This is a genomic window from Marinobacter sediminum (assembly GCF_016820575.1).
GTDB classification, from domain to species: Bacteria; Pseudomonadota; Gammaproteobacteria; order Pseudomonadales; family Oleiphilaceae; genus Marinobacter; species Marinobacter sediminum.
Genome location: NZ_JAEMQH010000002.1, coordinates 679305 through 736016, shown reverse-complemented (window position 1 = coordinate 736016; position 56712 = coordinate 679305). Strand labels below are relative to the sequence as shown.

Below are 56712 nucleotides of genomic sequence, written 5' to 3'. Positions count from 1 at the left end.
CCAGCGCACGGTGATCAATCGGCGCGGTGAAACCATCGAAAAACGCCGGGTGCCGGCCCTACCGTTGACCAGCCTGGTGCTCACCACAGTAGGATTTGTCACACTTGCCGCATCATCAGTGCTTGAGCCCTGGCAAAAGGCTTTGTTCGAGCCATCTGGCGCTCTGGTCGGCTGGATCCTGGCCAGCGCCATAATCGGCACTGCCGGTCGCTTCCTGATACAAACCTACGCACAGAGCCTATCGGCCCACAGCCATGGCGTAGTTATCCTGATCCTGGAGCCGGTTTGGGTAAGCCTGTTTGCGGCCCTCTGGTTTGGAGAAACCATGAGCGGCCTGCAGCTTGGCGGCTGTGCCCTTATTTTTGCTGCATTATTGGTCAACCGCTGGGGTGCACTCAGCAAAGCGCTCAAGACTTGGCTGCGCAATCAGAAAACCTCGTGAAAGTAGTTGACCAAAAACCGTAGAATCAGTATATTGCGTCCCCGTTGCAGGACACAGGACCATAGCTCAGTTGGTTAGAGCGCTGCCTTGACATGGCAGAGGTCGGCAGTTCGAATCTGCCTGGTCCTACCACTTCTGCATAGAAAGTCAGTTACTTGCGACACCGTAAGAACTGGCTTTTTTTATGTCCGGATATCTATACTCTCTTCCCCGGACCTCTTGCCCGGTATTTCCCCCATGCGAACCACCATCGACTTCACACTGGAACACTCGCAGACTGCGGTCGACGCACTCAGCGAAGCCTCGGGACTGCCCAAACAGCGCATCAAAGACGCCATGAGCAAGGGCGCATGCTGGTGGACGCACAAAGGCAAACGAGTTCGACTGCGTAAAGCCAAACGGGAAGTACGAGCCGGCACGCGCTTGCAACTCTTTTACGATGAGGCCGTGCTCGCCCGCAAACCGGAACCTGCCACCCTGCTGGAAGACAGGCGCCGCTACTCCATCTGGTTTAAGCCTCACGGCCTGTTGGCCCAGGGCTCACAGTGGGGCGATCATTGCAGTCTGCTTCGCGAAGCGGAATTAGCTCTTGGCCGGGATTGCTTTCTGATTCATCGCCTGGATGCAGATGCCGCCGGGCTGATGCTTATTGCTCACGACTCCAAGGCCGCTGGCGCGCTCTCAAAGTGCTTCTCGGGACGAGCGATCACCAAGCACTACCAGGCACGGGTGCGTGGCGAGATTACCGCTCAGGATCAACTCATAGATGCCCCGATCGACGGCAAAGAGGCCATTACCAGAATCTCAACCGTCAGCATTAACGAAACCGATCAGACATCGCTGCTACAGGTAAGCATTGAAACAGGACGAAAGCACCAAATCCGGAAGCACCTAGCAGGCATCGGCCACGCCATCATTGGTGACCGGCTTTATGGTCGTCCTGCACAAGAGCCTCTGCAACTATTGGCTTACTTTCTGGAATTCGACTGCCCATTGGAACGCCGGCGCGTCCAGATCCGCTTGCCCGAGCCTGAATACAGCCTTAAGTAGGCTCTTAGAAATCAAACTGGCACGGGCTCCAGGCCTAGACAATCAAATACCGGCTGTGCCCGCACCAGTCTTCCCTTTTTCAGCACGGCACTGAAGATCGTTCGACCCAAAAACTGCATAGTAAAATAGGTAAACATCGGGTTGAAACCCGCCTTTGCCAGCGCCCGCCTTGAGGCATGATTACTGACGGCTACGGCGCTCCATGCAACCCTGGTTGACGGACGGTGCAAGTTAAAGATTTCATTCAGCATGATACCAAGCAAACCCTGACCCCTGTGCTCTGGCGCTGTAGCCACATCCCAGACATAAATTGCATTGCCAGGTATTGTCAGCTTTAAATGGTGCAAGACACTCACATGAGCTCCTTCGCAGGCGACCCAGCCATAAACTACGGGCTTATCACCAACAAGCAACTCGTAAAACTTGTGGCCTTCGCTCACTCGCCTGACAAACTCCGCCTTAGAAACTGGGAGACCATCCCTTAACATTGGCGCACCTGTCATCTCCCGCAACAGCCCAACGTCAGTCGAGCTAGATGAACAATCGGGGCTAATTTTTAGAGACAGGAAGATACCCGCATCTACGCGGACTAAGCGATTGAACCATCGTTTGAGGGGGCGCAGCCAGCGCCTGAGGGCCTTCAATGCTCGAACATCCGTTGTTTGCCCATCTAAGCTTTACCAGAGGATAGTAGAAGCTTAGCCGGGTTCACAATCACTGCAAAGGTTGTTCGTCGATCTCGAATAGGACCGAGTTCTGCCGAGCCTTTTCTGGCCCGGCATTCACTTACATGAACATCACAGTCGTTCGCTAGACGTCGTAAAACTCACGATACCAGTCAACAAAATTGGCAATACCCTCTTCCACTGTTGTGCCGGGCTTGTAACCGACATCGGCAATCAGGTCATCCACATTGGCGTAGGTGGCCGGGACATCCCCAGGCTGCAATGGCAGCAGGTTTTTCTCTGCTTTCTTGCCGACACGCTCTTCAATGATTTCAATGAAGCGCGACAACTCAACCGGGTTATTACTTCCGATGTTGTAAATCCGGTAAGGACCTTTGCCGGTGCCTGGATCCGGATTCTCACCTGTCCATTCCAGATTGGGTTCCGCAACATGATCGAGGGTACGAATCACGCCTTCGACAATGTCATCGATGTAGGTGAAATCACGCCGGTGCTGGCCGTGATTGAACACATCGATTGGCTCGCCTGCCAGAATCTTCTTGGTAAAGATGAACAGCGCCATATCAGGCCTGCCCCAGGGACCGTACACAGTAAAGAACCGCAAGCCGGTGGTGGGCAGATTGTAGAGATGGCTGTAGGTGTGAGCCATCAACTCGTTGGCCTTCTTGGAGGCCGCGTAGAGGCTCAGAGGATGATCGACGTTGTCATGCACAGAGAAAGGCATGGTTTCGTTAGCGCCGTACACCGAGCTGCTGGAGGCGTAGACAAGGTGTTTGACGTTATTGTGACGGCAACCTTCCAGGATATTCATAAACCCTACAAGGTTGGCGTCGACATAAGCGTGAGGATTCTCGATGGAGTAGCGAACGCCTGCCTGAGCGGCCAAATGGACGACGCGCTCGGGCTTGTGCTTTGCAAAGAGCGCCTCCATGGCGCTCCGGTCCGCAACATCCTGACGAACCTCAGTAAAACCGGCCTTGCCTGTCAGTCTCGCTAAACGAGCCTCTTTCAGGTTGACGTCGTAATAGTCGTTGACGTTATCAACGCCGATTACTTCATCGCCACGGTCCAGCAAGCGATGCGCCAGGTGCGAGCCAATAAAGCCCGCCGTTCCGGTCACGAGAATCTTCACGTTAAACTCCCTTTAAAATACAACTCCAGCACTGACAAACGGCCCATCAATCTCGACGTCCAATCTGTCGTCATCATCTTCGTAATCAATCGACATCTGGCGGTAGCCAGCTCGCAGCTGAATGACAGCCATTTCAAACTGGCCGTACGCGTTAAAGTCGTGAAGGGAATCGCCGCTGTAGCTGACGAAATTACCTTCAGCGCCAATCGACACGCCGGTCAGCGGTAAATCGAACCGGGCAGCCAGGTACCCCATGGGCAGAACCGCATCCACTTCGGTCTTGCTCGCTTGGCCAGCTCCGCCAATCTGACGAACTACCAGCTCACCGGAAAGATCACGGGCAGTGAGACCAAGATCCAGATTGACCCAGTTATCAAGCACTTCGTAATAGAACGTGAAGTCCAGCTGTTCCAGATCCAGCTCGGACCGAACATCCACGCCTGATCCTACATTAACAATACCGCCAAAGTTAGCGCCCAATTCACCGCGGCCGCTCTGCTGGACCAGAGTGTAGTTGAGCCTCACGTTAGGCAGCACCGGGACGGGATGCTCAAAATACAAAGAAGCATTCGTGTTGGAATCGTTTTCAAGGTCCAGGTCATTCTCGACATCCACCTGGCCACCGCGCTTGTCTGCAGCCTCACCTGTCAGCTCTGAATCCCAGTAACTTACACTTGCACCAAGACCTACCACGTCCGCGTGGGCGAAGGGTGCGGCCAGAAGCAAGGAACCACCGGCAGCGACAATCAAGTTACGCATAGAACACCTTTTCTTTGTTGTGTGTCTGGATTAATCGAACTGGATGCCTAAACGGCGCCCCACTTCCTCATAGGTTTCAATCACATCACCCAGTCCCTGGCGAAACCGATCTTTATCCATCTTCTTACGGGTTTCCTTGTCCCAGATGCGGCAGCCATCAGGACTGAACTCATCCCCCAGGACAATCTCGCCACCACTGCGACCAAACTCCAGCTTGTAATCCACGAGCAGCATACCGGCGTCATCAAACAGAGCCTTCAGCACGTCATTCACCTGGTAGGTCAGCTGCTTCATGCGTTCCAGCTCGTCGGCCGAAGCCCAACCAAAGCTCACGGCCAGCGATTCGTTGACCATCGGATCATGCAGTGCGTCGTTCTTCAGGAACAACTCATAGGTAGAGGGTTTCAGCTCAACGCCCTCTTCCACACCAATTCGACGGCACAAGCTGCCGGCGGAAATATTCCGCACCACACACTCCACCGGGATCATGTCGAGTTTCTTCACGATGGACTCAGTTGAAGACAGCAGGCCTTCGAAATGAGTCGGTACGCCCGCAGCCTCAAGCTTTTCCATTACGAAGGCATTGAATTTGTTGTTAACCATGCCTTTGCGGTTGAGCTGCTCTTTCTTTTCGCCGTCAAAGGCCGAGGTGTCATCCCGAAATTCAAGGATGAATCGGTCCGGGTTGTCGGTCTTGTAGACAGACTTTGCCTTGCCGGCGTATAGCTCTTCACGCTTTTCCATTGGGGTCTCCGAAGTGGTGCCGAACCAGCGGCAACCACTCAATCAGTATAGATAGTCGAACAGTTCTGTCAGCAGATCCGACGCCGTTTGCTCACCGTCGTAGCTCGGCAGCCGTTCAGCAGTAATCACGATGTCCTTGTTACCCTGCATCAGAGTAACAGTGTGGGTATGCCGGGGTTCTTCTGCGTCCCTGAACCAGCTGAACCAACCCGGTTCGCGTTCGTCTTCAGTGCGGTAGTCCACGTAGAACCAGCCTTCACTGCGGTTCAGATCCACCACCGGAACCTTGGCCTCCGTCAGCGCCCGACTCACCTCCGCCCAGGAGCGGCCGTAATCCAGGCTCATGCGGATCGCTGAAGTCTCCTCGTCGCTCGAGATGAGTTTGACCAGAGGATCGCTGACCATACCAGACGCCGCCCGGGAGAAGGACTTGTTCTCCTCTCGGGCCTTTAGGAAATCGCCCATGTCGGCCAGCAACCGCTTTTGCAATTCCAATGCCTCTGGAGTTGGGTTTGCTATCCCCGACCAAGGCACTAACTCCTGAGGCTGGCCCTCCACAGTCAGCTTACGAACCTGGATCTCGGTGGTCTTGCGCCGAACGCCCGGTGCCATCCGGACCTGCAGCACTACCTTGGACTCTTCCGCACCAGGATTTTCGGGCAGCTCGGCCAATTCGCGGGCGCGCTTGCTGAAGTTAAGCAGTTCACTCTGCAACAGACCCAGCTGCGGGCTGTCGTAGCTGACTCCCAGACCTCGGCTTGTCATGTAGGCGTTGGCCGCAGGCCAAATCCGACCGGGAACATCGTTCACCAACAACCAAACCCGGCCATCTAGCTCCTCAACAGCATAGTTCTCATCGAGAATTTCAGAAGTCATGTCTGGCGGGTTGGGAATACTGGACGGGTACAGCTTACTGGAATCCGCCACGGCGACATCCCGGATGGGCATCACCTGACTGAAATTGGCTTTTTCGGAACCGGCCGGAAGCTGCAGCAGCTTTCCTTCTTTGGCGGATACATAACGTTCAGATCGGTCTTCCAGCATGCCACATCCGGACAGCGCTGATACCAGCAGCAATCCGGAGGCAACAGTCAGGGAATTTGACAACAAGGTACTACGGGTTCCAAGAAGAACCGGCATCGGGTTACTCCGGGTTGAACACAGTTTCAGTAAACTCAGAGCACACCTGAGGCTTTCAGCGCATCTTCCACTTCTGCGTGGAACTTCTCGCTCAGCGGCGTCAGTGGCAAGCGGATGCCTTCGCTGATCATTCCAATGCGGTGCAATGCCCATTTTACCGGGATAGGATTGGCCTCAAGGAACAGCTTGCGGTTCAGGGGCATCAACAGTTCGTTGAGGCGCTCGGTTTCTTCGCGATTGCCGGCAATGGCGGCTTCACAAAGCTGGGACATGCCCTTGGGGGCAACGTTCGCGGTAACCGAAACGTTACCCTTGCCGCCCGCCAGCATCAGCTCAGCGGCGGTGGCGTCATCGCCTGAGTAGACCGCAAGGCGACCTTCCAGAGCTTCAATCAACTCGGCGCCACGGGGGATGTTGCCGGTTGCGTCCTTGATGGCCACGATGTTGGGAATGTCGGCAAGCCGCAGAACCGTTTCGTTGAGCATGTCGCAAGCGGTGCGACCTGGCACGTTATAGAGCATCTGCTTCATGCCTGGGACGGCTTCGGCAATGGTCTTGAAGTGCTGGTACAGCCCTTCCTGCGTCGGCTTGTTGTAATAAGGCACAACCAGCAGGCAGGCATCGGCGCCCAGCTTGTGAGCTTCCGTGGTGAGCTCGATCGCCTCGCGAGTACTGTTACCACCGGTACCCGCAATGACAGGAATCCGACCGTCCACACGCTTTATGATATGACCTATCACCTTGCAGTGTTCTTCAGGATCCAGGGTTGCGGACTCACCCGTGGTACCCACAGCAACGATGCCATGGGTGCCATTTTCGATATGAAAGTCCACCAGCCGATCCAGTTCCTGCCAGTGAATTTCACCGTTTGGATCCATGGGCGTGACCAGTGCGACAAGGCTACCCGTAATCATAAAAGCTCCGTCCGAATAAAACCGATATGGTAATGTTGGGCACGAACTGACACAAGGGAATTAAAGACTCGGGATTCCCTGTGTTCGAATGTTCCCCCGAGGGCCTGAACCGAAATCCGGCTCACGGCTGTTCAACTTCCTGGTTCATGACTGCCCCACTGTTGGTGGTGGCACGTAATCCTTCACCGGCCAGGCAGCAAAAACGGCCTTGAGCATCGTCGCCAGGGGAATGGCAAAAAACACTCCCCACAAGCCCCAGATACCGCCGAAAAACAGAACCGCTACGATGATGGCCACCGGGTGAAGGTTGTTCACCTCAGAGAACAGTACCGGCACCAGAACGTTTCCGTCCAGCGCCTGAATGACACCGTAAACCACCATAACCCAGATAAAGTGGCTGCCCCAACCAAAGGCAAAGAGGCCAATCATCGCAACAGGAACGGTCACTACCGCGGCGCCAATGTAGGGAATCACTACACTCAGCCCCACTAACAAAGACAGTAGCGCAGCATAAGGCATGCCGAGCAGCTTGAAGGCCACGTAGGTGGCACCACCCACGATAAGGATCTCGACCGCTTTACCGCGCACATAATTAGCACACTGCAGATTCACCTCATGCCAAATCTGCAGCATCATCGGGCGCTGCGGCGGAAGGAGCCGGCCAATAGCCCCAAGCAACACTTCCCGGTCCTTCAGGAAGAAGAACACCAGGATCGGCACCAAGACCATGTAGATCAGCAGGGCCACGAGATCCGGGATACTGGAGAGCGAGAACGACACCAGCCACTGGGTCATGTGACCTACTTCGGTCGACACCTGCTGATACAGCTTGTTGACCGCGTCGGCAGAAATCAGCTGCGGATACTCTTCAGGAAGCAACTCAAGATAGGTTTGCAACTCTCCGATAATCCGCGGAGTTTCACCGGCAAGATTGCTAAGCTGAGTCCAGATCAACGGCAACAGGCCAAAGGTGACACCCACGAGAATACCGAGAAAGACCAGGAACACGCTGACGATGGAGACCACTTCAGGAACGCCCAGCTTGGTCAATTTGGTCACCAGCCCCTGTAAAATAAAGGCAATGATCAGCGAAGCGATGGCGGGCGCCAGCATGGCCCCAAACCAGATCACAAAGACGGTACCGGTAACCAGAATCAGAAACAGGATGACCGCTTCTTCATCGGAAAAGTACTTGTGGGCCAGACCGCGTAAAATCCTGAGCATCAGTATCTCCGAAAGGTTATGCGCCGCACTTTATCACAAACCGGTACTGGCCATCGGTCTCAGCCGAGCTCACCAGCTGATGACTGGACAGCTTGATAAAGGCGGGGATATCGCGAGCAGAACCAGAGTCGGTGGCAATAACCTCAAGCTCTTCGCCAGGGGTCATGCTATTGAGCTCAAGCTTGGTTTTCAGCAGCGGCATGGGACAAAGAAGCCCGGAAGCATCCAGAGTACGATCAACCATAGGAGACAAACACCAACGCAGAACTGTAAAGCGAATTAACGGGCTGGCATTATGCCGCCAGTGGTAATGTATTGCACCACAATAGTTTTTAATCGAAAAGTCAGAACTTTTTATCGTAGGCTTCTGTCTCTATGACACACAGAATGGAAGGCAATACTCGCTACATGACTTCTTCCCGAACCAGACCTCGCCCAAAGTATGCCGCCAAAGCATGGACTCTCGCCCTTGGCCTTTTTCTCGTGGTTTCACCACTTCAGGCCCAGGAAACCGAGCTGCCAAGCATTGGTGGCGCAGGTGGCGGACTGATATCTGGCCAGCAGGAGTCCGAGATTGGCGAACAGGTCATGGTATCGATCCGCCGCTCAGCGCCAAGGATCACCGACCCTCTAGTATTTGACTACCTGACCGCGATTACCTATCAACTGGTGCCCTCCGCCCCACTCCGAGAGCGGGACCTGACGCTAGCGCTAATCGATAGCCCGGCGATCAACGCCTTTGCGGTGCCAGGCGGCATTGTAGGAGTCAACGGCGGCCTGTTCCTGAACGCTACCACTGAGCAGCAATTTGCCTCGGTACTCGCGCACGAGCTTGCCCACCTCAGCCAGAGGCATTTCGCCCGACGCCTCGAGCAGCAGGAAACCAGCGCGCCACTGACCATCGCCGGCATGATTGCCGGCATCGTGCTGTCTGCGGTCACTCAGTCCGACTTGGGCATCGCCGCAATCGCGGGCACCCAGGCGCTCGCCGTCCAGAATATGCTGGCCTACAGCCGCGCCCACGAACAGGAAGCAGACCGGGTAGGCCTGGACATTCTGGCATCCGCCGGCATGGATCCGGACGGCATGCCCGAGATGTTCGAAATCATGATGCGCCAGAACAGGCTGCAAGGTAACCAGCCGCCCGAATACCTGTCTACGCACCCGCTGACCCAGAGCCGGGTCGCAGATACCAGAAACCGAGCGGAGCAGTACCCAGATCGAACCGTCCGCGACAGTCAGGAATTTCACCTGATGCGGAGCCGGTTGCAGGTACGCTATGCAGCTTCCGCCGATGTCGCGGTAGAAACCTTTAAGGCCTATCTGGACCGCAGCGGAACAAAACCAAACGATTCAGTCCGATACGGCTTGGCAGTGGCGTATCAGAAGAACAACCAGCCTGACAAAGCGATTGAGCTGCTCAAAAGCCTGCTGGATGAAAAACCCGGGCGGATCACTTACCAGGTCACCTTGGCAGACGTTCTCATTGGCCAGGAACGGACGCAGGAAGCCCTCGCCTTGCTGAAAGACGCTCTGAAACGCAACCCAGACAACTATCCAATCATGTTCACGCTGGCTGAAGCGGAGCTGGCAAGCGGCAATGGCACCGCGGCGGCCGACATCCTCAAACAGCTCACTCGAATGCTTCCAAGGCAGGAGGGCCTCTGGCTAAGACTGGCCGAAGCAGAGGGTATGGCGAGAAACATCGTTGGAGTACATCGGGCCCGGGCGGAGTACGACGCGCTCATGGGCAACCTGGAGGCGGCCCAACGACAACTGCGGCAAGCCCAGGAGAAACTACCGGCTGGCTCACCCCAACGCCAGGTTGTCACCGAAAGACTGGCCGAAATCACCCGTCGCCTGAACACCCAGCGCCGAGGCTAACGGCCGGAGCGCTCAGGCGTTGCCCGCGGCTTTCAGGTTCATGTTCGCGGTGAAATCGAGCATTCGCCGCAACGGCTTGAGCGCGCGCTCCCGCAGAGCATCGTCTACCAGAACCTCCTGATCACCCTGCTCCAGAACGTGCAGCAGGTTCTCCAGGCCATTCATGGCCATCCACGGGCAATGGGCACAGCTGCGACAGGTTGCACCGTTACCAGCCGTGGGCGCCTCGAGAAGCGTCTTCTTGGGCGCGAGCTGCTGCATCTTGTAGAAGATGCCGTTGTCCGTTGCAACAATGAACTTCTCATTCGGCAGCGTCTGCACCGCGTGAATCAACTGCGAGGTGGACCCCACCACGTCAGCCATATCCACAACAGCACTCGGGGACTCCGGGTGCACCAGTACGGCGGCATCGGGGTACAAGGCCTTCAGGTCTTCCAGGCCACGATACTTGAACTCTTCGTGCACGATGCAGGAGCCATCCCAGAGCAGCATATCAGCCCCAGTGGTCTTCTGGACGTAGTGCCCCAGGTGTTTGTCAGGGGCCCAGAGGATCTTCTCGCCGCGGGCGTCCAGATCTTCAACGATGGCCTGGGCGCAGCTGGAGGTGACCACCCAATCGGCTCGCGCTTTTACCGCTGCCGAGGTGTTCGCATACACCACCACGGTCCTGTCCGGGTGCTGGTCGCAGAAGTCGGCAAACTCGTCGGCCGGGCAGCCTACGTCCAGTGAACAGGTGGCCTCGAGGGTCGGCATCAGCACGCGCTTCTCGGGATTGAGAATCTTTGCTGTCTCTCCCATGAAGCGCACGCCGGCCACCACAACCGTGGACGCCGGGTGCTGGTTGCCAAACCGCGCCATTTCCAAGGAGTCGGCAACGCAACCTCCGGTCTCTTCCGCAAGGCGCTGGAGATCCGGATCGGTGTAGTAATGAGCCACCAGAACCGCATCTTCGGCCTTCAGGGCAGCCTTGATGCGAGCCTCAAGATCAGCCTTCTCGTCAGCACTTAGCGGTTTTGGCTCTGCCGCGTGGGCAAGGTGTTCCTGGACAAGGATACGATCTTCAGCTCGGGTCATTACTGCGTCTCTGTGTTGCTATGTCTATGGAAGTATACCACTTTACACCCTTCAAATTCGGGTTCTGACACGGCGTGGTAACAGAACTCTGATGAGGATTTAAGTGCCCTCATTGAGTAGGTAGTAACTTATACGCAAAAAAAAAGAGCCCGAAGGCTCTTTTTTCGCAAAAACCCTTTCGGGCTTTAGCATTTGGTGGGTCGTGAAGGATTCGAACCTTCGACCAATTGGTTAAAAGCCAACTGCTCTACCAACTGAGCTAACGACCCGGAACTGCCGGCCAGACATCTTTTCCTGACCCATTTCCGAGCAACTCAGCCTGCTCGGAAATCTTGTTTGGTGGGTCGTGAAGGATTCGAACCTTCGACCAATTGGTTAAAAGCCAACTGCTCTACCAACTGAGCTAACGACCCAAACGAGGCGCATATAGTAATGATTTTTTGGCGCTGATCAACCCCTTTTTTTCAGGTTTCTCAACATTTTTCCCTCGACGCCGACTTAAGAGCTGCCGGAGTCCAAAAACTTCTTGGCCAGCTTGGCCGCACTGCTGTTCGGATAGTCCGTGACAACGGTATTCATGCGACGTTTGGCTTCCTCGGACTCACCCAGGCGATCCAGCGTGACACCCAGCTTGTAGACCGCGTCAGGCGCTTTCCGGTGATCCGGATAGCGTGTGGCAACGATGGTGAACGCCTGCTTAGCTTGCTCGAGCTGAGGCTTGACCAGGTAAACCTCTCCCAGCCAGTAATAGGCGTTAACGGTGAGGTCTCCTTCCGGGTGCTTGTCGATGAACTCGTACAACTGGCTGATCGCCTGATCGTACTTCTTCTGATTTCGAATCAGATCGACAATGTCCTGGTAGGCTTTGCGCTCCTCGGCACCGGGCTGGCGGTATTCCTTGGTAGCCGTACCGGCATTACTGCCAGCCCCAACTCCTCCTGTACCGGCGTCCGAAGCCTGCGGCTGCGGCTGCGCAGAAACCTTCTCGGACAGGTCCAGAATACGCTGATCGAGATCGATGTAACGATCCCGGCCTTGCTCTTTCAGACGATCGATCTCATGCCTCTGCTCTTCGACCTCACCCTGCAAGCGACGAACTTCGCCCTGCAACTGCTGGATCATATAGAACAGTTCGGCTGTCGCCTGACTGCTATTAGCTTTCCGCTGCGCTTCCGAACCGGTGTTCTGGAACGCGGGGGTAGACGATTGCGCCAGAGCCGCGCCCGCATGCCCGAGGGCAAGCGAGACGGCCACTGTCGCCATGAGTCTTGTTCTCATGGGCATTCCCGACTTCTGGTGTGTTTACTCGAACACGAGCTCCACACGACGATTCTGGGCCCAGTCGCTTTCTGAGGATCCCATGACCGCCGGCTTCTCTTCACCATAGCTTATGGTTTCCATCTGGCCGCGTGAAGCACCGTTTACGATAAGGAAACGCTGAACGGCGTTAGCACGACGCTCGCCAAGTGCCAAATTGTACTCCTTAGTACCACGCTCGTCGGCATGGCCTTCAAGACGGACCTGCTGACCTGGGTTGTTGGCCAAGAACTGGGCGTGAGCCACCAGTACGTCACGCGCTTCCTGCTTGATCTCGGCAGTATCGAAATCAAAGTAGAATACGGTGATATCGCGCAGCGCTTGCTGCTCGGCCTGCTGCTGGGCCGCCATGCGCTCCTCTTCGGTCATCGCTGAGGAAGACACACCAGCCTGGTCATCGCCACCGTAAACAGTGGAACCGCCTTCCTGATCAATCGCGGCCACGTCGGAACCATAAGCGCCGTCGTCCTGCGTTTCACCCGTGGAGCTACAGCCAGCAAACAGACCGGCGGACAGAAGGACTGCAAAAGCCTTGGATTGAGCTGACAACTTCATAACACTTTCCTTTCAGTTGGTGGACTTGCTTTCTGAATCAATTGACAGGCATAACCATCTGCCTGTTACCGCACCAGCGGCCCCCAGGCAGGTTCACGAACATCACCTTCCGAAGCCGGAAGACTGTACGCGGCACCGCCATCGGCTGAGATAACCGTAAGCACACTGTCTGCGCCCTGCTTGGTTGCATAAATCAGCATGCGGCCGTTCGGGGACACGCTTGGGGATTCATCGGATTCGGTTCGGGTGAGAATCGTCTCCTCACCGGTTTTCAGGTTGGTCCGGGCGATGTGGAACGCCCGATCCCTTTGATGCACGTAATAGACAAAATTACCGCTGTTATCCGGCCTTGGCCGCGCATTGTAACGGCTGCCAAAGGTGATCCGACGGGGCGAGGCACGCTCGCTCTCCTTGTAATAAATCTGCGGGCCGCCGGAGCGATCAGAGGTGAAAAACAGGCCATTGCCAGTGTGATCCCAGCTGGCTTCCGTGTCGATCGCCCAGTGGTTGGTGATCTTGGTCAGTTTCTTGGTGGCCAAATCCATTCGATAGATCTCGGCGTTGCCGTCTTTCGACAACGTCATCAGCAACGAGCGACCATCCTCGGACCAGGCTGGCGCCGAATTCAGGCCCGGGAAATCCGCCGCCTTGGTGCGCTTCCCGCTGGACAATTCGTGCACAAAAATAACGGGCTTGCCGGTTTCGAAAGAAACATAGGCCAGCTTCTTGCCATCAGGTGACCAAGCCGGCGAGAGAATCGGTTCCTGACTTTCCAGCCGGATCCGCGCCCGCTTGCCGTCAACATCGCTTACCTGCAGCCGGTAACGCGGTTTGTCATTAAACTTATCCAGAGTCACATAAGCCAGCTTGGTAGAAAATGCACCTGGTACCCCGGTGATGGCCTCGTACACCTTGTCACTGACATGATGGGCGAGGGAGCGCAGGTTGCTGGCCGGTGCAGCAGCGGTTTCACCGAGCAAACGCTCCTCGGTGTTCACGTCGAACAGTTCATAGCGGGCTGAGACCCGGTCGCCTTGGCGAGTCAGCTCACCGACCAGGACATAACGCTGGCCAAGCAAACGCCAGTCCCGGAAAAACACGTCTTCCCGCTTAGACGGCAGGCTGAGCATTTTTTCCGCCGGCAACGGACTGAATTCGCCACTCATGGCGAGATCGCTTCGAACGATGGTACTGAGCTTGTCGCCGGGGGGGATGTTGCCGGATTCAGCGAATGGCACCACCGCAATCGGAACGGCAGCGTCGGCACCCTCGGTGATACGAATCAACAACTCGGCACGCGCTGTACCCGCTGCAACCAGCGCCAAAGTCAGCACTGTAACTAGCTTTCTTAACAACATGGTCCAAGCCCGCTGTGTCAAAGTGTGTTCCATTCCCTATTTCAACCGGCGAGGGTTGAACTCGATGGTGAACTGGCGGAAATACCGCTCGAAAGTGTCCCGCTTATCCGGAATCGGATACCGACTGAGCGAACGTACGGCGCTCAGTGCCGAATTATCGAAAGCGGTGTTGCCACTGCTGCTCACCAATTTAACGCCGGCCAGCTCGCCCGTGGGTAACAAGGTAATCTGTAGGCGCGCTGTCATTTCCTCAGTGGCCGACGAAGGCGGGTACCAGGCCTGACTGAGCCGTTCGCGGATCAGTGCCTGATACTTCTCACTTTCCGTCAGCATCTGCGCCTCGCGGGCCTTGGCAGCCGCCGCTTGAGCTTGCCGCCGGGCCTCGGCTTGCTTGGCCTCGCTGGCTTCCTCAGCCAACGCTTCCAACTGCTTTTCCTTCAACCGACGCTCCGCCTCCTGACGTTTGCGCTCGGCTTCCTTTCGGGCCTCTTCTTCCCGCTTCTTGCGCTCCGCCTCTTCACGCTTACGCTGCTCTTCTTTGCGCTTCTTTTCAGCTTCAGCCTCGGCCTTGCGCTGCTCTTCCTGGCGTTTTTTCTCTGCCTCGGCTTTCTGACGTTCGCGCTCTTTCGCCTCGGCTTCCGCTTTCTGACGGGCAGCCTCCTTGGCCTTCGCTGCTTCTTCGCGCTTGCGCTTCTCAGCCAGCTGACGCTCTTGCTCTTGCTCCTGAGCCTTACGTTCAGCCTCTTCTTTGGCCTTCTGTTCGGCCAGTTTCCGGGCCTCTTCCTTCCGTTTCTCCTCCGCCTCGCGCTTCTGCTCTTCCAGCCGTCGCTCTTCGTCACGGTCCGGCTGATCATCCAGGGCCTCTATCGGACTGGGCTCCGGCTGCTGCTGGGTGACCAATCGAGCGGAGATGCTGCGTGGCGGTGGCTCGTGCTCCGGACTGCTCCAGGTCCAGCCCGCCAACGCGACACCCACGATGACCAGGTGCAATATCAGCGACAAGGCAACGGGTGATTTCCAGGGTGGAACGCCCGTGCTGGTTACTTCACGCTCGTGACCTATCACAAAATACCTGCCTGCACTGGTATCACTTGTCGTCCAGGGGTGATTCAGTGATCAAACCGATACTCCCGGCACCTGCACCCTGCAACTCTGCCATCAGCCGAACCACGGTTCCGTACTCCACGTGCTCGTCGCCACGCACAAGGATTTCACTGTTGGCACGCTGTGAAAGAATTTTGGCAATCTGTTCCCGAACCTCAGTCAGAGACATAGGGTCACTGCCGCGATCCCCAACTTCAACGTAATAGGCGCCATTGGCATCTACCGACACTACGATCGACTCGACGTTTTTGTCAGCCTGAATTGGATCCGACGTCGTTTCCGGCAGATCCACCTTTACGCCCTGAGTCAACATGGGTGCAGTTACCATGAAGATAACCAGCAGCACCAGCATGACGTCGATGTACGGCACCACGTTGATCTCTGACATCGGCTTTCGCCGATGCTGCGGCATCATGCCCATGCCTTTCATCGCGTTATCCTCCAACCATCACCGAACAAGCACATTTACGCGGCACTCTTTTCACTGTGGTGAACACGGCGATGCAGAATGCTCGAAAACTCCTCAGCGAAGGTTTCGTAGTTCTTGAGCAAGGCGTCGGATATGGCCGAGAACCGGTTGTAGGCGATAACCGCCGGAATAGCGGCAAACAGACCCATCGCGGTTGCAATCAGAGCCTCGGAAATACCGGGAGCAACCGTAGCCAGGGTGGCCTGTTGCACCTGGGCCAGGCCCCGGAACGAGTTCATGATGCCCCAAACCGTACCAAACAGGCCGATATAGGGACTGGTCGACCCCACCGTTGCCAGAAATGGCAGATGGGTTTCCAGGCGTTCCTGCTCCCGGGAGAAGGCCACTCTCATTGCGCGCTGGGTGCCTTCCATGACCGCGTCCGCGTCCCGACTTTGCTGACGCAGACGGGAAAACTCCTTGAAACCTGAACGGAACACGGATTCCATGCCAGAAAATGGAGTTGGCTCGGCATTCACTTCACGGTAAAGCTGCCCCAAATCCATGCCGGACCAGAATCGCTCCTCAAAAGCCAGCTGGGACTGCTTGGCCTTTCGGAATACCTGAAGGCGCTGAAAAATCAGCGCCCAGGACACCACGGAAGCCAGCGCCAGCAGCAACATGACAAGCTGCACCAGCACACCGGCATTGGATACGAGATACCAGACTGAAACTTCTGATTCCACCTTTAGCTCCTGGCTTATTCCGTTGTCTGAACGTTGCTTTCAAGCAACGCCTGCATGTTCTCGGGTAATCGGCGTGGGCGGCCACTGTCCAGCGCCACACAGGCCACTCTCACATCGGCTTCACACAGCAAGGCCCGGTCTTCGGCGCGCAGAACCCGCTGTTTGAAGCTCATCCACACCCGGCCGTAGCCCTGAGGCTCTGCCGAGATCAGCAACTGATCGTCCAGCCGTGCCGGCACCGCATAATGTATCGCCATACGCTGTACAACATAGCTGATATTCTCAGCGAGGCCTGCGCGCAGGCCGACCCCACAACTGCGAACCCATTCGGTACGAGCCCGCTCCATGTAGTGCAGGTACTTGGCATGGAACACAATGCCACCGGCGTCCGTATCCTCGATGTAGACACGAACCGGCAACTCAAACACGTCACCGCACGACGGCTCAGTCAAAGAGATCCTCCTCTTTGCCCGATTTCGGTGGCACCACACCAAAGTGCTGGTAGGCATTGGACGTAACCATCCGCCCCCGCGGCGTGCGCACCATATAGCCCTGCTGAATCAGGAAAGGCTCCAGGACATCTTCAATTGTGCCCCGCTCCTCACTGATTGCTGCAGCCAGACTTTCGACGCCGACCGGGCCGCCGTCGAATTTTTCAATCATCGCCAGCAACAGTCGACGGTCCATATGATCGAACCCCCGGCTATCCACTTTCAGCATGTTCAATGCCTGGTCGGCGATATCAGAACTGATATGGCCATCGGATCGCACCTCGGCGAAATCCCGCACGCGGCGCAACAGCCTGTTGGCAATGCGCGGCGTGCCGCGGGACCGACGGGCAATTTCAAACGCACCGGCCTCATCAATGGCGACCGACGACAGCCTGGCCGAACGCATGATGATGTTGGTCAGGTCATCAGTGTTGTAAAACTCGAGCCGCTGGACTATGCCAAAACGATCCCGCAGTGGCGACGTCAACAGTCCGGCCCGGGTCGTGGCGCCTACCAGAGTAAAAGGCGGCAGATCCAGCTTGATTGAGCGGGCCGCAGGCCCCTCACCAATCATTATATCGAGCTGATAGTCTTCCATCGCCGGGTACAGCACTTCTTCCACGGCTGCGCTCAGGCGATGGATCTCATCGATAAAAAGCACATCGCCTTCTTCCAGGTTGGTCAACATGGCGGCGAGATCGCCGGCCTTTTCCAACACCGGGCCGGAAGTCGTCTTGATCGACACCCCCATTTCGTTAGCGATGATGTTCGCCAGGGTCGTTTTACCGAGACCCGGCGGACCGAAAATCAGCACATGGTCAAGCGCTTCGTCGCGGCCTCGGGCGGCAGAGATGAAGATATCCATCTGCTCGCGCACTGCCGGCTGACCAACATACTCGGCCAGCAAGCCAGGACGGATCGCCCGATCCTGAACCTCTTCGTAATCACCGGCCCTGGCTGAAATCAGTCGGTCGGATTCGATCATGGCATCATCCGTTCATTGGGATTCAACATCGTGCCTTTAGCGCTTACCTCTGAGTTAACCAGTGGCACCAATTGTACAAACAGCTTGCGGGGTGTCACGTTACGCTCTCTACAGGTTTGGCTCTACATGGGCGACATATTACGGCATCGTCATCAGGCCGGAATCATATTGCGCAGGGCAAGCCTGATCAGCGCCTCGCTGGTCATTCCATCTTCAGCGACCTTGGAAATCGCTTTTGCGGCCTCCTGGGGTTTGTAGCCCAGAGCAATCAATGCGGCCTCGGCCTCGTCCTTCGGGGCGGGCGCTCTCGCCTGCATAGCCCCACGAGGCTCAACAGAGCCTGTCGCTTCTGGCGATGCTGGAACGAACTGCCCCTCAAGTTGCCCTATCCTATCCGCCATTTCAATAAGCAGGCGTTCAGCAGTCTTCTTACCAACACCCGGCAACTTGACCAGTGCATTTACATCCCGGTTCTCAACGCACCGAATAAACTGCTCTGCATCCAGACCCGACAAAATGGCAACTGCGAGCTTTGGCCCCACTCCGTTTACTTTGATCAGCAGACGAAATACATCTCGATCCAGACGCGAAGCGAACCCATACAGATGCTGGGCATCCTCACGGACGGCAAAGTGGGTATGCAGTATGACTTCCTGTCCGGTTTCGGGGAGGTGAAAAAACGAGGTGTAGGGAATGTCGACTTCGTAGCCCAGGCCGGCACTTTCCACCAGCACCTGGCCTGGCGCTTTTTCGATCAGCATTCCTCGGATACGACCAATCAAGGGCTCTCTCCTCTCGCTCCTGGGAGCAGTTTATTGTTGCCGCATTCGGCCACTTCGGGCCTTGCCGCCGGCACCGGCGACGCGCAGTATGCTCTGGCTCATGTGGGCATGGCACAGGGCAATGGCAAGGGCGTCCGCCGCATCTTCCTGGGGTTTGCGCGAGAGTGCCAGAAGGGCCTGAACCATATGCTGCACCTGGGACTTATCGGCACTACCCTTACCCACGACCGCCTGCTTGACCTGGCGGGCAGAGTATTCATGGACAGGCAGGCCGCTGTTGGCCGCACTGACAATGGCAGCTCCACGGGCCTGCCCCAGCTTCAGCGCAGAGTCCGGATTCCTCGCCATGAACACCTGCTCGATGGCAAATTCCTCGGGTCGATACTCACCGATGAGCGTGGCCAGGCTATGGAAGATAGTTTGCAGACGCTGGGCCATGGGCTTTTCGCCCACCCGGATACAGCCGCTGTCGATGTACTCGATGCTGCGACCTTCGGCCCGGATCAGACCAAAACCGGTAATTCTGGATCCCGGATCCACGCCCAGAATGATCGCCAAATCGATACTCCCGTTGGGTTACAGCGAATCCATGATGTCGCCGGAGATATCGGCGTTGTAGTAGACGTTCTGGACGTCGTCCAGATCTTCCAGCATATCGATCAGTTTCAGTATGGTTTCGGCTCCGTCCCGGTCCAGTTCAACACGGGTGGCCGGCACCATGGTCACTTCGGCGTTGTCAGGCTTGAAACCCGAGGCCACCAGGGCGTCCTTAACATCCAGGAACTCCTCGGGCAGAGTGACGATTTCGAACGAACCGTCCTCCTGGGCCTCCAGGTCTTCCGCCCCGGCTTCGAGGGCGGCCTCCAGAAGCGAGTCCTCAGCTACATCAGGGCCGTAGCTGATTATGCCCTGTTTACTGAACAAATAGGCAACCGAACCGTCGGTACCCAGATTACCGCCCATCTTGTTGAAGGCGTGCCTGATTTCGGCAACGGTGCGGTTCTTGTTATCGGTCATCGCCTCTACGAACACCGCGACACCACCAGGACCATAGCCCTCATAGGTGAGCTCTTCGTAGTTGCTGTCATCGCCACCACCAGCGCCCCGCTCTATGGCACGCTCAATGGTGTCTTTCTTCATATTGGCGGTGAGCGCCTTGTCGATAACTGCCCGCAGTCGCGGGTTATCATCGGGGTTGCCACCGCCCTGGCGGGCGGCAACACTCAGCTCTCGGATGATCTTGGTGAAGATTTTGCCACGCTTGGCATCCTGGGCTGCTTTGCGGTGTTTGATGTTGGCCCATTTACTGTGACCAGCCATAAAACCACTCCATCCATCGTCTGGGCGCGCGATCATCCGCGCGCCCGGTCTTCGGATTTACTCGCTCTTTGCCTGCTCAGCGCCCTCGGCGGCCTTGGCAGACTTTCGGCGACGAATGTGCAGCTCTTTCAGCTGCTTATCGTCCACCTCACCGGGTGCCTGGGTCATCAGGCAGGTCGCGCTCTGGGTTTTCGGGAAAGCGATCACGTCGCGAATGGATGACGATCCAGTCATCAGCATGATCAGTCGATCCAGACCAAACGCCAGACCACCGTGCGGCGGGCAACCGTATTTCAGCGCGTCCAGCAGGAAGCCGAATTTCGCACGGGCTTCTTCTTCGCCAATGCCCAGGATGCGGAACACCGCTTCCTGCATCTGCTCGTTGTGGATACGGATGGAACCGCCACCAAGCTCGGTACCGTTCAGCACCATGTCATAGGCCCGGGAAAGCGCAGTGGCAGGATTCGCGGCGAGCTCTTCCACACTGCAGGACGGCGCGGTGAACGGGTGGTGGATGGCGGTCAGGCTGCCGTCCGGGGTTTCCTCGAACATTGGGAAGTCGACAACCCACAACGGTGCCCAATCGCTGGTCAGCAGCTCAAGATCATGACCAACCTTGATCCGCAGCGCACCCAGCGCCTCATTGACCACCGTGGTCTTGTCGGCACCGAAGAACACGATATCGCCATCTTCTGCGCCTACACGCTCCATCATCGCCAGAGCGACGTCGTCGCCCAGGAACTTGATGATCGGCGATTGCAGACCTTCAACGCCCTTGGACAGGTCGTTGACCTTGATGTAGGCCAGGCCCTTGGCACCGTAGATACCAACGAACTTGGTGTACTCGTCGATCTGCTTACGGCTCAGGTCGCCGCCCTTGGGCACGCGCAGGGCCGCCACACGACCCTTCGGGTCCTTGGCCGGACCGGCAAACACCTTGAAGTCGACACTTTCAACCAGGTCCGCAACATCAATCAGTTCCAGCGGAATCCGCAAGTCCGGCTTGTCACTGCCGTAGCGCTGCATGGCTTCGGCGTGCGGCATGCGCGGGAAGCTTGGCAATTCAACGTCCAGCACGTCCTTAAACAGCGAACGAATCATGTCTTCGTTCAGGCCCATCAGGGTTTCTTCGTCGATGAACGAGGCCTCGATGTCCACCTGGGTGAACTCCGGCTGACGATCTGCCCGCAGATCTTCGTCACGGAAGCACTTGGCAATCTGGTAGTAGCGATCAACGCCGGACACCATCAGCAGCTGCTTGAACAGCTGGGGCGACTGCGGCAACGCAAAGAAAGAACCCTCGTGGGTGCGGCTTGGCACCAGGTAGTCACGGGCGCCTTCCGGGGTGGCACGGGTCAGGATCGGCGTTTCCACGTCCATGAAGCCGTTGCCGTCGAGGTAGTTCCGGATGTAGCTGGTTACCCGTGAACGGAACCGCAGACGATTGATCATTTCCGGACGACGCAGGTCGACAAAGCGGTAGCGCAGGCGCACATCCTCACCCACATCAACATGCTCATCCAGCGGGAACGGCGGCGTGGCGGCAGCGTTGAGGATGCTCAGCTCTTTACCCAGCAACTCAACCTGGCCCGTCGGCATGCTGTTATTCTCGGTACCTGCAGGACGACGACGGACCCGGCCGGTCACCTTGATAACAAACTCGCTGCGCACCTTTTCCGCCAGCGCGAAACTCTCGGGCGTGTCTGGATCGACCACAACCTGGGACATACCGTCCCGATCCCGCAGATCGAGGAAGATGACACCCCCATGGTCACGGCGGCGATGTACCCATCCGCAGAGTGTGACTTCCTGATCGATGTGGGATTCGTTGATCCCACCGCAATAATGACTGCGCATACCGGTTCCCGTTATTTCTGATGTGTGCGTAATGTCTGGGCAAGTAAGCGGGCGTGGCTTACCTTGCTGCTTAAATTTGGTCCGCAAAAATATCGTCGGGACCATACTGGAAAAGCCGCCCATTATAAACACAATGTCGCTGAAAATCAGGCGTCATTCGCGGCGTTCTCGGCAGGCGGATGACTCACCGCCGACAGACCGCTAGAATGCACGGTTCACGCAGTAGATGGAGCCCCACCTTGTCGTCCAGAGCCGAGCAGAAACTTCGTACCCGTCGCGCCCTGATGGACGCAGCCCTGGCACAACTGAGTGCCGACCGGGGCTTCGGCAGCCTGAGCCTGCGCGAGGTGGCTCGTGAAGCTGGCATTGCTCCCACCTCCTTCTACCGGCACTTCTCCGAACTGGACGAGCTCGGCCTTGCCCTGGTGGACGAGGGAGGCGTGGCGTTACGACAATTGATGCGCCAGGCCCGCAAGCGCATTGCCCGCGACGGCAGCGCTATTTCCACTTCGGTCGAGACGTTCATGGAATACCTTGGCAACAACGCCAACCTGTTCCGGCTGATGCTGCGCGAGCGCACCGGGGTATCCAAGCCCTTCCGTACCGCCATCAAGGCCGAAATCGACCACTTCGTAACCGAACTGGCTGACGACCTGCGCCGCTTTGCCGACGAACAGGGCAAACCACTGGCGGACGCCCGACTTGTTGCCGAGGCCATGGTTACACTGGTTTTCAATCAGGGCGCGGAGGCGCTGGATGCCAACGCCAAGGAACGGGAAGAGCTTAAATTGAAGCTGAAGACTGAACTGCGGATGATTTTGCTGGGCTCGCAAAGCATTGCCCAAAGAGCGAAGTCACAAAAAAATTAAATCCGTTGGAACCTTTTTGAAAGCGGCTCCGTGGTTGGTAATGGAAGACGATACACCTTCCATTGTTGAGTCGTTACCTTTCCAGGTAGCCTTAAGCCCGCCCTCTTCGGCGGGCTTTTTTTATGCCTGCCTTTTACCGCTGCCTAAGCCGCGCCAGAACCGGCTCAAGTTTCTCCTGAACGACCGCCAGGGCCTCTTGGCTATAGGGCACCGGAGGCTGGACTCCCCAAACCGGTCCCGGCCAGGCCGGGTCGTCCACAAACCGGACAATGTGATGCAGGTGGAGCTGGGGAACCATGTTACCCAGCGCCGCAACGTTCATTTTGTCGCCGGCAAACAACTCCATCATGCCCCGACTCAGCTCCGAGGACTCGTACACCAAGCGCGCTTGCTGCTGGTCCGAGAGCTCATAGATCTCCCGAATGCCAGCCACCGCTGGCACCAGCAACAACCAGGGCCAGGTGCTGTCGTTCATCAGGCGAATCTCACACAACTGGCTGCGCCCGAGACTGACGGTGTCTGACGCCAGGCGTTGGTGGAGCTGAAAGCCCGTATCATCCGCCATCATTGCACCGAACTGAATTGGTTTTGGCCCCGCCCGATGGCGTAGTAGATCAGGCCATAACGATGGAGCATCTCGGGCTCGTAAAGGTTGCGACCATCAAACACCGCTGGCTCTCTGAGCGTCGACGCAATGGCCTCGAAATCCGGCGAACGGAACTCCTTCCACTCTGTGCATATGACCAGGACGTCCGCTCCCTTAAGAGCCTGCTCCTTGGTACCACACAGGGTCAAACCATCGTGGTCGCCGTAGATCCGCTGCGTTTCTTCCATGGCCTCGGGATCAAACGCCTGAACCACGGCCCCGGCCTTCCACAAGTTTTCCATCAGGGTTCGTGATGACGCCTCACGCATGTCGTCGGTGTTGGGCTTGAATGCCAGCCCCCACACGGCGACCACTTTGCCCTTCAATTCACCCCGAAAATAATGGGATACCTTGTCGAACAAAACGTACTTTTGGGCGTAATTGACCGCCTCTACGGCATTTAACAAGCGAGACTCGTAATCGCAGTCACGGGCCGTGCGCGCCAGCGCCTGAACGTCCTTCGGAAAGCAGGAACCGCCGTAGCCGCAACCAGGGTAAATGAAGTGATAGCCAATGCGCGGATCGGACCCGATACCCTGACGTACGGCTTCAATATCGGCCCCCAATCGCTCCGCCAGGTTCGCCACTTCATTCATGAAGCTGATCTTGGTGGCAAGCATGGCGTTGGCGGCGTACTTGGTCAGTTCCGCTGAACGCACGTCCATGAAGATCATGCGATCATGGGAGCGGTTGAACGGGTAATAAACCTCACGCAACATCTCCGAAGCCTTGTCGCTGTCGGTACCGACCACAATCCGATCCGGCTTCATGAAGTCGTTGATGGCCGCCCCTTCCTTCAGGAATTCAGGGTTGGAGACCACATCGAAATCAAGCTCAAGATTGCGGCGGTCCAGCTCAGACCGAACCGCGGCACGCACCTTGTCGGCTGTCCCAACCGGCACCGTGGACTTGTCCACCACCACCTTGTAATCATCCATGTACTGGCCGATGGATCGGGCCACCGCAGTCACGTACTGAAGATCGGCCGAACCGTCCTCGTCGGGCGGCGTGCCAACGGCGATGAACTGGAGTACACCGTGCTTGACCGCTGCTTCGGCATTGGTGGTAAACGACAGGCGCCCGGCGGCAACCGTGTGCTTGACGATGGCCTCAAGGCCCGGCTCAAAAATAGGGATCTGGCCATTTTCCAGCTTTTCAATCTTGGCCTTGTCGACGTCCATGCAGAGCACGTTGTGGCCAACGTCCGCCAGGCAAGCGCCTGTAACCAACCCAACGTAACCGGTTCCGAAAATCGTAATATTCATTCAATCATTCCTGCCATGGTGAGAGGCGCAGTGAGAGGGGGACAAACTCTGCCCTCACACTGTAGAGCTCTTTTTTTTCTGCCAGATGGCTTCCCACGCCAGCGCAGTGCTAACGATGGTATCGAGATTGTCAAAATCTGGGGTCCAGCCCAGCGTCGCCTTGATACGGGCGTTATCGGCCATCAAGGCAGCTGGGTCACCGGCACGGCGACCGACCTGTTCAACTGGAAAATCCACGCCAGACTGCGCCTTGACCACATCAATCACCTCATTAACGGTGAAGCCGCGGCCATATCCGCAGTTAAGAACGCTGGATTCGCCACCCTGCGCCATATAGTCCAGCGCCATCACGTGGGCCTTGGCGAGATCTTCGACATGGATGTAATCACGGACGCAGGTACCGTCGCGGGTGTCGTAATCGGTTCCGAACACACTCATGCCATCGCGCTGACCTGTAACGCATTCGCAGGCCACCTTGATCAGATGAGTGGCCTCAGGGGTCGCCTGCCCTAACTTACCGTCAGGATTGGCGCCCGCCACGTTAAAATAGCGAAGAGTCACGTAGTTGAGATTTGAAGCGGCCGCCAGATCCATGATCATCCGCTCACTCATCATCTTCGAGGCGCCGTAGGGATTGATTGGCGCCAGCGGCAGATCTTCCGTCAGCACGGTCTGCTCAGGCATGCCATAGACGGCCGCGGTGGACGAGAACACCATGTAGGGAACGTCGTGCCGCTCCACCGCCTTGAGCAGATTAAGGGTGTTGCGGGTGTTATTGCTGTAATACTTGAGGGGATTGGCGACCGATTCCGGGACCACAATATGCGCGGCAAAGTGTAGCACTGCATCAAACTCATGCCTGGCAAACACATCGTCGATGGCGGCTTCGTCAGCCAGATCCCCAACCACCAGCTCACCGGCCGTAACCGCCCAGCGGTATCCGGTCGACAGGTTATCGAACACCACAATATCGTGGCCTGCCTGCGCCAACTGACGCACCACATGACTGCCAATATATCCGGCTCCGCCGGTAACCAGTACCTTCATGCTGCTATTCACCTTTCCCTGAAGATTTTTTCCGACTCTGCCGCCGCTCCTCGCGTCGGGCGCTGAAAAATTCGCTGATGATCCAGCTGCATCGCTGCTGCAGAACCCCCGCTACCGCCTCCACATTCCAATTCAGATGCGGCTCTTCCAACGTTCTTCTCGCCGACTCCACCGCACCGGCCTTGGGCTCGGTAGCGCCGTAGACCAAACGGCTAACACGGCTGTGTACAATAGCGCCAACGCACATCGTACAAGGCTCAAGTGTTACGTAAAGAGTAGCGCCGGACAAACGATAGTTGCCAACCCGGGCTGCGGCATCGCGAAGAGCTCGGATCTCGGCGTGGGCGGTGGGGTCACAGCCGGTGATCGGGGCGTTGAATCCAGCCCCGACCTCCCGACCGTCAAGAACAACGATGGCGCCAACGGGCACCTCACCAACCGATGCTGCCTGGGCAGCGAGCTCAAGCGCCCGCGCCATCCAGGCCTCATCGGTCATCTCGGTTCCGGCTGGCACAGGCATTTCTGCCCGCTTATTCCCATTCAATGGTAGCAGGTGGCTTGGACGAGACGTCGTAAGTCACCCGGGAAACCCCGGAGATTTCGTTGATAATGCGGTTGGAGACAGTTTCCAACAAATCATACGGCAGGTGAGCCCAACGCGCGGTCATGAAATCGATGGTTTCTACTGCACGCAAGGCCACGACGTACTCGTAGCGACGGGCATCACCGACAACCCCGACCGACTTGACCGGCAGGAACACGGCGAAAGCCTGGCTGGTCTTGTGGTATAGATCTGCCCGGTGCAATTCTTCCAGGAAGATGGCGTCGGCCCGGCGCAGAATGTCCGCGTATTCCTTTTTCACTTCACCCAGGATACGAACACCGAGGCCTGGCCCCGGGAACGGGTGCCGGTAGACCATATCGTACGGCAGGCCAAGCTCCAAGCCGATGCGACGAACCTCGTCCTTGAACAGCTCGCGAAGGGGCTCAACCAGCTTCAGCTTCATGGTTTCAGGCAGACCACCAACGTTGTGGTGCGACTTGATAACATGGGCCTTGCCAGTTTTGGACGCCGCAGACTCAATCACATCCGGGTAAATGGTGCCCTGGGCCAGCCAGTTCACATCCTTGATGGTGGTCGCCTCTTCATCGAACACGTCGATGAAGGTGTTGCCAATGATCTTTCGTTTCTGCTCGGGATCGTCGACACCCTTGAGCTTGGACAGGAACAGATCTTCGGCATCCACCCGAATCACTTTCACGCCCATGTTGCTGGCAAACATATCCATGACCTGGTCGCCCTCGTGCAGACGCAACAGGCCATTATCCACGAACACACAGGTAAGCTGCTCGCCGATGGCCTTGTGCAGCAGCGCTGCAGTCACCGAGGAGTCGACACCACCGGACAGGCCAAGCAGGACTTTATCGGTACCGACCTGCTCGCGGATCTGGCGCACTGCGTCGTCCACAATCTTCGCCGGCGTCCAGAGCGCCTCACAGCCACAAATATTGTGAACGAAATGCTCCAGAATGCGCTTACCCTGCAGCGTGTGGGTGACTTCCGGGTGGAACTGCACACCGTAAAGGTTCCGTTCGAGGTCCTGCATTGCGGCAATCGGCGCACTCTCGGTGGAGGCCAGCAGCTCGAAGCCTTCCGGCATCGCCACAACCTTGTCACCGTGACTCATCCAAACATCCAGCAGGGAATCGCCGGTGCCGGTCAGATGGTCGGTAATGTCCTGCAGTAGCGGACCGGTGGCCCGAACTTTGACCTGGGCATAGCCAAATTCCCGCTTCTCGGAACTGGCCACCCGGCCGCCAAGCTGCTCTGCCATGGTCTGCATGCCGTAACAGATACCCAGCACCGGAATGCCCCGCTCAAAAAGACCCTCAGGCGCACGCGGCCCACCCAGCTGGGTCACCGACTCCGGACCGCCAGCCAGGATGATGCCCTTGGGATTGAAGTCATCCAGCTCTTCATCGGTAATATCGAACGCTTTGATTTCGCAGTAAACGCCAATTTCCCGCACTCGACGCGCAATCAACTGGGTGTACTGGGAACCGAAATCGAGAATCAGGATGCGGTGGTCGTGAATATTCTGGGCCATGAAGTCCTCGGGTCAGAAAAAGCAACGCGGCTCAAGGGTGAGCCGCGTTTGGATAAGGCAATAATTAACCGATACGGTAGTTGGGCGCTTCTTTGGTGATGGTCACATCGTGTACGTGACTCTCCCGCATACCGGCATTGGTGATGCGCACAAACTCTGGCTTGGTGCGCATCTCTTCCATGGTGGCACTGCCGGTGTAACCCATGGAGGCGCGCAGGCCTCCGACAAGCTGATGCACGATATTGCGCATTGGGCCCTTACAGGCAACACGGCCTTCGATGCCTTCCGGAACCAGCTTCTCAATACCCTTGCTGGCGTCCTGGAAGTACCGGTCGCTAGAACCCTGCCCCATGGCACCGATGGAACCCATGCCGCGATAGGCCTTATAACTACGGCCCTGGAACAACTCGACCTCGCCCGGCGCCTCGTCGGTACCGGCAAGCAGGCTGCCAATCATTACGCTGTGGGCACCGGCCGCGATGGCTTTGGCAATATCACCCGAGAAACGGATGCCACCGTCAGCGATTAGCGGAACACCTCTGTCTTTCAGCGCTGCTGCCACATTGGAAACGGCTGAGATCTGGGGCACACCAATGCCCGCCACGATTCTGGTTGTACAGATGGAACCAGGGCCGATACCCACCTTGACCGCATCCGCACCGGCATCCGCCAAGGCAATCGCGGCCTCGGAAGTGGCAATATTGCCACCTATTACCTGCACTTCCGGGAAGTTCTGCTTGGCCCAGCGAACGCGCTCAAGTACGCCTCTTGAGTGACCATGGGCGGTGTCGATAACAATGACATCCACGCCGGCCTCGGCAAGGGCCGAAATACGGGCTTCGGTATCACCGCCGGTGCTCACCGCGGCGCCAGCACGCAGACGGCCTTGGTCGTCCTTGCACGCCAGCGGATAGTCCTTCGCCTTCTGGATATCCTTCACGGTAATCAGGCCGCGCAGTTCAAAGTTGTCATTAACAACCAACACCTTCTCGATGCGATGACGGTGAAGCAGCTCTTTAACGTCATCGAGGCTGGCACCCTCTTTTACCGTTACCAGCTTATCCTTGGGCGTCATGATGTCCCGAACCGGGGTATCCATACGGCTTTCGAAACGAATGTCGCGACCGGTCACAATTCCGATCAGATCGTTGCCATCAACCACTGGCAGACCGGAAATGCTATTTGCCGTTGTGATATCCACCAATTCCCGCACGGTGGTATCCGGAGAAACGGTGATCGGATCCTTAACCACGCCGCTCTCAAACTTCTTCACCTTGCGGACTGCAGCTGCCTGCTGTTCAACCGTCATATTCTTGTGCATGATGCCAATACCGCCTTCCTGAGCCATGGCAATAGCCAGCTCGGCATCAGTTACTGTGTCCATCGCAGACGACAGCAGCGGGATATTGAGGGTAATCCCCTTGGTCAACTGCGTTTGCAGATTAACTTCGTGAGGTAGAACTTCGGAATATCCGGGGACCAGCAAAACATCATCAAATGTGAGGGCTTCTTCGGCAATTCGCAGCATTGGGATCCGCCTTTTGAACGTGCTAAGTTGGGAGATTACCTGCTGTACTCGCGGCGGCACAGCAAAGCAAAATCCTTAATCGATCCATTATAAAGGGGCGTATCGAGACAGTAAACCGCACCTTTTTTAAGGTACGATTGCATCCTCTTGAATTCTGTCATTTTTTATCCTTCAGATTTTCGGCTATTGCGTATGGAAGACTACCGATCACCCCGGACAACCCCCGCTTTTCAGGACTCCAGGCCGCGAGCCCTGAGCGTCAGCGAGCTAAACCATCAGGCCCGACACCTTCTGGAATCCAGCTTTATGCAGGTCTGGGTGGAGGGGGAAATCTCTGGCCTGTCCCGACCCTCGTCGGGCCACTGGTACTTTTCCCTGAAAGATCGCAAATGCCAGGTTCGCTGCGCGATGTTCCGGGGTTTTAACCAGCGCATTCGTGAAATGCCGAAGGAAGGCGACCAGATCCGGATTCGCGGCAAGGTCACCCTGTACGAGAACCGCGGTGACTTTCAGATCATTGTCGAGCATATGGAACCGGCGGGACTGGGCGAACTTCAGCAGGCCTACGAAGAATTGAAGCGCAAATTGCAGGGCGAGGGCCTGTTCGACGCCGCCAGAAAGAAACCGCTTCCATCCACACCCAGGCACATCGGCGTTGTCACCTCGCCAACCGGCGCCGCCATCCACGATATCCTAACGGTACTGGCCCGCCGCTGCCCCGCCATCCCGGTCACGCTCTACCCGACTGCGGTGCAGGGCAAAGCCGCAACCGGCGACATCGTTCAGGCAATTGAGCGAGCGCAGAGCCACGGTGTGGCCGACGTGCTGATCATTGGCCGGGGCGGCGGCTCCCTGGAAGACCTCTGGTGCTTCAACGAAGAGGTGGTAGCGCGCGCCATTGCCAACTGTCCGATCCCCACGGTCAGTGCGGTCGGCCACGAGGTGGACGTCACCATCGCCGATTTTGTTGCTGACCTGCGGGCGCCAACGCCTTCGGCAGCGGCCGAAAAGATTTCTCCGGACCAGCGGGACTGGCTACGACAGCTCAACGAACGCGAACTCCGGCTGGCAAACGCCGTTCAGCGCGCACTGAAGCGATTCGGCACCGAACTTGAGCATTTGGGTGCGCGACTCCGGGATCCGCGGCGCGAACTGCTCGAAAAAGCCCAGCGGATGGATGACCTGGAACTGCGACTGATGCAGACCATCAGTCAGCGGCTCGAGCGCCTGACTGTGCGCAGTGAAAACCTGGGACAACGGCTGATGACGCAATCACCGGGTCGCCGGCTTGCAGATAGCCAGAGCGCCTTGGCGCGCGTATCAGAAAAACTGAACTCGGCAATCCAGATGCAACTAAAGCAGCGTCAGGATCAATTTGAGCACGTCGCGCAAACACTCAACGTCGTTAGCCCCCTGGCAACCCTGGGGCGTGGTTACGCCATCGTTCGCGATGCCGGCGGCAACATCGTGCGTGACGCCTCAGGCCTTGCCCCCGGCGACCGGATCAACGCCCGAACAGCTCGGGGCGAGATCGCCGCCGACGTCACCAGCGTGGAGATGCCAGCCGAATAACCATCGAAGATCGCGACTAAGCCAATGGTCTACTAGTCCATGATTTCAAACGGCCTAGAGTTGTTACGTCAGTCAATAAAACAACAATAGGCCCAGTGAGGTGGAACGCATGGACTACCACTCAGAGTTTCGCCGGTCGATTCACCGGCGGGAAGACTTCTGGCGCGAGCAGGCGGAACAGATTGAATGGATCCAGCCCCCCGGGACCATCTGGACACCCACCGACAACGGCCATGGCCAGTGGTTCCCTGATGGCGTCCTGAACAGCTCCGATGTCGCCCTGGACGCCAACATCCGGGCCGGACGTGGCGACCAGACCGCGCTCATCTACGATTCCCCGGTCACCAATACCCAGCAAACGTTCTCCTACAACGAACTGACCGACTCCGTGGCCAGGTTTGCCGGCGTGCTCAAGAACCAGGGCATCGAGAAAGGCGACCGGGTGATCATCTACATGCCGATGATTCCCGAGGCGGTGATCGCCATGCTCGGGTGCGCCCGCATCGGAGCGGTTCATTGTGTTGTTTTTGGTGGCTTTGCCGCCCATGAGCTGGCCGTACGGATTGACGACGCGGAACCCAAGGCGTTGATCACCGCCTCCTGCGGCATCGAAATAAATCGGGTGATCGAGTACAAACCCCTGGTTGACAAGGCGATTAAGCAGGCGACTCACAAGCCTGAACACTGCATCGTTTACCAGCGACCTGAAGCAAAAGCGCAGTTACAGTCCGGACGGGACTGGGACTGGAATCAGCTCATGGCCAAGGCTCAACCAGAGCAGCCGGTGCCAGTGAAATCCACCGATCCGCTGTACATCCTTTACACCTCAGGCACCACCGGTAAACCGAAAGGCGTGGTCAGGGATAACGGCGGCCACGCTGTCGCCCTGAACTACAGCATGAAGCTGGTTTACGATGCTAACCCGGGCGACGTTTACTGGGCTGCTTCGGATGTAGGCTGGGTGGTGGGCCACAGCTACATTGTCTACGGCCCCCTGTTCGCAGGCTGCACCACCGTTCTTTACGAAGGCAAACCGGTAAAAACCCCGGATGCCGGTGCGTTCTGGCGGGTGGTTCAAGAGCATCAAGTGAACCTGCTGTTCACCGCACCGACCGCGTTCCGGGCCGTGCGAAAGGAAGACCCAGAGGCCGACCAGCTGGACCATTACGATATCGGCTCATTGAAACGCATCTTCCTGGCGGGCGAACGGCTGGACCCACCCACCTATGACTGGCTCCGTGAACACACCAACCTGCCCATTCTTGATCACTGGTGGCAAACCGAAACCGGCTGGGCAATCTGCTGCAACCCAGTGGGCATCGAAATGATGCTCACCAAACCGGGCTCGGCCACCGTACCCTCACCAGGCTTCGATGTGCAGGTTGTCGACCCGAACGGCAACCAAATGCCCGCGGGCGAACAGGGCCAGATAGCGGTCAAACTACCCCTACCGCCAGGCTGCCTGCTGACCGTCTGGGGTGACGACGAGCGGTTCCACAAGAGTTACCTGGCGCCTATTCCCGGCTTTTACAGCTCCGGCGACGGAGGCTTTGTTGACGAAGACGGCTATGTCTTTGTCATGGGCCGCACCGATGATGTCATCAACGTCGCAGGCCACCGGCTCTCCACCGGCGAAATGGAAGAAGTGGTTGCCTCGCATCCTGCTATTGCCGAATGTTGCGTCGTTGGCGCCCATGACGACATGAGAGGCCAGGTACCAGTGGGGCTGGTGTTGATCAAAGACGGTGCAACCATTGGGCACGACGAGCTTGAGGACGAGCTGATCGAGATGGTTCGGGACAAGATCGGTGCCATTGCCTGCTTCCGCCGGGCCATGGTGGTCGACCGGCTGCCCAAGACCCGGTCTGGCAAGATACTGCGCCGAGTCATCCGACAGATTGCCGACGGCGAGGAGTATACGGTACCAAGCACCATTGATGACCCCGCCATTCTGGACGAGATCAGCACCCAGTTCCGACGCTGACCCTGCGCCAGAAAAAAGACCTCCGGGCCTTACTCAAAGGCCCGAATTTTGCCCATGCCCGCTCTGGCCAACCAACTGTTTTTGAACCAGTAAAGACCCTCAAAACGGGGTTAAAAAAAGCGTTGACGCCCCCCAAACTCGGTCTATACTGAAATTGCTGTGAAAATACAGCGGTATTTGGTGAATGCGCTATAACGTCCTGCCCACGTGCTCTTCGTTGCTCCTTCCTCAGTACTCTCTGGATTTCTCAGCGTCGATTCCAAACGGAATATGAAGGTCCCGTGAGGGCAAATTACAGAAAGACAGGAAAGATCAATGTCCGATACAAAAACTGGCCACGTGAAGTGGTTCAACGAGTCCAAAGGCTTTGGCTTTATCGCTCAGGATGGCGGCAGTGACGTGTTTGTTCACTACAGTGCAATCAACGCAAGCGGTTTCCGCACCCTGACCGAAGGCCAGCAGGTGCAGTTCACCGTTACTCAGGGCCCGAAAGGTCCCCAGGCGGAAAACGTAACCCCGGTTTAAGGTTACTGCTTCCGCCCTCTGCCCCTCACGGGCAAAGGGAAATTATTAAGCCGGCATCCTGTGCCGGCTTAATGCGTTCTGGCATGGTCGTTTCGCTCAGACCTCAGCCGCCTGCCGGTCCGACTGCTGTACCACTCCGGACGAGCCAACCACCTGGGCAACGGCAGAAAACAGCGCCTGCAAAGTCGCCGAGGTCGTGTCCTCCGCCAGGGCGGCGGCGCTGCAATGGGTCTCGTTGACCATCAGACGGATACAGGCCAGGGCATTGGCATTAGTACCTTCTCCCAGGGCAAATTCGTCATAGGCCTCAACGGCAATGGCGATCCCAAAACGTTGCTCCAGAGCGTCTGAGACAGCCTCAACCGCGCCCAGTCCGCGGCCTTGGAGAGTTACTGGTTGCCCTTCAGCACCCACGATCACATCGGCACGGACACCATTGGCATCGCGGTGCAGGTCATAGCCGCGCAGCTCCCAGTCTTTGTGTACCTTGAGATAGCGCTCTTCAAACAAGCGGTGGATGGTCAGTGAATCGATTTCACCACCGTTGGTTTCCGCCTCCCGCTGGACTGTCTTGCTGAACTCAATCTGCAGCCAGCGCGGCAGGCTGATGTTGTAGTCCCGCTCAAGCACGTAGGCTATACCGCCCTTACCCGACTGACTGTTGATGCGCACGACTTCCTCGTAGCGGCGACCGACATCGAAAGGATCAATGGGCAGATAGGCAACATTCCAGACCTCACCTTCGCTGCGCCGGGCCAGGCACTTGCGAATCGCATCCTGGTGGCTGCCTGAAAACGCGGTAAACACCAGCTCCCCGGCGTATGGATGACGGGGATGGGTGGAAATTTCGGTGCAGGCTTCAACCACCTCGGTGATTTCCGCCATCCCGGACAGATCCAGTGTTGGGTCAACGCCCTGGGAATAGAGATTCATAGCCATGGTGACCAGATCCATATTGCCTGTCCGCTCTCCATTGCCCATCAAGGTACCTTCAACCCGGTCAGCACCGGCCATCACCGCCAGTTCGGCGGCAGCCACCCCACAGCCCCGGTCGTTATGGGTGTGAACGCTGATGCTCAGATGTTCGCGGCGCTGGATGTTGTCGCAGATCCACTCGATCTGATCTGCAAACACATTCGGCGTGGCCATTTCCACGGTCGCCGGCAGGTTGATAATGACCGGCTGGCCCTGATCCGGGCGCCAGACCTCGGTCACGGCGTCCACCACTTCGGCAGCAAAATCCAGCTCGGTGCCGGTGAAGCTCTCTGGCGAATACTGGAAGGTCCATTCAGTTTCCGGCGCCTTGGCTGCCAAATCCCTCACGTGGGTCGCACCCTTTACCGCGATCTCGCGAATGCCGGCCCGGTCCAGCCCAAACACCTGCTCCCGCTGCACCGTGGAGGTGGAGTTGTAGACATGGACAATCGCCTGTTTGGCGCCTTTAAGGGCTTCGTAGGTACGCTCAATCAACTCAGGACGAGCCTGGGTCAGCACCTGAATCTTGACGTCGTCGGGAATCCGGCCTTCATCGATCAGTTTCCGGCAAAAATCGAAATCCGGCTGACTGGCTGACGGGAAACCGATTTCAATCTCTTTGAAGCCCAGTTTCACCAGCAGATCGAACAGCCTCTGCTTTTGCGCAACGGTCATCGGTTTGACCAGCGCCTGATTACCGTCCCGAAGATCGACAGCACACCAGGTGGGTGCCTTTTCGATAACTTGGTCAGGCCAACGTCGATCAGTCTTCCTGACGGGCTTGAACGCAGCATATTTACGATAATCAAAAGCCATTTCAATCAATCCTTGCGGTTGCCGGTGAAACATCATGCCGTGCCCGACAGTGTAACGCCGATCTCCGGGCACGTGATTGCTAATTACGCTCAATATGGCTATTTTTGGACATATTCAACTATTAAAACTAAAAAACGGGCAATACTATGCCAGAAATAAACAAAACGCTTGTCAAAATCGATAACACCGACCGGAAAATCCTTGAACAGGTCCAGAAGAACGGCGCACTGACCAATCAAGAACTGGCCGACAAAGTGGGCCTTTCCCCTTCACCCTGCCTGCGCCGGGTTCGCGCGCTGGAAGAGGCCGGGGTCATTGTCCGGACCGTCACCATCCTGGATCACAAGAAACTGGGACTGTCGCTCACCGCCATTATTCTGATCGGCATGGACCGGCACACGCCGGAGCGTTTTGCGGCCTTCGAAGAACAGGTGTCGGCCTACCCGGAAGTGCAGGAGTGCTACCTGATCACCGGGCAGGATGCGGATTACATGCTCAAGGTGGTGGTGCCGGACATGGATCACTACCACCATTTCCTGCTCAACCGGATTACTCGCATTCAAGGAGTCAGCGGCGTGCATTCCAGTTTCGTTCTCAGGCGTGTGCTCGACTCCACCGCCCTACCCTTGGGCTACCTGTCCTGACCCGGATGCGAGCCACACCGCATCCACCAATTACTATGAAACAACATCATCGGTTTCATCAGTGACCACCTGTACCTTGAGACAGAGGCTCCGTACAATAACCGGCACTTAACACGCGACAACTTCTTCTCGGGCAATCGATGGCCAAGCATGGCCTCGAGCCCCTGATAACCCCTGATTGGAACCAAACGGAAGACACGATGCGAGCAAGCCGTTACCTGATTGCAACCCAGAAAGAGACACCGGCAGACGCCGAGATCATCAGCCATCAGCTCATGCTCCGCGCCGGCATGATCCGAAAGCTTGCAGCCGGCCTGTACACCTGGCTGCCCATGGGCCTGCGAACCCTGCGCAAGGTTGAGCGGATTGTTCGCGAGGAAATGGACAAGAGTGGTGGCCAGGAAGTCCTGATGCCGGCCGTGCAGCCGTCAGAACTTTGGCAGGAGTCCGGCCGCTGGACCCAATACGGCGGTGAGCTGCTGAGAATGCAGGATCGGCATGGGCGCGACTTCTGCTTCGGCCCAACCCATGAGGAGGTCATTACCGACCTGATTCGCAATGAGCTGAAAAGCTACAAGGAACTGCCGGCAAACTTCTACCAGATTCAGACCAAGTTCCGGGATGAACGCCGGCCACGATTCGGTGTGATGCGCGCTCGCGAGTTCGTCATGAAGGACGCCTATTCCTTCCACCTGAATGCCGAGTCACTGGATGAAACCTACCAGGAAATGCATCAGGCTTATTGCGCAATCTTCGATCGCCTGGGTCTCGACTATCGCCCGGTTCAAGCCGATTCCGGCGCCATCGGCGGCAGCGCCTCGCACGAATTCCACGTGCTGGCCTCCTCGGGTGAGGACGCCATCGTGTTCAGCTCCGACAGCAACTATGCCGCCAACATTGAAAAGGCGGAAGCGGTAGCCCCAGCCGGAGAGCGCGCCGCGCCCAGCGAAGACCTGAAGGAAGTCGCGACCCCGGGACAACGCGCCATCAATGCCATCGCCGAATTCCTGAATATCGACGCGACTCGCACGGTCAAAACCTTGCTGGTTAAATCCGAGCCGGATGAAGACGGCAACAGCGGCCTTGTTGCCCTGATTCTGCGCGGCGACCACACCCTGAACGAGATCAAGGCGGAGAACCTGGCGGGTATCGCAGAACCGCTGACCATGGCAACCGATGAGGAAATCGAAGCGGCTATCGGCTGCAAGCCCGGCTCCATCGGCCCAGTAAACCTTTCAGTGCCAGTGATCGCGGACCGCAGCGCCGCCCACCTTGCCGACTTTGTTTGTGGCGCCAATAAGGATGATTTCCACCTGACCGGGGTGAACTGGGAGCGGGACGTACCGCTGGACCGTGTTGAGGACCTTCGCGACGTGGTTGAAGGTGACCCGAGCCCAGATGGCAAGGGCCACCTGGAAATCCGCCGGGGCATCGAAGTGGGCCACATCTTCAAGCTTGGCAACAAGTACAGCAGCGCCATGAACGCCACGGTGCTGGATGAAAATGGCAAGAGTGCGGTACTCGAAATGGGCTGCTACGGCATCGGCGTTTCCCGCATCGTCGCCGCCTCGATCGAGCAGAATCATGATGACAAAGGCATCATCTGGCCAGACGCCATTGCCCCGTTCCAGGTTGCCATCGTTACCCTGAACGCCCACAAGTCCGAGACAGTCGCGGAAGCAGGCGACAAGCTGTACGAACAGCTGCGCCAGGCGGGCTATGACGTCTTGCTGGATGACCGCAATGAGCGCCCGGGCGTGAAGTTTGCTGACATGGAGCTGATCGGCATTCCACACCGGTTCGTGGTTTCCGATCGCGGCTTGGCCGCTGGCACACTGGAATACAAGGGCCGTCGGGACGCCGAAAAGCAGGACCTTCCGATCGAGGAAGCCCTGCCTTTCCTGATCAATGCGTCTCCGCGTAAAGGCCTCTGAGTCCGATAGTCTCAAAAGGCAGAAGGGCAGACCGCAACGGTCTGCCCTTCTGTTTTCGTCTTGCCAACTATGCGCTTCCCTACCTGTCTTATCGCTCGCAGCACCCACGACACGCTCATTACAGTAGGCAGATTAGCTGACGATCCCGGGCTCCATCTCCAGTTCCACCCCGAACTTATCCTGCACCGATGCCCGTATCTTGGCGGCCAGCTCCAGGATATCCCGTCCGGTACCGCCAGAATGATTGATCAGCACAAGCGCCTGACGGTTGTGAACACCGACATTTTCGTTTCGGAACCCCTTCCAACCGCACTGGTCAATGAGCCAAGCCGCAGCAAGTTTGACGCTGGAGCTCTGGGCATAACCGACAATATCGGGATAGCGTGCCAGCAAGCTCTCATAGTCAGCGGACGGTACCACCGGGTTCTTGAAGAAGCTGCCGGCATTGGGGATCATTTCCGGGTCGGGAAGCTTGCGGCGGCGGATTGCCATCACCGCAGTGGCAACATCCTTAACCGTCAATTCCGAGGGTGAAGTGTCAGCCAGGTACTCCTCCAGATCCCGGTAGCCTAACTGCAAGGGCTTGCTGCGTGACAGCCTGAGCCGGATCTCGGTAATGACGTAACGCCCCGGAGTGCGCTTGAACAGGCTGTCCCGGTAGGCAAATTCACAGTCTTCACGCTCCAGGGTAATGACCTTGCCAGCTTCACGATCCAGCGCCGTAACAGACACCAGCGTGTCACACAGCTCCACCCCGTAGGCACCAATATTCTGTACCGGCGCCGCGCCCGCCGTGCCGGGAATCAGGGCCAGATTTTCGATTCCACGGTAACCGGCACCCGCAGCGTAAAGAACGGCCTCGTGCCAGTTTTCGCCAGCGCCCAGTACCATCGTGGCCTCCTGACCCGAAGCCTGCTCCCAGTGCCGACCGCGCATGCCCATACGCACCACCAGCCCGTCGAAATCGCCGGCAAACACCAGGTTGCTGCCACCACCCAGAATCAGGGTACGGAGTTCCTGGCGCTCGGCCCAGGCCAAGGCCTCGGCAAGCTCCTCGGCATCCCGGACGTCAAGGTAGTAACGGGCAATGGCAGCTACCCGCAGGGTGTTGAGCTCAGCCAGCTCTACATACTCAAGGGGTTGCGTGTTCAGGCTCAAGCCAGACGCTCCCGGATATCGGCTAGCAGGCCTTCGCCTGCCTCGTGGATCAGGTCCAGCACGAACTCAAAGCCGTCCGGGCCACCGTAGTAAGGATCGGGGACTTCCTGGTGCCGGGACCGTCCGTAGCCGAGGAACAGCTCCGGCCGGGTGCCGCCACTCTGGCGCCAGATGTCGGTGACATCAGCCAGATTCTGCTGGTCCATCACCAGCACATAATCAAAGCCATCGAGATCCTCGGCAACGAATTGCCGGGCTCTCAGGGTACTGATGTCAATGCCGCGCTTGCGGGCTGCCTGTGTCGCCCTGGAATCGGGCGCCTTGCCAATGTGCCAGTGGCCTGTGCCGCAGGAATCGATCTTGATAGAGTCTTCAAGACCCGATTTCTCCACCAGTGACCGAAACACGCCTTCGGCACTGGGCGAGCGACAGATGTTGCCCAGGCAGACAAACAGCACACTCACTTGCTTCGACATTACGCGCTCCTCGTCGCCAGCCATCCCCGGATGCGTTCCAGATCGGATTCGGTATCAACGCCGGCGGGTGGTTTTTCAGCGGCTACGTCCACGTGGATACGGGCACCGTTGTACAAAGCCCGCAGCTGCTCCAGAGACTCCGCCTTTTCGGTGGGTGCCGGCGCCCAGTTCACGAACTGCTCCAGGACATGTGCCCGGTAGCCGTAAATGCCAATATGACGAAAATAATCGACACCGGCGGGCATGGGTACGTCGTCGCCACTCAGTGGGCTACCGTCCATCCAGGCATCCCGGGGCCACGGAATCGGCGCCCGGCTGAAATAATGGGCCATGCCCTGGTGGTCGAACACCACTTTCACGGCATTAGGGTTAATCAACTGATCAACGTCGTGGATTCGCTCGCACAGGGTGGCGATGGCGGCATCGGGATAGAATTCCAGATTGTCCGCCACCTGATTGATCAACACCGATGGAATCAGGGGCTCATCACCCTGCACGTTGACCACCCGGTGATCGCCGTCCAGCTCGAGCTTTCGCGCCACTTCTGCCAGCCGATCAGTGCCGCTGGCATGGTCCGGCGATGTCATCACAACATCGGCGCCAAAGCGCTCGCAGGCTTCGCGAATACGGTCATCGTCGGTGGCCACCACCACCCGATCAGCACGGCTCGCCAACGCCCGTTCATAAACATGTTGAATCATTGGCTTGCCCACGATGTCCGCCAGCGGCTTGCCAGGCAAACGGCTGGAGGCATAACGAGCTGGGATAACCACAGAGAAAGACATGAGCACAAGTATCCTGAATCAGTGACTTAGCGTTTGTCGAGGCGCTCGTCGGTAGTGAGCGTACGAGCTTCACTGGATAGCATGACCGGTATCCCCTCGCGAACGGGGAACGCCATGGCGTCCTGATAGCAGACCAACTCGGTTCGAGCCTCGTTGAGTTTCAGATCGCCCTTGCAGACCGGGCACGCCAGCATTGCCAGCAGCTTTTTATCCATGATGTCTCACCCAGGGTTAAGAGATTAGCTGTTCGGAACTCTGCCGATGCGGGAGATCACCGAACGTGAAAATTCATCCGACAAACTGGCCTGTACGGAAAAAACCCAGGCGTTGTCTGGAGCAAATGAACGGCACTTCACTGCATCCTTGGCCGTCATCACCACCCACTGGCCCGCATCCGCAGTCAGATCACTGGCCTTGAAGCTGTGATGATCCGGAAAAGGTGCCTCGGTGACCGTGGCGCCCAAGTTCCTTAGTGTATCGAAAAACCGTCCAGGATTGCCGATTCCGGCAACCGCTCTTACGGTCTGCCCCTGCAAATCGGTAATTGGCCGCGCCTGTCCGGTTTTCAGGTTAACCAGCGTCGATGGCTCAAGCGCCATGGTGTGGATTTCCGGATGCTCGATATCGTTGAAGGCGTCGAGATGCTGGCCGGCCTCAAACTCGCCACCATTCACCACGACAAAGTCCACAGAAGACAGGCGCGAAACGGGCTCACGTAATGGCCCGACAGGAATTACGGCACCATTGCCAGCACCGCGGGCACCGTCGAAAACCGCCAGCTCGACATCTCTCGGTAAGGCGTAGTGCTGCAGGCCATCGTCGCAAACGAGAATGTCACCCAGCTCCTGATCCAACGCCCACAGCGCGCCGCGGCGGCGAATGGGGTCGACCACCACGGGAACACCGGTTGCTTGCGCCAGCATCACCGGCTCATCGCCCATTGCGGAGGGGTTGCTGTCGGCACTGACCAGTGCCGGATACTGCGGGGACTTGCCACCGTAGCCGCGACTGATGATCACCGGGCGCCAACCCGCCGACCGGAGCTCGGCGACCAGCCAAGCAGTGAGAGGGGACTTTCCGGTACCGCCAGCGGTGATATTGCCCACCACCACCACCGGCACGGGTAACGCCTCATTCCTCGCCTCCCACGCCTTTCGGCGTCGGGAGGCGGCGACCGCCTGGAACAGCCAGCTCAGCGGAGCCAGAGGCCACAACGGCCGGGATTTTCCATACCAGAGCCGGTCAATCAGCGAGCTCATACCGATTCGCTGAATTGCATCTGATGCAGCTGGGCGTAGGCGCCACCGGTCTTCAGCAGCTCGTCGTGCCGCCCGGATTCAACAATTCGGCCATTGTCCATCACCAGGATTCGGTCGGCTTTCTCAATGGTGGACAGACGGTGCGCGATGACCAGCGTGGTTCGGCCTTTCATGACCATTTCCAACGCTTCCTGAATGTGACGCTCAGACTCGGTATCCAGCGCCGAGGTGGCCTCATCAAGGATCAAAACCGGCGCGTTCTTGAGCAGTGCGCGGGCAATGGCCAATCGCTGGCGCTGACCGCCCGAGAGCATCACCCCGTTGTCACCAATCATGGTATCCAGCCCCTCGGGCATCCGGTCGATAAACTCAAGGGCATGGGCCTTGGCCGCTGCCTCCCGGATTTCCTCACGACTGCAATCCCGCAAGGCGCCGTAGGCGATGTTGGCGGCAATGGTGTCGTTGAACAGCACAACGTTCTGGGTTACCAGGGCGATCTGCGAGCGCAGGGCTTTCAGGGAGTAATCTCGCAACGAGTGGTCGTCGATCAGGATATCGCCACCGGTGTACTCGTAGAAGCGTGGCAACAGGCTGACCAGGGTGGACTTGCCGCTGCCGGAGCGGCCAACCAGGGCGACACTTTGACCGGCTGGAATGTCGAGCGTGATGCCCTCAAGCACATTGTCGAGCTGATCCCGGTACCGGAACGATACGTCCTCGAACCGGATGTTGCCGTCCACTCGTGACGGAGCGTAGGTGCCTGGATCCTGTTCGGGCTGCTCGTCCATGGTTTCGAACACATCGTAGGCGGCGGCCAGGCCTTTCTGGATCTTGGCGTGCACCGAAGTCACCTGACGGATCGGTTTCGCCATGGTGGTCGCGGCGGTAATAAAGGCGACCAGCTGGCCTGTGGTCATGCCACCCCGAATCTCCGGCGCCAACATGGTCCACACCAGTGCTGCGATAGCGATGGCCACCAACACCTGAATGACTGGCACACTGATGGCCTGGGTCGAGGCCATCTTCAGACTCTGCGCGAGGTTACGGTCGTTGACCTCACGGAATCGCTTTTGCTCGTAGTCTTCGCCGCCAAACGTGCGCACCACACGATAACCGGCAATGGACTCGGAGGCCACATGAGTAATGTCGCCCATGGAGCCCTGGATGCGCTTGCTGATTCGGCGGAAACGCTTGCTGGCGTAACTCACCACGGCACCGATGACCGGGCCAACCGCGAGGAAGATCAGCGTGAGTACCCAGTTGGTGTAGAGCATGAAAGACAGCAGGCCAATAATGGTCAGCCCTTCCCGGAGCGTGATGGTCACGGCATCGGTCGTCGCTGCCGCGACCTGCTCCACATTGAAGGTCAGCTTGGACACCAGTCGGCCGGCCGCGTTGTCATCAAAATAACGGGATGGAAGAGAAAGCAGACGATCGAATACATCATTGCGCAGGGCATTTATAACGTGTCGGCCGACGTAGCCGATAAAGTACTGACTCAAAAATGTACCCACCCCTCGGAACGCAAATACGCCGACAATAAGGAGGGTGAGAAGAATCCGATTGCCGTCAGTCGGGTTTTCGATCGCGGCAATTACATACTCCATGGCAGCCGCCATACCGGTGGATGCCGCCGCATAAATGATGTTACCTAACACGGCAAGGGAAAACGCCAACCAAAACGGTTTTACGTAGGCCAGCAGCCGCTTGTAGGTTTCCCAGCTGCCGGAAGGTTGGACGGCAGGCCCCTGGACCGGGAGCGGGTCTGGACTGCTCATTCTGTTTCCGTCTCCCGCTCGGTGGTGATGCTCAGTTTGGCAAAGCCGAGACGACCGGCGACGTCCATGGCACGAACCACAAACTCATGGGGGGTGCGGGCATCGGCGGTAATAATGAACGGCAGGGATTTATCACCCTCCGCCAGCTCTTTCACACCCCTTTCCAGGGTCTCGCGGCGGTTGTTGACCAGGGCCTGGTCATTTAGCAGGTATTGGCCCTCGGCGTTGATCACCACATCAATCTGGCGAACCTCTGAAGGCGATGCCGGCTCCCCGCTAGCCTCAGGCAGTTCCACCTGGAGATGGCTCTCTCGGGTAAAGGTGGTTGAGACCATAAAGAAAATCAGCAGCAGGAACACCACATCGATCAGTGGTGTCAGGTCGACCGCGACTTCCTGACTTCTCTGGCGCTTGAACTTCACGGCGTTCAGGCTCCTTCCACGTCGATTTCGCGGTCTCCGTGCACAACCTCAACCAGCTTGATGGCCTCTTGCTCCATGCTGACCACCAGTTCGTCGACACGGCGGATGAAATAGCGGTGGGCAATCAGGGCCGGAATCGCAACGCTCAGACCCGCAGCCGTGGTAATCAGGGCCTCCGAGATGCCGCCTGCGAGATTACCGGCATTGCCGACACCAGCCAGCTGAATCTCGGCGAACACCTTGATCATGCCGATCACGGTACCCAGGAGACCAAGCAGCGGTGTGATGGTAGCCACCGTGCCCAGCGGGTTCAGGAACCGTTCGAGGTCGTGAATCACCTGGCTGGCTTCATGCTCAATACTCTCTTTCATGATCTCGCGACCGTGCTTGGCATTAAGCAGGCCACCCGCCAGAACGCGGCCCATGGGAGAGGATCCCTGAAGCGCCTTCAGCTTACGGCCATTGAGTTCTTTCTTCTTGATCCAGCGCCAAAGCTCATTAAGGGTCTGGGACGGTGCCACCCTGGACGCACGCAAGGTCCAGAAACGCTCCAGGATAATGGCGAGGGCCAGAATGGAACACGCAACAATAGGCACCATCAAAATGCCACCGGCTTTCAACAGCTCGAACACGCTCGGTCTCCCTGATAGTTTACAAGCCGCGCTACTTTAGCATAGCTGCCGTGGCAGGCCACACCCGTTGTGTCACGGTATCGCACATTCATCCCGGGCCTGCCCTTTCGCGCCAATCCAGAACGGTGTATCCAGGCGCTTCTCTTTGATGGTCAGGCGGTTATCCTCAATGACTGCCACCAGCATTCCGGAACAGGCCGTACTGAACGCGCTCACCCCACGATTACGATAGCGGGCCGTTACGCTGCTGTGAGGGTGCCCGTATCGGTGCCGGTAACCGGAGGAGTAGATCACCACGTCCGGAGTTAAAGCTGACACCCACTGGGGCGAAGAGGATGTCTTGCTGCCATGATGAGGCGCAAGCACCAGCCGCGTCGCATCCGCCGCCAAAGCCCCCCGCCCGCGCAGGTATGACAGATAGAGCGCCTCAGTTGCGGCGCTGATATCGCCGGGCAGCAGCCACTCAGTGCGAGATGGCGGATGCTCAATCCGGACCACGCAGGAGGCATCATTGCCGGTCGGCGAACTACCAGTTTGCCAATAGTAAATGTGCAATCCTCCTAACGCCTCATCCGCCAGCGCGCAGGGCTGCACGACAAGGCCGGACGCTTCGCCCAGCTTTTCCCGAACGGCCAACACCTCACCGGTGACCAGCTTTCCTATCTGGATAGAGCTGGCCAGCGTTGCCAGGCCACCGGAGTGATCGCTGTCGGCATGACTGATTACCAAGGTATCGATACGGTGTACCCCCAGCGCTTTGAGATTCGGCAGCAAAGTCGACTCCACAGCCGAGAACACACCCGGTACTGCTGGTCCGGTGTCGTACAACAACACCTTGTCCTGATGCCGCACCAGTACCGCCAGGCCCTGCCCGACATCCCAGACTCGCAGCTCTGGCTCAACCAGATGGGGATTGGGTCGCTGGGATGCCGGTGATTGGAGCATTGCCAGCCAAACCATGAACAACAAACCGGCGCAGATGCCACCTCCAGGCGTAGGCACTTTCACCAACAACAGCACCAGTCCCGCCAGCCCCATCACCTCCCCCGGCCCCACCTCAATGACCGGAGACGGCAATTCCGCCAGGTAGGTCAACACCACCCAGAGCATTCCCATGAGTCCGTCACAGAAGGGAACCACCATCTCAAAGGCGGCCGGCACGATCGCCACGACCACAGCACCGCCAATCAGACCGGGCATAACCACCAGCGAAACCCAAGGAATAGCCAACAAATTGGCCAGCCCACCGATCAAGGGCTGGCCCTGCCCGAACACCTGCAGCAGCGGCCAGAGCCCGGCAAACAGCGCGCCCTGGGCCAGCAAAAGTGTCCCGAACCACCCCAGCGGCCGAAGCCCTGCTGCAAAGACCCAGATCAGAACAGCAACCGCGCCAAATGACAGCCAGAAACCCTGATCCAGCGGCGCAAACGGATCCAGCAATAGAACCGCCGCCAAGGCCCAGACCCACGCCTGCCAAGCCGGAAGTTGACGCGCGAACAGCAATGACCAACCGCCCACCCACACCATGAGCAGCGCTCTTTGGGTTGGAACGGTGAACCCGGCCATCAAGGCATAGACCAGACAACAAATCATCACCGCGAAAAATAAACAGCGGCGCTGTCCAACTTCTCCGATCCAGGTCAACGGCAATGCCAGTAGCAGCCTGCGCACCAGAAAACCCGCACCGAGCGCAATCAACCCCAGGTGCAGACCGGAGATGGCCACCAAGTGGATGGTGCCGGTGGCCTGCAAAACCTGCCAATGGGCGGGCGTCAGGTGCCCCCGATCACCCACCAACAGGGAACTGATCAAGGGCCGATGGTCGGCACTGGCAAACCGACGCTCAACCCAATTTGCAATCCAGTGGTGTGCCTCGTGGTAGCGGCATTTTAAGCTGCACACCACGGCGTGATCCGGCACTGCCTCCCGGACCGTCCCCGTCGCCCGGTAGCCTTTGCGAAATAGCCAGTCTTCATAGCGAAATCCAGCGTCGTTCAGGGCACCGTGAGGACGTTTCAGGACCAGCTCAAGTCTCAAACGGTGTGAAGGCAAACGGCGTTCGGCTTGTCCGTACCAAGCAAGACGCAGAAACTGCGGTAGCTCGAGGGTTTGACTCGAGGAATGGGGGCGCTGGTGCCATTGAGTGACACAGAAGCTGAAGCGGAGACTGTTAAAGCTTCCGGGCGATGGGATGTCACAGACGTAGCCGGAAACCGACAAGCGCTGCCCTTCCATGCCGGCCGGCAATCTCTCAGCCAGGCGCCCAGCAGCGTGCCAGCTGGCCCAGGCCAACCCTATGATCAGGGCCATGCTCAAGACAGCCATACGGCGAAGTGGATACTGACGGGCTCGAAACGCAATGCAAAAAGCTGTAATAAAGCTCGCCACGATCCATTCCGAAGGTGGCAACATCGACAGCCAATACAGTAAGATAACGCCGCACGAGAAGGCGAAGGCACCCGCGACCGCTAAACCGCGCCCAGATGCGGACCCGGGTCGGGTAATTGAGTTTTCGGACAATCCTTGTCCTCCGATTTGATGATCCACCGGCAGCATCCATGCTTCCGGAATTCACACGCAAATAACAGGCAGAGCTTCCAATGCCAAAGAAGTTCATGAAACGCTATCTGCCAACACCAGAGAAGGTGCAAGCGATGAAATCGCTACGCTTTCTTGGCGATATCCTTCATGAACCCAATCTCTGGCACATCAACCGCCACAGCGTTGCCCGTGCGTTTCTGGTCGGCATCTGGTTCTGCTTCATCCCTATGCCCTTTCAGATGATCGGTGCTGCCTTGTTCGCGATCTGGTTCAACGCGAACCTGCCGCTATCGGTAGTGCTCGTCTGGATCAGCAACCCGATTACCATGCCGCCAATCTTCTATTTCAACTACAAGGTAGGCGCCTGGGTACTGGACCGGCCAGTCCTCAACTTCGAATTTGAGCTATCCTGGGCCTGGATCAGCGAGCGCCTGCTGGATATCGGAATTCCCCTGTACCTCGGCTCGCTGATGGTGGCCACGGTTTCCGCCTGCATAGCCTATCTGATCATCCAGTTCCTGTGGCGGCGCAAGATACGCTCCGACTGGCGCTTGCGCCGTGGCCAACGGGCCGCTGATCAAACCTCCTGAACCAGCCGCCCCTGCTCAAGACGCAAGACCCGCCCCAAGCTTCGTGCCATCTTCATGTCGTGAGTAACCATCACGAACGAGATGCCCAGCTCATCCCGAAGCGATTCGATCAGCTTGCGTACACCTTCCCCCGTGTGCTCGTCGAGGTTGCCCGTCGGCTCATCCATCAGCACGCACTGGGGCTCGTTCACCAAGGCGCGGGCGATGGCCACACGCTGACGCTCGCCGCCGGATAGCTCACCGGGTTTGTGGGCAAGCCGCTCCGCCAGTCCCACTTGGGCCAGAAAACCCTCCGCCTTTTCCTTGGCAGCGCTAACGGCCATGCCGCCAAGTGCGCACGGCATCATTACATTCTCCAATGCCGAAAACTCTGGCAGCAGGTGATGGAACTGATAGACAAAGCCCAGATGCTTGTTGCGGAACCGGGCCCGCCCGGCCTCCGACAGCCGGTGAATATCGTTCCCGCAAATTGAAATCTGACCCGAGGACGGCCGGTCCAGGCCACCGAGCAGGTTCAGCAGAGTGGTTTTGCCGGCACCACTGCTACCCACGATGGCCACCGTCTCTCCGGCCGCCACCTGCAGCGAAATGTCCGAGAAGATTGTCAGTTTTTCAGGCCCCTCGCTGTAGGTGCGGGTAACCTGACGACAATCGATAACCGGCGCTGTTTCGTGCATGTTCCAGTTTTCCTTACTCATAACGCAACGCCTCCGCCGGATCGACCCGGGAAGCCCGCCACGCGGGATAGATAGTCGCCAGCAGGCTCATGGCAAGGCCGGCACCGCTGATGATAAACACATCCTGCCATTGCAGCTGGGACGGCAGATAACTAATGAAGTAAACGTCGGCACTCAGGAACTGGTGCCCCAGCGCATCCTCCAGCCAGGAAATAAAGGCACTGATGTTGAGCGCACCGACGATGCCAAGGGCCGTACCAATGAGCGTGCCGAACACGCCGATTACGGCGCCCTGCACCATGAAAATACGCATGATTCGCCCGGGCGTGGCGCCCATGGTTCTCAGAATTGCAATATCCGCGGTCTTATCGGTCACCACCATGACCAGGGTCGAAACAATGTTGAAGGCGGCAACCGCGACGATGAACATCAGCAGCAGACCAATCATGGTTTTCTCCATGCGAATGGCCTGGAAAAGGTTGCCATGAGTGCGAGTCCAGTCGGAGATGTAGTACCGGCCCGGGAGCGAGCGGGCGGCCTGCTCTGCCACCTTGGGCGCTGCGAACAGGTCATCCACCAGCAGTCGAACGCCAAGCGCCTTACCACCGGTGCGCATTAGCTTGGAGGCATCGTCCATGTGGATCAGGGTGTAATTCCCGTCAAGCTCGGCACCGACGCTAAACACCCCCTTTACCGTGAACCGCTTCAACCTCGGCAAAACACCGGCTGGCGTTACCGAGGCCTCGGGCAGCACCACCGTGACCTTGTCGCCCAATTTCAGGCGCAAGCTGGCAGCCATCAGCCGGCCGATAATAATGCCGAACTCACCGGATTTGAGGTCGTGCAGGCTGCCATCGACCATGTGCCGTTCGATAATCGATACTGTTTTTTCCTGCTCCGGCAGAACGCCATTCAACAGAACCCCGCGCACGTTGCCGCCACCGGTCACCATACCCTGACCCTGAATAAACGGCGCCGCCGCCAGAACCCGTGGATGCTGCTGGACCTGTTCATCGATCGATTCCCAGTCCTGTAGCGGGCCGGAGCCTTCGATGACGGCATGGGGAACCATGCCGAGGATGCGTTGCTTGAGCTCCCGGTCAAAGCCGTTCATCACCGACAGAACGATGATCAACACCGCCACACCCAGCATCAGCCCGATCATGGAGGTCAGTGATATAAAAGAAATAAAGTGATTTCGACGTTTGGCCGCTGTGTAACGCAAGCCGATATAAAACGATAAAGGTCTAAACATGGGGAGGCGCCTGTCGCTACCTGCGGATCTGTCGTGGTCTGGTTTTCCCGACCGTCTTCCTGCGCACCGGGAAACTGCTAAACTATTCTCAAATAATGATAATTGAACGCTTCGGAGTCAGGATGACATCACCCAACAACCCCAGCGAACCGGCCGAACAAAGCCTGGAACGTCGAGATTACTTCCGTATTGAGGACCGGATCGGTCTCGAAATCCGAAAGCTCTCACCGATGGCTAACCCAGACGAAAAAGCGTTTGGCGACGATCACCTGGAAAGCCTGAAGGCCGAGTACCGGCGACTGGACCAGGATGTCAGATCCCAGCTTGCCAGTCTCGCCGAGCGGGACCGCCTGGTCACCGGGTTAATTAAGTCCCTGAATGGCAAGCTCGATACGCTCGCGCGCATTATGGCCTTTGAGCAAAATCCGTTGCAACCGGAAGACTGGCAGGAAGTTACGCTTAGCGAGGGCGGACTCGCCTTCACCGCCGCCCCGGAAACCTTCAGGACTGGCAACCTGCTTACCGTCCGGATGACTCTGCCCCCGGAGCTTTTTCAGCCCCGGGCGATTGCCGAGATTATCCATACCCACCTTGATAACGCTGGCGGTGAGCGCATCCACAGCCAATTCGTGCACATCCACGACAGTGACCGACAGCAGATTGCGCGGCATGTGATGCGCTGGCAAATTCGCCAACGCAAAAAAGAATAAACTACCGCACGTTTATGACTTTTCCCCGGTGCAGAAAGACATTACGCTTTATCCACATCGATACGATAACAATTTTCAGGCAAATCAGGCTCTAATGGAGAACAGTCAATGAAGAAAAATAACATGATGCTGAGTGCACTGGCTCTGGCGGCCTTTATCCTGGCACCGTCCGGCAACGTTGTTGCCGAGCAGATCACCATCCCGGTGGGCTCGCAGACGGATCGCGCAAGCATCAGCACCCCCCAAATCGGCATGAGCCAAGCCTCTGTGCGCGCCAAGTGGGGTGCACCCGTGGAAATCCAGGGACCGGTTGGTGAGCCGCCCATCAGCCAATGGTACTACCAGGACTTCATCGTCTACTTCGAAAAAGACCGCGTGCTGCATACAGTACTCAAGCCCAAGCGCTGAACTCTGTTACAGTCCAACAACCTGTACGGGCATGCCATTGCTGGCATAGCCCCTGATGTTTTGACGCCTGTTTTGGTTAGAATGGCGGCTTTTACGATTTAAGGTGGCAGTAAAGTGACATCCAGACGTGTGATGCCCGCTGAATGGGCCCCGCAAAGCGCAGTAATGCTGACCTGGCCGCATCCGGGAACGGACTGGGCTGCTGTTCTCGACCAGGTTGAACCCGTCTTCATAGCTATTGCTGAAGCGGTGCTGCGTTTCGAGCACCTGCTGATCAGCTGCGAACATGTGGTTCGAGTCCAGGAACTGGAGCAGACTCTGAATCGCTTTGCCCGTGAACAGGGCCTGCCGGGACGAGCCGTGTGCGTTCCCGCGCCCGCCAACGATACCTGGGCCCGGGATCATGGCCCACTGGCGGTAAAGAAGGACGATGGTTTGACCCTGCTGGACTTTCGCTTCAACGCCTGGGGAGGGAAGTTCCCCTGGGAAAAAGACGACGCCCTCAATCGACACCTGGCTAATGCCGGCGCTTTTGGGACCACACCCCTGGAGGCGGTGGGTTTCATATTGGAGGGCGGCTCTATTGAATCCGATGGTGAAGGCACCTTGCTCACCACCAGCGAATGCTTGCTGACACCGACCCGGAATCCAGCCTACGATCGCGCCGCTATCGAACAGTTGTTGTCCGAGCAGCTGGGTGCCGAGCGCGTGCTCTGGCTCAACCACGGCTTCCTGGCTGGCGACGATACCGACAGCCACGTCGATACCCTGGCGCGGTTCTGCAGCCCGGACTGTATCTGTTACGTAGCCTGCGATAACCCGGAAGACGAGCATTATGGTGCCTTGTCAGCCATGGCCGAGGAGCTGCGGGAATTCCGACAGCGCGACGGTTCGCCCTATCAGCTGACGGCCCTCCCCCTGCCCGATCCGATTTATGACGACGAAGGCAACCGGCTTCCGGCCACCTACGCAAACTTTCTGATTATCAATGGCGCCGTTCTGCTGCCCGTCTATGGCTCGGCTCAGGATGAACAGGCCATCAGCATCATGGCGGACCTGTTCCCGGATCGGGAGATCGTGCCCATTAATTGTCGGGCGCTGGTTCTACAGCATGGCAGCCTGCATTGCGTCACCATGCAAATTCCCGAAGGAGTTGTCGCTTCATGAGCAGCCGCCCCGACAGTCAACTGTTGAACCTGGCCGCTATCCAGCAGGCATGCAGTTCCGATAAGGCAGCGAGTCTCGCTACTACCGAAAAACTGGTGCGCGAAGCCGTCGCCAATGGCGCCAACCTGGTTGTGCTACAAGAACTCCACGCCACACTCTATTTCTGCCAAACCGAAGACACCGATGTATTCGAGCTGGCCGAGCCGATTCCGGGCCCTACAAGCGAGCGGCTTTCCAGCCTGGCGAAGGAACTCGGCATTGTTCTGGTCGGCTCCATCTTCGAGCGGCGGATGAATGGTGTCTACCACAACACCGCAGTGGTGTTTGAATCCGACGGCTCAATGGCGGGCATGTACCGGAAAATGCACATACCGGACGACCCGGGTTTCTATGAGAAGTTCTACTTCACCCCGGGCGATGCCGAATTCAACGATGGTCGCAGCGGCTTCACCCCGATTGAGACCTCTGTTGGCAAACTGGGCGTGCTGGTGTGCTGGGACCAGTGGTACCCCGAGGCTGCGCGTCTGATGGCACTGGCCGGCGCCGAGATCCTCATTTACCCCACGGCCATTGGCTGGGACGTAACCGACGACCCAGACGAGCAGGCTCGTCAGCTTGAAGCCTGGGTAACGGTGCAGCGGGGCCACGCGGTCGCCAATAATCTGCCCGTGGTTGCCCCGAACCGGGTCGGCACCGAGCCGGATCCCTCCGGGCAATCGGATGGCATCCGTTTTTGGGGTAACAGCTTTGTCTGTGGCCCCCAAGGCGAATTCCTCGCTTGCGCCGACGAATCCAGCGAATGCATTCTGAGTGTCACCATCGACCGAACCCGAAGTGAATCGGTCCGCCGCATCTGGCCGTATTTGAGAGACCGTCGCATTGATGCTTACAGCGACATCCTCAAACGCGTAAGGGACTGAGCCCGGAATGAAGAAACTGATTGATACCGTTGTTCACGAGCTGAACCAGATACTGCTTGGCAAGGATCAGCAAGTGCGCCTGGCCATGTGCGGCCTGTTGGCTCGGGGACACCTGCTGATCGAAGACATTCCCGGCATGGGTAAGACCACCCTGTCGCATGCGCTCGCCAAAATCATGGGCCTGAGCTATCAGCGCATCCAGTTCACCAACGACTTGTTGCCTGCGGACGTACTGGGCTACTCCATGTACGACAAGGAAGCCGGCAGCCTGGTGTTCCACCCGGGCCCGATCTTTGCCCAGGTGGTGCTTGCGGACGAAATCAACCGGGCATCACCGCGCACTCAGAGCGCCCTGCTGGAAGCCATGGAGGAGCGCCAGGTTTCGATTGAGGGCGAGACCCGTCCCCTGCCCCAGCCGTTTTTCGTCATTGCCACCCAGAATCCCATTGAACAGGGCGGCACCTTCCCGCTGCCGGAGTCGCAGCTTGACCGGTTTCTGATGCGCCTGCGCCTGGGTTACCCGGACCCGCGAGCAGAGCGGGAACTGCTGGAAGGCGAAGACCGCAAAGTAGTGACCGACCGGCTCCAGGCCTTGCTGCCCCAGGCCGAACTGGCCAGCCTGCAGGATGCGGTCAGCCGGGTAAAAACCAGCCCCGCCCTGCTCGACTATGTCCAGCGCCTGCTGGAACAAAGCCGGCGCATGCCAGGCCTGCTGTACGGCTTGTCCCCCCGCGCCGGCCTTGGCCTGGTGCGCGCCGCCAAGGCCTGGGCCCTGATGGAAGGGCGCCAGCACGTTCTGCCCGACGACATCCAGACGGTGTTCCCTTCGATTGCCGAACACCGCCTGGAACAGGGTGAAAGCGGCAAGAGCGAAGAGCGGGTTCGGCAACTCCTGGCGACCGTCTCTGTCCTTGAGTAAATAGCGAAGTTTTATAAGCGGAATTGGCCAAATCGAATGGCAGAAAGCACCATTCGTGTTAGCCTTTCGCCCTTTCTTGACAGAACTGGGCCCGGAAACGGCACTCAGCGTCGTACTGAATTTAGTGAGAGATAGACATGACCGATACCAAGCATTCCCGACTGATCATTCTTGGCTCTGGCCCTGCCGGATACACCGCCGCTGTATATGCAGCCCGAGCCAACCTAAACCCGACCCTGATTACCGGTATCGAAGTCGGCGGTCAGCTCACCACCACAACAGACGTGGACAACTGGCCCGGCGACAACGATGGTGTTCAGGGTCCGGAACTGATGCAGCGCATGCTCAAGCATGCTGAGCGCTTCGAAACCAGCATTGTTTACGACACCATCAACGAAGCCGACCTGCACAGCCGTCCGTTCCGCCTGAAAGGCGACAATGGCGAGTACACCTGCGACTCCCTGATCATCTCTACCGGCGCCTCTGCCATGTACCTTGGCCTTGAGTCGGAAGAGAAATTCAAAGGCCAGGGCGTATCTGCCTGCGCAACCTGCGATGGTTTCTTCTACAAGAAACAAAAAGTTGCGGTAATCGGCGGTGGTAACACGGCGGTCGAGGAAGCCCTGTACCTGTCCAACATCGCCGACGAAGTGACCCTGGTTCACCGTCGCGACAGCCTGCGTGCCGAGAAGATCCTGCAGGATAAGCTGTTCGAAAAAGCCGAGAGCGGCAATGTGAAGATCGTCTGGGATCACACTCTGGATGAAGTGCTGGGCGACGCTACCGGTGTCACCGGCATGCGCATTAAGAGCACCAAGGACGATTCCACCCAGGAAATCGATCTGGCGGGCGTGTTCATCGCCATCGGCCACAAGCCCAACACCGACCTGTTTCAGGGTCAGCTGGATATGGAGAACGGTTACATCCGTATTCGCTCCGGTCTTGAGGGCATGGCAACCCAGAGCAGCATCCCCGGCGTGTTTGCCGCCGGCGACGTGGCCGACCACGTCTACCGTCAGGCAGTCACGTCGGCTGGCTTTGGCTGCATGGCCGCCCTGGACGCCGAGAAGTTCCTGGATCAGCAAGACTGAACTAAGCTGGGAACAAAGCATCAATAGCATGACGAGACCAGTGGCAATTCATCACTGAAACTGTGCGGAGCCATGGATGGCGGAGCCAAGCGTACACGGATGTATTCACAGCGTGTTTCAGGGATGAATTGCCGCGGGTCGATACTCGAATGCAGGCATTATTCAGTTTGACTTCCTTACCGGAGCAGGATGACCTCACTACCCTGGCTTGATCCGGACCAACTCTGGTTCCCTCCCGTAGACGAAGCTCTCGAGGACCCCGATGGGCTCTTGGCTCTCGGCGGCGATCTGTCAACCGAACGACTCCTCCTTGCCTACCGAAATGGCATTTTCCCCTGGTACAGTGATGACCAGCCCATCCTCTGGTGGTCACCGGATCCACGCTGCGTATTGTTGCCCGGAGACATCCACGTATCCCGTAGCTTGCGCCGAACCCTGAACCAAGGCCGCTTCCGGGTTACCGCCGATCAGGCCTTCGGCCGGATTATTCGCCTGTGTGCAACCACACGGGCCGAGGGCACCTGGATTACCGAAGACATGATCGCCAGTTTCTCCGAACTGCACCGGCAGGGTGTGGCCCATTCCATTGAGGTCTGGAACCGGTCCGGCGAACTGGCCGGCGGCATGTATGGGCTCGCGATCGGGCAGTGTTTTTTTGGGGAGTCCATGTTTTCCCTGGAAACCAATGCCTCTAAGGTGTTGATGGTGCACTTGGCCCACCAGCTTCAGGAGTGGGATTACAGAATCATGGACTGCCAGGTGGAGAGCCGACACCTGCTGACGATGGGGGCGCGCACTATTTCACGCAGCGAGTTTTTATCTATACTCAAGGCATGCGTCGATCGAAAACCGAATCAACGTGACTGGGAAATCCGCTGGCAATGGTCTGGGCCGGAGGCGTGAATGAGCAATCTTAGAACACTGGTGTTCTTCGCAACCCCGCCTCACGATTGCAGCTACCTTCCGGATCGAGAAGCGACCACTATGTTCGTGGATCCGCGCGCTCACATCGACAAGAAACTGTACAGCCAGCTCACCGCCCTCGGTTTTCGTCGCAGCGGCTCACACTACTACCGTCCCCACTGCGAAAACTGCAACGCCTGCATTCCTGTTCGCCTGAAAGTAGATGACTTTGAGCCCGACCGGAACCAGAAGCGCGTATTGCGCAAGAATCAGGACTTGGAATACAGCCTGGTTCCGGCCCGGTTTAACGAGCACTATTACCAGCTGTATGCCCGTTACATCGAAGAGCGTCACAAGGACGGTGACATGTACCCGCCCTCCCCGGAACAGTTTTCTTCGTTCCTGGTGGAAGGCGCCACCGACTCCTGGTTCCTGGAGATTCGCCTGAACCATGAGCTGGTTGGCCTGGCAGCGATTGATCTGCTCGACGACGGTCTTTCCGCCATCTATACCATTTTCAAACCCTCGCTTGAGCACCGAAGCCTCGGCACTTTCGCCATTCTTTGGCAAATTGAGGAGGCCAAGCGACGGGGTCTGCCCCACCTGTACCTGGGCTACTGGATTCGGGAATGCCGGAAAATGAACTACAAAACCCGTTTCCAGCCCATTGAAGCCTTGCGGGAAGGGCATTGGCTGCCCATGGAGTTAAACTGATTTTTGCCAAAGGCTGATAAATCAGGCAGAATTGCGCAATTTAAAATCACGAGAAGTACATTCCACGAGAGGTTTCTACTGAATGGCGAAATCAGATGTCATTGAAATGGAAGGCGTCATCATCGATACCCTTCCAAATACCATGTTCCGTGTTGAACTCAGCAACGGTCACGTGGTGACTGCTCATATCTCCGGAAAGATGCGCAAAAACTACATCCGCATCCTGACTGGCGACAAGGTCAAGGTTGAGCTGACTCCCTACGACCTGAGCAAGGGCCGCATTGTGTACCGCGCCCGTTAAGGCCGACCGACATCTGAAAAGCCCCGTCCCGGGGCTTTTTTGTTGATGAGAACAGTTAGTCGCCGATACAAAAAAACCGCTGCGCAGCCTGGCGCCTTGCTATACCAGTTTGTGACCATT

General features: G+C 57.7%; 58 protein-coding genes and 3 tRNA genes (1 of these 61 cut by a window edge). 20 read left to right on the top strand and 41 right to left on the bottom strand.

The features are described 5' to 3' along the window. The 3 genes from FGO67_RS10255 to FGO67_RS10245 form a co-directional block, all read left to right on the top strand. Positions 1-442, top strand: partial view of a DMT family transporter gene (locus FGO67_RS10255; RefSeq protein WP_203300601.1) — the final stretch only. The gene continues 509 nt to the left of window position 1, outside the view; the window shows 442 of its 951 coding nt (coding positions 510-951); its start codon lies beyond the left edge, outside the window; its stop codon occupies positions 440-442. Between the two features lie 55 nt (positions 443-497). Beyond that, positions 498-574 (top strand) — tRNA-Val (locus FGO67_RS10250). Positions 575-679: 105 nt separating this feature from the next. Continuing rightward, complete coding sequence (locus FGO67_RS10245) at positions 680-1492, top strand: RluA family pseudouridine synthase (protein WP_203300600.1); 813 nt, start codon at positions 680-682, stop codon at positions 1490-1492. Positions 1493-1503: 11 nt separating this feature from the next. Here FGO67_RS10245 and FGO67_RS10240 read toward each other — a convergent pair whose 3' ends face one another. From FGO67_RS10240 to FGO67_RS10205, 8 genes are all read right to left on the bottom strand, one after another. Then, on the bottom strand, positions 1504-1932 hold the full coding sequence (locus tag FGO67_RS10240) for a GNAT family N-acetyltransferase (RefSeq protein WP_203300599.1): 429 nt from the start codon (positions 1930-1932) through the stop codon (positions 1504-1506). Positions 1933-2302: 370 nt separating this feature from the next. Further along, entirely contained in the window at positions 2303-3310 is a 1008-nt protein-coding gene (locus FGO67_RS10235) for an NAD-dependent epimerase (protein WP_203300598.1), read from the bottom strand. A 12-nt stretch (positions 3311-3322) separates the two neighbouring features. Further along, positions 3323-4069, bottom strand: a complete 747-nt coding sequence (locus FGO67_RS10230) for a TIGR04219 family outer membrane beta-barrel protein (RefSeq protein WP_203300597.1) — start codon at positions 4067-4069, stop codon at positions 3323-3325. Between the two features lie 30 nt (positions 4070-4099). Further along, a complete protein-coding gene (purC, locus tag FGO67_RS10225; RefSeq protein ID WP_203300596.1) occupies positions 4100-4813 on the bottom strand; it encodes a phosphoribosylaminoimidazolesuccinocarboxamide synthase in 714 nt (237 codons plus the stop codon). Between the two features lie 42 nt (positions 4814-4855). Beyond that, positions 4856-5953, bottom strand: coding sequence for an outer membrane protein assembly factor BamC (gene bamC, locus FGO67_RS10220; RefSeq protein WP_203300595.1), 1098 nt, complete (start codon positions 5951-5953; stop codon positions 4856-4858). A 35-nt stretch (positions 5954-5988) separates the two neighbouring features. Next, entirely contained in the window at positions 5989-6867 is an 879-nt protein-coding gene (gene dapA, locus FGO67_RS10215) for a 4-hydroxy-tetrahydrodipicolinate synthase (protein ID WP_203300594.1), read from the bottom strand. Positions 6868-7011: 144 nt separating this feature from the next. Beyond that, positions 7012-8091, bottom strand: a complete 1080-nt coding sequence (locus FGO67_RS10210) for an AI-2E family transporter (protein ID WP_203300593.1) — start codon at positions 8089-8091, stop codon at positions 7012-7014. A 16-nt stretch (positions 8092-8107) separates the two neighbouring features. After that, a complete protein-coding gene (locus tag FGO67_RS10205; RefSeq protein ID WP_041338199.1) occupies positions 8108-8335 on the bottom strand; it encodes a sulfurtransferase TusA family protein in 228 nt (75 codons plus the stop codon). A 164-nt stretch (positions 8336-8499) separates the two neighbouring features. Here FGO67_RS10205 and FGO67_RS10200 point away from each other — a divergent pair, with 164 nt between their 5' ends. Continuing rightward, on the top strand, positions 8500-9975 hold the full coding sequence (locus FGO67_RS10200) for a M48 family metalloprotease (protein ID WP_203301176.1): 1476 nt from the start codon (positions 8500-8502) through the stop codon (positions 9973-9975). 12 nt (positions 9976-9987) lie between these two features. Here FGO67_RS10200 and nadA read toward each other — a convergent pair whose 3' ends face one another. The 15 genes from nadA to aspS all read right to left on the bottom strand — a co-directional run bounded on the left by nadA (position 9988) and on the right by aspS (position 21973). Further along, positions 9988-11049: a quinolinate synthase NadA gene (gene nadA, locus FGO67_RS10195; protein WP_203300592.1), complete on the bottom strand. Its 1062-nt coding sequence runs from the start codon at positions 11047-11049 to the stop codon at positions 9988-9990. A 193-nt stretch (positions 11050-11242) separates the two neighbouring features. Further along, a tRNA-Lys gene (locus tag FGO67_RS10190) sits at positions 11243-11318 on the bottom strand. A 68-nt stretch (positions 11319-11386) separates the two neighbouring features. Further along, positions 11387-11462, bottom strand: a tRNA-Lys gene (locus FGO67_RS10185). Positions 11463-11547: 85 nt separating this feature from the next. Then, the gene (ybgF, locus tag FGO67_RS10180; RefSeq protein ID WP_203300591.1) at positions 11548-12327 is read right to left on the bottom strand and encodes a tol-pal system protein YbgF; all 780 of its coding nucleotides are present in this window, start codon (positions 12325-12327) and stop codon (positions 11548-11550) included. Positions 12328-12351: 24 nt separating this feature from the next. Continuing rightward, entirely contained in the window at positions 12352-12921 is a 570-nt protein-coding gene (gene pal / locus FGO67_RS10175; protein ID WP_203300590.1) for a peptidoglycan-associated lipoprotein Pal, read from the bottom strand. Between the two features lie 65 nt (positions 12922-12986). Then, positions 12987-14279 carry a Tol-Pal system beta propeller repeat protein TolB gene (gene tolB, locus FGO67_RS10170; RefSeq protein ID WP_203300589.1) on the bottom strand — a complete coding sequence of 431 codons (1293 nt, stop codon included), beginning with the start codon at positions 14277-14279 and terminating at the stop codon, positions 12987-12989. Positions 14280-14315: 36 nt separating this feature from the next. Further along, positions 14316-15344 (bottom strand): cell envelope integrity protein TolA, encoded by a 1029-nt coding sequence (gene tolA, locus FGO67_RS10165; RefSeq protein ID WP_338039552.1) that lies wholly within the window; start codon positions 15342-15344, stop codon positions 14316-14318. Between the two features lie 22 nt (positions 15345-15366). Next, a complete protein-coding gene (gene tolR / locus FGO67_RS10160) occupies positions 15367-15813 on the bottom strand; it encodes a protein TolR (protein WP_203300588.1) in 447 nt (148 codons plus the stop codon). A 35-nt stretch (positions 15814-15848) separates the two neighbouring features. Beyond that, complete coding sequence (gene tolQ / locus FGO67_RS10155; RefSeq protein ID WP_203300587.1) at positions 15849-16538, bottom strand: protein TolQ; 690 nt, start codon at positions 16536-16538, stop codon at positions 15849-15851. A 14-nt stretch (positions 16539-16552) separates the two neighbouring features. Next, on the bottom strand, positions 16553-16990 hold the full coding sequence (ybgC, locus tag FGO67_RS10150; RefSeq protein WP_238942324.1) for a tol-pal system-associated acyl-CoA thioesterase: 438 nt from the start codon (positions 16988-16990) through the stop codon (positions 16553-16555). Next, on the bottom strand, positions 16983-18014 hold the full coding sequence (gene ruvB, locus FGO67_RS10145; protein ID WP_203300585.1) for a Holliday junction branch migration DNA helicase RuvB: 1032 nt from the start codon (positions 18012-18014) through the stop codon (positions 16983-16985). Before ruvB ends, ybgC begins: the two co-directional genes overlap by 8 nt. Positions 18015-18166: 152 nt before the next feature. Further along, complete coding sequence (gene ruvA / locus FGO67_RS10140; protein ID WP_203300584.1) at positions 18167-18796, bottom strand: Holliday junction branch migration protein RuvA; 630 nt, start codon at positions 18794-18796, stop codon at positions 18167-18169. A 30-nt stretch (positions 18797-18826) separates the two neighbouring features. Continuing rightward, positions 18827-19354, bottom strand: a complete 528-nt coding sequence (ruvC, locus tag FGO67_RS10135) for a crossover junction endodeoxyribonuclease RuvC (RefSeq protein WP_203300583.1) — start codon at positions 19352-19354, stop codon at positions 18827-18829. Positions 19355-19372: 18 nt separating this feature from the next. Next, a complete protein-coding gene (locus FGO67_RS10130) occupies positions 19373-20116 on the bottom strand; it encodes a YebC/PmpR family DNA-binding transcriptional regulator (protein ID WP_203300582.1) in 744 nt (247 codons plus the stop codon). Between the two features lie 57 nt (positions 20117-20173). After that, positions 20174-21973 (bottom strand): aspartate--tRNA ligase, encoded by a 1800-nt coding sequence (gene aspS, locus FGO67_RS10125; protein ID WP_203300581.1) that lies wholly within the window; start codon positions 21971-21973, stop codon positions 20174-20176. Positions 21974-22212: 239 nt separating this feature from the next. On the opposite strand from aspS, the gene fabR reads away from it, so the two are divergent. Then, positions 22213-22842 carry an HTH-type transcriptional repressor FabR gene (gene fabR, locus FGO67_RS10120; protein WP_203300580.1) on the top strand — a complete coding sequence of 210 codons (630 nt, stop codon included), beginning with the start codon at positions 22213-22215 and terminating at the stop codon, positions 22840-22842. A 133-nt stretch (positions 22843-22975) separates the two neighbouring features. On the opposite strand, the gene FGO67_RS10115 is transcribed toward fabR, so the two are convergent. The 6 genes from FGO67_RS10115 to guaB all read right to left on the bottom strand — a co-directional run bounded on the left by FGO67_RS10115 (position 22976) and on the right by guaB (position 29436). Next, positions 22976-23407, bottom strand: coding sequence for an HIT domain-containing protein (locus FGO67_RS10115; protein WP_203300579.1), 432 nt, complete (start codon positions 23405-23407; stop codon positions 22976-22978). After that, positions 23407-24753 (bottom strand): UDP-glucose dehydrogenase family protein, encoded by a 1347-nt coding sequence (locus tag FGO67_RS10110; protein ID WP_203300578.1) that lies wholly within the window; start codon positions 24751-24753, stop codon positions 23407-23409. Before FGO67_RS10110 ends, FGO67_RS10115 begins: the two co-directional genes overlap by 1 nt. A 54-nt stretch (positions 24754-24807) precedes the next feature. Continuing rightward, positions 24808-25800 carry a UDP-glucose 4-epimerase GalE gene (gene galE / locus FGO67_RS10105; RefSeq protein WP_203300577.1) on the bottom strand — a complete coding sequence of 331 codons (993 nt, stop codon included), beginning with the start codon at positions 25798-25800 and terminating at the stop codon, positions 24808-24810. A 4-nt stretch (positions 25801-25804) separates the two neighbouring features. After that, positions 25805-26296 carry a tRNA adenosine(34) deaminase TadA gene (tadA, locus tag FGO67_RS10100; protein WP_238942323.1) on the bottom strand — a complete coding sequence of 164 codons (492 nt, stop codon included), beginning with the start codon at positions 26294-26296 and terminating at the stop codon, positions 25805-25807. Positions 26297-26330: 34 nt separating this feature from the next. Then, positions 26331-27908: a glutamine-hydrolyzing GMP synthase gene (gene guaA, locus FGO67_RS10095; RefSeq protein WP_203300575.1), complete on the bottom strand. Its 1578-nt coding sequence runs from the start codon at positions 27906-27908 to the stop codon at positions 26331-26333. Between the two features lie 64 nt (positions 27909-27972). Continuing rightward, positions 27973-29436, bottom strand: a complete 1464-nt coding sequence (gene guaB, locus FGO67_RS10090; protein ID WP_203300574.1) for an IMP dehydrogenase — start codon at positions 29434-29436, stop codon at positions 27973-27975. A gap of 192 nt (positions 29437-29628) precedes the next feature. On the opposite strand from guaB, the gene xseA reads away from it, so the two are divergent. The 3 genes from xseA to FGO67_RS10075 all read left to right on the top strand — a co-directional run bounded on the left by xseA (position 29629) and on the right by FGO67_RS10075 (position 33517). After that, on the top strand, positions 29629-31008 hold the full coding sequence (gene xseA / locus FGO67_RS10085) for an exodeoxyribonuclease VII large subunit (RefSeq protein ID WP_203300573.1): 1380 nt from the start codon (positions 29629-29631) through the stop codon (positions 31006-31008). A gap of 109 nt (positions 31009-31117) precedes the next feature. Beyond that, the gene (locus tag FGO67_RS10080; RefSeq protein ID WP_203300572.1) at positions 31118-32992 is read left to right on the top strand and encodes a propionyl-CoA synthetase; all 1875 of its coding nucleotides are present in this window, start codon (positions 31118-31120) and stop codon (positions 32990-32992) included. A 315-nt stretch (positions 32993-33307) separates the two neighbouring features. Continuing rightward, a complete protein-coding gene (locus FGO67_RS10075; protein ID WP_008169155.1) occupies positions 33308-33517 on the top strand; it encodes a cold-shock protein in 210 nt (69 codons plus the stop codon). Positions 33518-33613: 96 nt separating this feature from the next. Here FGO67_RS10075 and leuA read toward each other — a convergent pair whose 3' ends face one another. Continuing rightward, complete coding sequence (gene leuA / locus FGO67_RS10070) at positions 33614-35308, bottom strand: 2-isopropylmalate synthase (protein WP_203300571.1); 1695 nt, start codon at positions 35306-35308, stop codon at positions 33614-33616. A gap of 146 nt (positions 35309-35454) precedes the next feature. Here leuA and FGO67_RS10065 point away from each other — a divergent pair, with 146 nt between their 5' ends. Both FGO67_RS10065 and FGO67_RS10060 read left to right on the top strand, forming a co-directional pair. Then, positions 35455-35952 carry an Lrp/AsnC family transcriptional regulator gene (locus FGO67_RS10065; RefSeq protein WP_203300570.1) on the top strand — a complete coding sequence of 166 codons (498 nt, stop codon included), beginning with the start codon at positions 35455-35457 and terminating at the stop codon, positions 35950-35952. 200 nt (positions 35953-36152) lie between these two features. Further along, positions 36153-37886: a proline--tRNA ligase gene (locus FGO67_RS10060; RefSeq protein WP_203300569.1), complete on the top strand. Its 1734-nt coding sequence runs from the start codon at positions 36153-36155 to the stop codon at positions 37884-37886. Positions 37887-38018: 132 nt separating this feature from the next. On the opposite strand, the gene murB is transcribed toward FGO67_RS10060, so the two are convergent. The 9 genes from murB to FGO67_RS10015 form a co-directional block, all read right to left on the bottom strand. Then, positions 38019-39044 carry a UDP-N-acetylmuramate dehydrogenase gene (gene murB / locus FGO67_RS10055; RefSeq protein WP_203300568.1) on the bottom strand — a complete coding sequence of 342 codons (1026 nt, stop codon included), beginning with the start codon at positions 39042-39044 and terminating at the stop codon, positions 38019-38021. After that, on the bottom strand, positions 39041-39520 hold the full coding sequence (locus FGO67_RS10050) for a low molecular weight protein-tyrosine-phosphatase (RefSeq protein ID WP_203300567.1): 480 nt from the start codon (positions 39518-39520) through the stop codon (positions 39041-39043). The genes murB and FGO67_RS10050 overlap by 4 nt, the downstream gene beginning before the upstream one ends. Further along, positions 39520-40305 carry a 3-deoxy-manno-octulosonate cytidylyltransferase gene (gene kdsB, locus FGO67_RS10045; protein ID WP_203300566.1) on the bottom strand — a complete coding sequence of 262 codons (786 nt, stop codon included), beginning with the start codon at positions 40303-40305 and terminating at the stop codon, positions 39520-39522. Before kdsB ends, FGO67_RS10050 begins: the two co-directional genes overlap by 1 nt. 26 nt (positions 40306-40331) lie before the next feature. Next, positions 40332-40520 carry a Trm112 family protein gene (locus FGO67_RS10040; RefSeq protein WP_041338173.1) on the bottom strand — a complete coding sequence of 63 codons (189 nt, stop codon included), beginning with the start codon at positions 40518-40520 and terminating at the stop codon, positions 40332-40334. Positions 40521-40544: 24 nt separating this feature from the next. Further along, positions 40545-41564 carry a tetraacyldisaccharide 4'-kinase gene (lpxK, locus tag FGO67_RS10035; protein WP_203300565.1) on the bottom strand — a complete coding sequence of 340 codons (1020 nt, stop codon included), beginning with the start codon at positions 41562-41564 and terminating at the stop codon, positions 40545-40547. Continuing rightward, positions 41561-43342: a lipid A export permease/ATP-binding protein MsbA gene (msbA, locus tag FGO67_RS10030; protein ID WP_203300564.1), complete on the bottom strand. Its 1782-nt coding sequence runs from the start codon at positions 43340-43342 to the stop codon at positions 41561-41563. Before msbA ends, lpxK begins: the two co-directional genes overlap by 4 nt. Then, positions 43339-43764: a biopolymer transporter ExbD gene (locus FGO67_RS10025; RefSeq protein ID WP_203300563.1), complete on the bottom strand. Its 426-nt coding sequence runs from the start codon at positions 43762-43764 to the stop codon at positions 43339-43341. Before FGO67_RS10025 ends, msbA begins: the two co-directional genes overlap by 4 nt. 5 nt (positions 43765-43769) lie before the next feature. Then, positions 43770-44396: a MotA/TolQ/ExbB proton channel family protein gene (locus FGO67_RS10020; protein WP_138441638.1), complete on the bottom strand. Its 627-nt coding sequence runs from the start codon at positions 44394-44396 to the stop codon at positions 43770-43772. 72 nt (positions 44397-44468) lie between these two features. Then, positions 44469-46952, bottom strand: coding sequence for a DNA internalization-related competence protein ComEC/Rec2 (locus FGO67_RS10015; RefSeq protein WP_420844505.1), 2484 nt, complete (start codon positions 46950-46952; stop codon positions 44469-44471). Between the two features lie 44 nt (positions 46953-46996). On the opposite strand from FGO67_RS10015, the gene FGO67_RS10010 reads away from it, so the two are divergent. Beyond that, positions 46997-47527, top strand: coding sequence for a DUF2062 domain-containing protein (locus FGO67_RS10010; RefSeq protein ID WP_203300562.1), 531 nt, complete (start codon positions 46997-46999; stop codon positions 47525-47527). Here the strand turns inward: FGO67_RS10010 and FGO67_RS10005 are convergent. Together FGO67_RS10005 and FGO67_RS10000 are read right to left on the bottom strand one after the other, a co-directional pair. Then, the gene (locus FGO67_RS10005; protein ID WP_203301173.1) at positions 47515-48204 is read right to left on the bottom strand and encodes an ABC transporter ATP-binding protein; all 690 of its coding nucleotides are present in this window, start codon (positions 48202-48204) and stop codon (positions 47515-47517) included. The genes FGO67_RS10010 and FGO67_RS10005 overlap by 13 nt on opposite strands. 13 nt (positions 48205-48217) lie before the next feature. Then, positions 48218-49459: a lipoprotein-releasing ABC transporter permease subunit gene (locus tag FGO67_RS10000; RefSeq protein WP_203300561.1), complete on the bottom strand. Its 1242-nt coding sequence runs from the start codon at positions 49457-49459 to the stop codon at positions 48218-48220. 122 nt (positions 49460-49581) lie between these two features. Between FGO67_RS10000 and FGO67_RS09995 the strand changes: the two genes are divergently transcribed. The 9 genes from FGO67_RS09995 to infA all read left to right on the top strand — a co-directional run bounded on the left by FGO67_RS09995 (position 49582) and on the right by infA (position 56592). Beyond that, entirely contained in the window at positions 49582-50169 is a 588-nt protein-coding gene (locus tag FGO67_RS09995) for a PilZ domain-containing protein (protein WP_203300560.1), read from the top strand. A gap of 108 nt (positions 50170-50277) precedes the next feature. Then, on the top strand, positions 50278-50577 hold the full coding sequence (locus tag FGO67_RS09990) for a hypothetical protein (RefSeq protein WP_203300559.1): 300 nt from the start codon (positions 50278-50280) through the stop codon (positions 50575-50577). A 132-nt stretch (positions 50578-50709) separates the two neighbouring features. Beyond that, entirely contained in the window at positions 50710-51744 is a 1035-nt protein-coding gene (locus FGO67_RS09985; protein ID WP_203301172.1) for an agmatine deiminase family protein, read from the top strand. Then, positions 51741-52664 (top strand): carbon-nitrogen hydrolase, encoded by a 924-nt coding sequence (locus FGO67_RS09980; protein ID WP_203300558.1) that lies wholly within the window; start codon positions 51741-51743, stop codon positions 52662-52664. The genes FGO67_RS09985 and FGO67_RS09980 overlap by 4 nt, the downstream gene beginning before the upstream one ends. Positions 52665-52671: 7 nt before the next feature. Next, a complete protein-coding gene (locus tag FGO67_RS09975) occupies positions 52672-53583 on the top strand; it encodes an AAA family ATPase (RefSeq protein WP_203300557.1) in 912 nt (303 codons plus the stop codon). Between the two features lie 137 nt (positions 53584-53720). After that, positions 53721-54674, top strand: a complete 954-nt coding sequence (trxB, locus tag FGO67_RS09970) for a thioredoxin-disulfide reductase (RefSeq protein ID WP_203300556.1) — start codon at positions 53721-53723, stop codon at positions 54672-54674. A 189-nt stretch (positions 54675-54863) separates the two neighbouring features. Beyond that, positions 54864-55577 carry a leucyl/phenylalanyl-tRNA--protein transferase gene (gene aat, locus FGO67_RS09965; protein ID WP_203300555.1) on the top strand — a complete coding sequence of 238 codons (714 nt, stop codon included), beginning with the start codon at positions 54864-54866 and terminating at the stop codon, positions 55575-55577. Beyond that, the gene (locus FGO67_RS09960; protein ID WP_203300554.1) at positions 55578-56291 is read left to right on the top strand and encodes an arginyltransferase; all 714 of its coding nucleotides are present in this window, start codon (positions 55578-55580) and stop codon (positions 56289-56291) included. A gap of 82 nt (positions 56292-56373) precedes the next feature. Continuing rightward, positions 56374-56592 carry a translation initiation factor IF-1 gene (gene infA / locus FGO67_RS09955; protein ID WP_014421226.1) on the top strand — a complete coding sequence of 73 codons (219 nt, stop codon included), beginning with the start codon at positions 56374-56376 and terminating at the stop codon, positions 56590-56592. Positions 56593-56712 lie beyond the last annotated feature (120 nt).

Bases quoted from the DNA above. Each gene is read 5' to 3' on its own strand.
- FGO67_RS10245 (WP_203300600.1), top strand. From the start codon at position 680: ATGCGAACCACCATCGACTTCACACTGGAACACTCGCAGACTGCGGTC.
- FGO67_RS10230 (WP_203300597.1), bottom strand. From the start codon at position 4,069: ATGCGTAACTTGATTGTCGCTGCCGGTGGTTCCTTGCTTCTGGCCGCA.
- purC (WP_203300596.1), bottom strand. From the start codon at position 4,813: ATGGAAAAGCGTGAAGAGCTATACGCCGGCAAGGCAAAGTCTGTCTAC.
- bamC (WP_203300595.1), bottom strand. From the start codon at position 5,953: ATGCCGGTTCTTCTTGGAACCCGTAGTACCTTGTTGTCAAATTCCCTG.
- dapA (WP_203300594.1), bottom strand. From the start codon at position 6,867: ATGATTACGGGTAGCCTTGTCGCACTGGTCACGCCCATGGATCCAAAC.
- FGO67_RS10210 (WP_203300593.1), bottom strand. From the start codon at position 8,091: ATGCTCAGGATTTTACGCGGTCTGGCCCACAAGTACTTTTCCGATGAA.
- FGO67_RS10205 (WP_041338199.1), bottom strand. From the start codon at position 8,335: ATGGTTGATCGTACTCTGGATGCTTCCGGGCTTCTTTGTCCCATGCCG.
- FGO67_RS10200 (WP_203301176.1), top strand. From the start codon at position 8,500: ATGACTTCTTCCCGAACCAGACCTCGCCCAAAGTATGCCGCCAAAGCA.
- nadA (WP_203300592.1), bottom strand. From the start codon at position 11,049: ATGACCCGAGCTGAAGATCGTATCCTTGTCCAGGAACACCTTGCCCAC.
- ybgF (WP_203300591.1), bottom strand. From the start codon at position 12,327: ATGAGAACAAGACTCATGGCGACAGTGGCCGTCTCGCTTGCCCTCGGG.
- pal (WP_203300590.1), bottom strand. From the start codon at position 12,921: ATGAAGTTGTCAGCTCAATCCAAGGCTTTTGCAGTCCTTCTGTCCGCC.
- tolB (WP_203300589.1), bottom strand. From the start codon at position 14,279: ATGTTGTTAAGAAAGCTAGTTACAGTGCTGACTTTGGCGCTGGTTGCA.
- tolR (WP_203300588.1), bottom strand. From the start codon at position 15,813: ATGAAAGGCATGGGCATGATGCCGCAGCATCGGCGAAAGCCGATGTCA.
- ruvB (WP_203300585.1), bottom strand. From the start codon at position 18,014: ATGATCGAATCCGACCGACTGATTTCAGCCAGGGCCGGTGATTACGAA.
- FGO67_RS10130 (WP_203300582.1), bottom strand. From the start codon at position 20,116: ATGGCTGGTCACAGTAAATGGGCCAACATCAAACACCGCAAAGCAGCC.
- aspS (WP_203300581.1), bottom strand. From the start codon at position 21,973: ATGCGCAGTCATTATTGCGGTGGGATCAACGAATCCCACATCGATCAG.
- FGO67_RS10115 (WP_203300579.1), bottom strand. From the start codon at position 23,407: ATGGCGGATGATACGGGCTTTCAGCTCCACCAACGCCTGGCGTCAGAC.
- FGO67_RS10110 (WP_203300578.1), bottom strand. From the start codon at position 24,753: ATGAATATTACGATTTTCGGAACCGGTTACGTTGGGTTGGTTACAGGC.
- galE (WP_203300577.1), bottom strand. From the start codon at position 25,800: ATGAAGGTACTGGTTACCGGCGGAGCCGGATATATTGGCAGTCATGTG.
- tadA (WP_238942323.1), bottom strand. From the start codon at position 26,296: ATGACCGATGAGGCCTGGATGGCGCGGGCGCTTGAGCTCGCTGCCCAG.
- guaA (WP_203300575.1), bottom strand. From the start codon at position 27,908: ATGGCCCAGAATATTCACGACCACCGCATCCTGATTCTCGATTTCGGT.
- guaB (WP_203300574.1), bottom strand. From the start codon at position 29,436: ATGCTGCGAATTGCCGAAGAAGCCCTCACATTTGATGATGTTTTGCTG.
- xseA (WP_203300573.1), top strand. From the start codon at position 29,629: ATGGAAGACTACCGATCACCCCGGACAACCCCCGCTTTTCAGGACTCC.
- FGO67_RS10080 (WP_203300572.1), top strand. From the start codon at position 31,118: ATGGACTACCACTCAGAGTTTCGCCGGTCGATTCACCGGCGGGAAGAC.
- FGO67_RS10075 (WP_008169155.1), top strand. From the start codon at position 33,308: ATGTCCGATACAAAAACTGGCCACGTGAAGTGGTTCAACGAGTCCAAA.
- leuA (WP_203300571.1), bottom strand. From the start codon at position 35,308: ATGGCTTTTGATTATCGTAAATATGCTGCGTTCAAGCCCGTCAGGAAG.
- FGO67_RS10065 (WP_203300570.1), top strand. From the start codon at position 35,455: ATGCCAGAAATAAACAAAACGCTTGTCAAAATCGATAACACCGACCGG.
- FGO67_RS10060 (WP_203300569.1), top strand. From the start codon at position 36,153: ATGCGAGCAAGCCGTTACCTGATTGCAACCCAGAAAGAGACACCGGCA.
- FGO67_RS10050 (WP_203300567.1), bottom strand. From the start codon at position 39,520: ATGTCGAAGCAAGTGAGTGTGCTGTTTGTCTGCCTGGGCAACATCTGT.
- kdsB (WP_203300566.1), bottom strand. From the start codon at position 40,305: ATGTCTTTCTCTGTGGTTATCCCAGCTCGTTATGCCTCCAGCCGTTTG.
- FGO67_RS10040 (WP_041338173.1), bottom strand. From the start codon at position 40,520: ATGGATAAAAAGCTGCTGGCAATGCTGGCGTGCCCGGTCTGCAAGGGC.
- lpxK (WP_203300565.1), bottom strand. From the start codon at position 41,564: ATGAGCTCGCTGATTGACCGGCTCTGGTATGGAAAATCCCGGCCGTTG.
- msbA (WP_203300564.1), bottom strand. From the start codon at position 43,342: ATGAGCAGTCCAGACCCGCTCCCGGTCCAGGGGCCTGCCGTCCAACCT.
- FGO67_RS10015 (WP_420844505.1), bottom strand. From the start codon at position 46,952: ATGCTGCCGGTGGATCATCAAATCGGAGGACAAGGATTGTCCGAAAAC.
- FGO67_RS10010 (WP_203300562.1), top strand. From the start codon at position 46,997: ATGCCAAAGAAGTTCATGAAACGCTATCTGCCAACACCAGAGAAGGTG.
- FGO67_RS10005 (WP_203301173.1), bottom strand. From the start codon at position 48,204: ATGCACGAAACAGCGCCGGTTATCGATTGTCGTCAGGTTACCCGCACC.
- FGO67_RS10000 (WP_203300561.1), bottom strand. From the start codon at position 49,459: ATGTTTAGACCTTTATCGTTTTATATCGGCTTGCGTTACACAGCGGCC.
- FGO67_RS09995 (WP_203300560.1), top strand. From the start codon at position 49,582: ATGACATCACCCAACAACCCCAGCGAACCGGCCGAACAAAGCCTGGAA.
- FGO67_RS09990 (WP_203300559.1), top strand. From the start codon at position 50,278: ATGAAGAAAAATAACATGATGCTGAGTGCACTGGCTCTGGCGGCCTTT.
- FGO67_RS09985 (WP_203301172.1), top strand. From the start codon at position 50,710: ATGCCCGCTGAATGGGCCCCGCAAAGCGCAGTAATGCTGACCTGGCCG.
- FGO67_RS09980 (WP_203300558.1), top strand. From the start codon at position 51,741: ATGAGCAGCCGCCCCGACAGTCAACTGTTGAACCTGGCCGCTATCCAG.
- FGO67_RS09975 (WP_203300557.1), top strand. From the start codon at position 52,672: ATGAAGAAACTGATTGATACCGTTGTTCACGAGCTGAACCAGATACTG.
- trxB (WP_203300556.1), top strand. From the start codon at position 53,721: ATGACCGATACCAAGCATTCCCGACTGATCATTCTTGGCTCTGGCCCT.
- aat (WP_203300555.1), top strand. From the start codon at position 54,864: ATGACCTCACTACCCTGGCTTGATCCGGACCAACTCTGGTTCCCTCCC.
- FGO67_RS09960 (WP_203300554.1), top strand. From the start codon at position 55,578: ATGAGCAATCTTAGAACACTGGTGTTCTTCGCAACCCCGCCTCACGAT.
- infA (WP_014421226.1), top strand. From the start codon at position 56,374: ATGGCGAAATCAGATGTCATTGAAATGGAAGGCGTCATCATCGATACC.